This is a genomic window from Parageobacillus sp. G301 (assembly GCF_030268025.1).
Taxonomy (GTDB): domain Bacteria; phylum Bacillota; class Bacilli; order Bacillales; family Anoxybacillaceae; genus Parageobacillus_B; species Parageobacillus_B toebii.
Genome location: NZ_BSDB01000001.1, coordinates 1,436,631 through 1,494,301, shown reverse-complemented (window position 1 = coordinate 1,494,301; position 57,671 = coordinate 1,436,631). Strand labels below are relative to the sequence as shown.

Here is a 57,671-nt window from a genome sequence, read left to right as displayed (position 1 = left end):
TCTTCTTGTTCATTGCGGTCCGGGTCGGCCAAGCAAATATCAATGACATGCGCGCCGTTTTTTACTTGCGCGCGGGCAATTTCCGCCGCTTCTTCATATTTTCCTTCAGCGATAAGCCGTTTAAATTTGCGCGAACCGATTACGTTTGTCCGCTCACCGACAAACAGCGGACGCATTGTTTCATCGTAAATAAGCGGATCGATGCCGGAAACGGCATGAACGTCAAAAGATTTCGGAATCGGCCGCGGTGGAATGTCTTGGACCGCTTCGGCGATGGCGCGAATATGTTCCGGAGTTGTTCCGCAGCAACCGCCGACGATGTTAATCCATCCTTTTTCAGCGAATCGTTGGATTTTTTTCGCTAACATCTCCGGTGTCTCGTGATAGCAGCCTTCTTCATCCGGAAGCCCGGCGTTCGGATAGCAGCTTACAGCAGTGTTCGCCAAGGAAGCAAGCGTGCGCAAATGGTCGGTCATAAACTCGGGGCCGGTCGCGCAGTTTAATCCGACCGCGAACGGCTTCATATGCTGTACGGAGATGAAAAACGATTCAATCGTTTGTCCTGCTAATGTTGTTCCCATTGGTTCAATCGTTCCGGAAATCATAATCGGCACTTTTTTTCCGACCGCTTCAAACGCCTTGGAAATGCCGATAAAGCCGGCTTTGACGTTTAAGGTGTCTTGGCATGTTTCCAATAAAAGCAAGTCGACGCCGCCAAGCAATAGTCCTCGCGCTTGTTCTTCGTAAGCAGCAACTAATTGTTCGAACGTAATGCCTCCTGTAACGGATAGCGTTTTTGTCGTCGGTCCCATTGAACCGGCGACAAAGCGCGGCCATTCGGGAGTAGAGTAGGCGTCGGCTGCTTTGCGCGCAAGCTTGGCGGATTCGATATTTAACTCTAGCGCTAAATGGCCAAGATGATATTCATCTAATACAACGTTTGTCGCACCGAACGTGTTTGTTTCGATAATATCCGCTCCCGCCTGCAAATATGCTTCATGAATGCGCTCGATCACATGCGGAGCGGTGAGCGTCAAATATTCGTTGCATCCTTCGTATGCTTCTCCGCCGAAATCATCGGCTGAGAGCTTCGCGCTTTGAATCATCGTTCCCATTGCGCCGTCAATAATTAATATTTTTTTTTCGAGCTGTTGCTGCAATGTGATGTTATCCATGGAGTATCTTCCTTTCTTGCGCGGCTTGTTCTTTTTCATGAATGTAGCGAACGAGTTCGACGGTCATTTCATAGCGCAAAAACGGCGTAATTAAGTAGATGCCGTTAAATAAGTCAAAAGCGGCGTCAATGAGCGATTTGGCAATCGCGATTCCTTCGCGCGCCGATTGAACTGGGTCGTTCGCGCATGCCGCCATGCGGGAGCGGATTTCATCAGAAAGCGTAATTCCCGGCACTTCATGGTGAAGGAAATCGGCGTTGCGCGCGCTCACTAGCGGCATAATGCCAATGTAAATCGGCGTCTCAAGATGCTTCGTCGCTTCATACACCTCTTCGATTTGCCGCTCGGAATAAAGCGGCTGGGTGATAAAATAATGGGCGCCGCATTGAATTTTTTTCTCCAGACGCTCTACAGCCTTATCTAAATGGCGGACGTTCGGGTTAAAGGCCGCGGCAATCGAGAAGTTTGTTTTTTGCCCGAGCGGTTTTCCGGAATACGAAAGCCCTTCGTTAAATTGGCGAATGAGCCGGATTAAATCAAAGGACGATAAATCATAAACGGATGTCGCACCAGGAAAATCGCCGATTTTCGATGGGTCTCCGGTAATGGCGAGCACATCGGTGATGCCGAGCGTATGCAAGCCCATGAGGTGCGACTGCAAGCCGATTAAATTGCGGTCGCGGCAGGTAATATGAATAAGCGGACGGATGCCGAGCTGCTCTTTGACGATGGAGCCGAGCGCCATGTTGCTGATTCGTGGAGTTGCCAGCGAGTTATCAGCCAATGTCAACGCATCAATGTTCGCTTCTTTCAGCGCTTTGGCGCCTTCTAAAAATTTCGCGATCCCTAATTTTTTCGGCGGGTCAAGCTCGACGATCACCGAGCGCCGCTTACGTACGATATCTTGCAGCGGCGGTACGGCATTTGGTTCGTTTGTTTGGATAGAAATCGGAACATGACGTTGTTTAACGACTTTTTCTGTAATTGGTGTCCGATCGGTTAAGGCATTTGCTATCGCTTCGATATGTTTCGGCGTCGTGCCGCAGCACCCTCCAATCAGGCGCACGCCTTGCTCACGGAAGGCAAGCGCTGTTTCTTTAAAATAATCGGTGTTTGTTTCATAGATAAGCCGTCCGTCGCGATAATCCGGCAAGCTTGCGTTCGGATACGCGGAAAGAAACGCTTTTTTCGGCAGCGGCACTTCCTCGAGCGAACGAATCATATGATATGGACCGAGACGGCAATTTAGACCGATGACATCGGCTCCCAACTGCTCCAAGCGCGCCAACGCTTCAGAAAGGGGAGTGCCGTCTTGCAAGACGCCAACTTCGTGGAGGGAGACGTGCGCGATAATCGGCTTATCCGTTTCTTTGCGCGCGATTGCAAGAACCGTCTCTAATTCTTCTAAATCGTAATACGTCTCGAGCAACAAGCCGTCGATGTCCTCATTTAAAAGCACAAACAATTGCTCGCGAAACGTCCGCTTTACCTCTTCGATGGAAACGGCGCTTTTATTGATGCTCCGTAATCCGCCGATCGTTCCAAGCACATAGGCTTTATTTCCCGCCGCCTTTTTGGCGAGCCTTACTGCCGCGCGGTTAATGGATGGCACTTCATCTTCCAATCCGTAGCGGGCAAGTTTGACATAGTTGGCGCCATATGTATTCGTTTGGATTACTTCTGCGCCCGCGGCGATATATGCTTCATGAATGTGAATGATGTCTTCCGGTTTTGATAAATTTAGTTCTTCAAAACATCGGTCGACGCCGTGCGAGTATAATAGCGTTCCCATCGCGCCATCGGCGATGAGGATGCGTTCTTTTAAATCTTGCAAAAGCCCCACGCTCATTCCCCCGTTCTATGAAGATAGTAAAAGAAAAAAGCCTTCTATAAGAAGAAGACTTTTTATGTATCGTCTCTTCTTATCTTCCAGGCGCTTTCGCCTGTCTGGATTTAGCACCTTGACTTCCGCCAGGTTGCTGAGGGTTCACCGGGCCAGTCCCTCCCCCTCTCTTGATAAGAAATTCGTTATGAAGTTGTAGTCAAACGCTTCAACGATATAGTTAATATATAATGTAAAGCATTTTCTGAAAATATTCAATATAATGGAATCGTTTTCAAGAAAATATTCTATCCTCAATAGAAAAAAGCATAATGCTTAAAAAGTAGTGTTGTTCACTATAGTGAACGTATATGATTGGAATCAATGACTAGGTAGTAGTGGCATTCATTCTCCCCGATATTGATGAAACGATGTTCCATATCAGCTTCGTAGTACATCGAATCTCCTTCTTCGAGGTCATATGACTGGGTTCCGAGCACGACTCTTAACTTACCTTTAGCTACAGATATATACTCTTTTACTCCTTTTTTATGCTTTGGAAAAATACCGGACTCTTGTTTTGGCGGAATCCGATTGAAAACAAACTCAATTCCTTTTGATGGAAAAGAAGGGGATAAAAGATGCCGCTCAAAGCCGCTCCGTTCGTCTTTATATACATATCGTTCATCTTTTCTAATGATAATGACTTCGCTTTGCTCATCTTCCCCTAATAATTGTGAAAGAGTCATATCTAACCCTTCAGCGATCTGGCAAGCTACTTGAATCGTTGGATTTTTTTCTCCTCTCTCGATTTGCGATAACATCGAACGGCTAACCCCGCAGCGCTCCGATAATGCCTGGAGTGAAAGAGATTTACGCTTTCTCGCTTCTCGCACGTTTTTTCCAAAATTCATGACTGTCTTTCACCTCTCATTATATATTACACTATAGTGGAAATTTTGTCTTGACTTACAGTTTTTCTGTAGAGAATAATATATATATCCACTATAGTGGATAAAAGGGGAGGGGGGAATGTTCCATGCATGATGTGATTCATTTCTTATTAGCAGGGTTACCGATTTTATTCGCTCTTATTTGCTTGGTTTGGCTGAAAATGCCGGCGATGTACACCGCTGTCTGTTCGTATGGATTGGCTTTCGTATTGGCTTTTTTTTCTTTTGATGCATCGGTGCAGGATTTGCTTCATTCCTCTATTCGCGGCATATTGTTGTCCGGTACGGTTATTTATGTATTAGTGTTTGGGCTGCTTTTATACAACTTGCTGAATGAAAGCGGGGCAATGGATAGGATGTCTTACGGTTTATCACGCTTTTGCCGCTCAAAAGCAGAACAGGGGCTGCTTATTTCTGCCGCTTTAGGTCCTTTTCTAGAAGCGGTCAGCGGCTTTGGCATCGCTGTGGTGATCGCTGCCCCATTATATCTTTCGCTAGGATTTTCAGCGAAGAAGACAATGATGTTATCATTATTGACGCAGTCGGCCGTGCCGTGGGGAGCGCTTGCCATCGGTACGGTCATTAATGCAGAGTTGTCCGGAGTTCCTTTACATCAATTGGGGGAGTATAGCGCGATGGCAAGTGCGCCGCTATTTCTTTTTTATGCGGTTGTTATTGTGGCCATTAGCGGCGGCAAAAAGGCGATAAGACAATATTTTGATTCCATTATTGTCGTTTCGTTCGTGTTGTCATTTGTGACATGGGCTTCCAGCGTGTATATATCTACCGAACTGGCGGGCGTATTGGCGGGAGGAGCTGCCGCTTTTTTGCTCATTGTCTATTGGAAACTAAAGGCGTTGATCAGCCAAAAGAGGAGAAAGGCCGCTGCGGTGCATGTAGTTATTGGGAGGGGAAACTTTTGGAAGGCAATGGTACCATATGCCGTTTTAACAATATATATATTCGTTTCTCATTTCTCTGCTGCATGTAAGAGAATCGTTACAAGCATCCTCGTTATTCAATGGCCGGAATATCATTTTCGGTTGGAGCTGTTGTATAGCCCAGGTTTTGCCCTGTTCCTTGCTTCGCTGACAGCGATATGGCTATATCGGCTGACCAGCGTTCAACTAAAAACCTGTGCAGGAAAAACCATCAAACAAGTATATCCCGCCGTAATAGCAACAACGGGTTTTATCGCGATGTCGAGCGTGATGGAAGGATCGGGAATGACGAATTTCCTGGCCGCACATATTGCTGCACTAGTAGGCTCGTGGTTTATCATCGCTTCTCCGCTCATCGGTGCGATCAGCGGATTTATGAGCGGCAGCAACAGCGCGGCTAACGCCATGTTTTCCCATTTTCAAAGCACGATGGCTGAGCAATTACATAGTCCCGCACTATTATATGCCACCGCACAAAACGTCTCCGCATCGAACATGACCATGGCATCTCCATCGAGAATCGCTTTAGCGGCCTCTATCACTAACCAGTCTGGACAGGAAGGACAGTTTGTGCGAGACATTCTTCCAATTGCTTTTGCTGCTTTACTGGTCATTACGTCTAGTATTGTTGGGCTGGGGTTTTTTCTTTGAATAATTGTGTCTAAAATGCATAATGGAAATAGATGGAAAGGGTATGAAAAAAGATGCTACGGGCGCTTAGTGCCCGTAGCATCACGTTTTTATCGATAATTGACAAATTGCACATCAATCGGCAAGTCCGCTTCGCGAATCGCGGCGATGACCTTTTGCAAGTCATCTTTGCTTTTGCCGCTGACGCGGATTTGATCGTCCTGTACTTGGCTTTTCACTTTCAGGCCAGTGTTTTTAATGATCGTATTGATTTTTTTCGCGTTTTCTTTATCGATGCCTTGCACAAGTTTGGCGCGCTGGCGCACTGTGCCCCCAGAAGCTGGCTCAATTTTGCCGTATTGGATGTTTTTCGTCGGCACGCCGCGTTTAATGAGCTTGCCGATGAGCACGTCTTTTAGCTGCTCTAATTTAAATTCATCGTCGGAAATAAGGATGAGTTCGTCTTTGTCTAGCGAAATGTCGCTTTTGCTGCCTTTAAAGTCATAGCGGTTTTTAATTTCTTTCATCGCGATGTTGATCGCATTGGTGACTTCCGATAAGTCGACTTTCGATACAATATCAAAGGAACTTTCTTTCGACATACACAACCTCCAGCATTTTTTATTTTATTATAGTAAAATGTGGCAAGGGACACAACAAGAAAAGGAGGGGAAGCCGAACGCCGATGCAAGTGTCCTTGTGATGCAGGGAAAAGCTGCGTTTTATGCAGAATTGTCCATTGGAGTGGGGAATAATAAGCGTGAAAATATAGACAAAGGAAGAGGTTGCGATGAAACGATTAATTCCTGGAGAAATCATGACATTAACGGTAAAACGGAAAATGCCGTTTGGCTACTTTTTAACGAATGGCATGGAGGAAGTGCTGCTGCATAAAAGCGAAGCGAATACAGCACTTGAGAAGGATGACGAGGCAACGGTATTTTTATATCATGACCACGACGGGCGGCTGTACGCCACCATGAAAATGCCAAAAATCACGAACCACAAATACGACTGGGTTGAAGTGGTGGACATTGTTCCGAAATTGGGTGTTTTTGTTGATATTGGCATTTCCAAAGATATGCTCGTGTCCATCGATGATCTGCCGCCGCTTCGTTCGCTATGGCCGAAGCGAGGGGATCAATTATATTGTTCGTTAAAAATGGATAAACGAGGACGGCTGCTTGCTAAATTAGCGGATGATGAAACGATGAAACAAATCGCCGTAAGCGCGCCGGAATCAGCGTTCAATCAAAACATTCGCGGGCGCGTCTACCGTGTGATTAAGGTCGGAGCGTTTCTTATCTCCGATGTCGGTTATCTCGGTTTTGTCCATGAATCGCAGTGGCGCCGCGAACCGCGCCTTGGTGAAGTGGTGGAAGGGCGGATTATCGCCGTGAAAGAGGATGGGACGGTCAATGTCTCCTTACTGCCGCGCAAACACGAAAGCATCGATGAAGACGCGGCGGCCATTTATGCGTATTTAGAAAGCCGCGGCGGAGCGATGCCGTATCACGACAAAAGCGACCCGGACGATATCCAAGCGCGCTTTCATATGAGCAAGGCCGCCTTTAAACGAGCATTAGGACGTTTGATGAAGGAAGGAAAAGTATATCAAGAAGATGGGTGGACGTATATCAAGTGATAATAAAAAGCAAAGCCAATTACAGCTTTGCTTTTTTTATGCAAAAAACTCAACAAATGTAGAATGATGCCGATAAACAATAATGGACACCATGAAAAGAAGGGGACGAACAAATGAAACAACAAAGACGTATATGGCATCTTGTTATTGCGTTATTGGTTATTTTGATGATGACTGGTTGTTCGACGAAAGAGACGGTAACGAAAAAAGATAGTATCAAAGTCGGGATTATGTTGTCGGACGTCGGACTTGGAGATCAATCGTTTAGCGACTCGGCATTTCGCGGATTAATGAAAGCGCGTGATGAACTAGGCATCATTTTTGATTATCGTGAATTGAAAGATACGAAAACGTATGAACAAGGATTGAAGGAGCTTATTAAAGATGGCAATGATGTCGTCATTGGCCTTGGCTTTATGGTGCAAGAGGATTTGGAGAAAGTGGCAAAACAATATCCAAAGCAGCGTTTTATTTTAGTTGACTCTGTTTCTGATTTGCCAAACGTGACATCGATTACGTTTAAAGAAGATGAAGGAAGCTTTCTTGCCGGAGTGTTGGCGGCGCTTGTGACAAAAACAAACCGCCTCGGGTTTATCGGTGGGGCGGATGTGCCATTGATTCGTAAATTTGCGGCGGGGTTTGAAAAAGGGGTTCACGCCGTGAAGCCGTCCGCCTCCGTTCACATCGTGTATGCAGGTGATTTCGGAAATGACAAGCTCGGCGCCCAAATTGCTAGAGAAATGTTCGACCAAAAGAGTGATGTCGTGTATACGGCGGCAGGATTTACGGGAGTTGGCGCGCTTCGGGAAGCGGAAGCACGAGGCGTGTATGCGATTGGCGTTGACAGCGACCAATATTTTTACGCGGAAAAAGCGGTTGTGACATCAATGGTCAAAAATGTCGATGTCGCCTTGTTTCGCGTGTTAAAACAATACGTGGAAAAAGGGGAATTGCCAACCGGCACTGTTCAGCTTGGATTAGCGGAAAATGGAGTTGGGCTCGCGCCGATTCGCGTTATCCCATGGGATGACCAAAAACAACAGCTGCTCGAACAGTGGAAACAAAACATTGTGGACGGCAAAGTGGCGACAAAGTAATACAGAAAAGGGGATTAGAATGACAATTCGCAGAAAATTGTGGCTTCATTCGTTTCTTTCACTTATCGCATCGATCATATTGATGGGGTTCATCATCGTCAATATGTTGTCGATTCAGGCAACGAATAAAGATATCGTTCCGGTTTTGTTGACGATAGAAAAGCTCGAGGCAAGCATGAAATCGGCAAAGCAGAGCTTAAACAACGCCGCCTACAATATGACGGAAGGAAATAAGCAAGAAGTGCTGGCGCAAATCGAAACGACAGAAAAGCTGATTGGCGAATTAGAAAAATCATTGAAACAAAAGGAATTTCGCGCGCTATTAGAAAAAGCAAAACAAAAATTTGCCGAAGTGCATAATGCGTCGCTTGCCGCTCTTGAACATCGCGATGTATCGGAAGCAAGACGGCAAGCGATGCGAATCGAAGGGGCGGTCAATGATATTTACATGCTGCAATTGTATACGAATGATTACTACAAGGAGCTCCAGCGTGATTTACAGGCACAAATCCGTTTTGTCATTTGGACGGCGGTCATCGGCAGCATCGCGCTCATCGTTGTGTCAGGTGCTATGAGTCTACGGCTGACGCGCTCGATTACGAATCCGCTCAAGCAGCTTGCCCACAATGCGGTCGAAATCGCGGGGGGCAATTTGCTTGTTGAGCGCATTGACTATAAACAAAACGATGAGTTAGGTGCATTAAATGTGTCATTTCATACAATGGTCGAGGAGTTGAAGCGTCTGCTTCGTTCGGTAGAAGTGGTTAGTCAACAAGTCGAAACATTTGCAAAAGAAATCGAAACAGAAAATAAAATGCTTACGGAGATCAACCGGCAAGTTGCGTTATCCACCAATGAGTTATCCGCTGGAGCGCAAAGCATCTCTGAAGAATTGCAGCAAGCAGTACAGCAGATTGAAAAAATGGATGATACGTTTGCCAAAACAGCGGAGCGAACCGAACAGACAGCACATTACAGCGAGACGGCTGTCGAAGCGATTCAACATGGCCAAAAAGCGATGGAACAACAAATGCACTTCATTCGCGAAAGCAATGAAGCGACATTGTCGATTGAACAGGCGACGAATGAATTTACGAGCTACGCCGCCAACATTGAACAAATGGCAAAGGTGGTATCCGATATTGCGGAACAAACGAATTTGTTGGCGTTAAACGCGGCCATTGAAGCCGCAAGAGCGGGAGAAGCGGGGAAAGGATTTGCTGTTGTCGCGGAAGAAGTGCGCAAGCTTGCCGTGCAATCCGCACAGGCGACAAAACAAATTTTTGAAACAGTTTCGCTGATTAAGCATGGCATTTCCACGGTTTCCGAAACCGTTGACCGAGCGGTAAAAATCGCCGAGCAGCAATCGCAATCGATTGAAACGACAACGAAGGCGTTTGCCGAAATCGAGGACAAAGTCGCCGGCATTTCCGCCGATATTCAAGCACTTGTCGATGATGTTATCACGTCGAAACAATTAGAGGAGAAAGTATTGCAAAATGTGGAAAGCATCAGCGCCGTCGTCGAACAATCGGCGGCCGGCAGTGAAGAAATTGCCGCTTCGATGGCTGAACAGCTGACAGCGTTTGAAAAAATGGTGGAGAAAGTAACGAAACTAAGACAATTGACGGATGAACTGCATGAGGTGATGGCGAAGTTTCGGATGGAATGAGAGATTAATCAGCAATTCTTGTATTCATACAAAAGAATGACTCCAATATTTGCGTAACATCCCCCGGCTGAAAATCAGTGACAGCGGGGGATGTTTTGTATATTTAACGCTACCCATTAGTGAAAGGTAGTTAGGGAGTTTTTAAATGCAAAAAGCCTCGTTTATTGATTAACGAAAGGTGGTTGTAAATAGGCAAAGAGAGATGTTTTTCTTAATTCCTTGCTATGCATGGTCTCTAATATACCAACAACCGTGTTGGTCTTTGCCACTTTCTTATTCATCCTTTCAAACAGTTTGAAATCATCGTCCACATCATTGTTATTACATTTTCTGCAGGTTTTTTTACTCCTTCAAGTCGTTTAGTCATTATTAGGGAGATGATTCACCATGTTGATATAGTGTTCCTTTAAATTCTCTTTACCAAAATTACTCAAGTAATGAATTTATATAATCTTTGCTCATCATTGAGATAAAAGACTAAATAACCATCAATGCATATCGGAAGATAGATGCAAACCAAACGATAATGGATTCACTTAAAAAGAGTAATAATTAATGATTTTGCCTAATAAATTAGTTGTAAATAGTGTTAATAAATTTTGAAACATATTGTATACAGTCGACGAAAATGAAGGTGAGAAGATTGAAACAACAAATTATGAAGAGGGAGACATTGAAAAAACAAGTATACGAGTATTTACGGGAAGAAATTATTACAGGTGGTATTGCACCAGGGGAGAGGCTCATAGAAGAAAAAATAGCAAAAAGGATTCAAGTGAGCCGTAGTCCGATTAGGGAAGCGATTCGTTTATTGGAAAAGGACGGACTTGTTACTGTAAATAAAGGGGGAGGGGTCACGGTATTTAATCCAGATATAAAAAATTTTAAATATCTTTATGAATGCAGAGTGGAATTAGAACCCGTCGCTGCTTACTATGCAGCCAAAAGAATCACGAAGGAGCAAATTGATACGCTTCGTAAACAATTGTTTTTCAATAAGAAGAGAAGCGAAAAATATGAATTAAAAACAATACACGATATGAATACAAGGTTTCATGAAGGAATAGTGCAAGCGAGCGGCAATCCTTTTTTAATCAAGATGATTAGCCAGTTAAGAGGGATCAATAGCATGTACAGAATAGCCATATTAAAAGGCAATGTCTTACGAGCAGAATCAGCTATTCAAGAGCATTTGAAAATATTCGAAGCGATTGTAAACGGATATGCAGAAGAAGCCCGGCAATATATGAGAGATCATATTGTAAACGATTACAATTTTTATATGGATATTTACAAAGAAAGGAAGTGAAAGACGAAGTGACTAAAAAGTTGCCATTAGAAGGTGTTAAAGTACTTGAGATGGGGAATTTTGTAGCTGCCCCTTTTGCGGGAAAGATATTTGCTGAATTTGGGGCGGAAGTGATTAAAATTGAAGAGCCTACATCAGGAGACCCGTTAAGGAATTGGAGACTCATGCATGGAAATACTTCCATATGGTGGTATGTACAGGCGAGAAATAAGAAGTCCATTACTATTAATTTAAGGAAATCTGAAGGTCAAAATATCGTTAAACAGTTGGTCAAGAAAGTTGATGTAGTATTAGAAAACTTTAAGCCTGGGACTCTTGAAAAATGGGGTCTTGGTTATGAAGAGTTAAAAAAACTAAATCCATCTATTATAATGACAAGAATATCAGGATATGGCCAAACTGGTCCCTATCGTGATAAAGCCGGTTTTGGGAGTGTTGCGGAAGCAATAGGAGGACTGCGCTATTTGACTGGGTATCCAGACCGTCCTCCAGTAAGAGTAGGTATTGCAATAGGAGACCTAGTGGCTGGCATGTATGCGGTGATTGGCACGTTGATGGCATTACATGTAAGAGATAAGGACGCGGAAAAAAGAGGACAATTAATTGACGTTGCTCTTTACGAATCTGTGTTTAGTCTGCTTGAAGGGATGCTTCCAGAGTATGTTTTAACCGGAGTTGTAAGAGAAAGATCAGGGAGCACTTTGCCTGGTGTAGCGCCATCTAATACGTATGAGTGCAAAGATGGAAAGCACGTGGTCATAGGCGGGAACAGCGATAACATATTCCAAAGGCTCATGAAGACCATAGGTCGGGAAGATATAGCTAATGATCCTAGATACTCAAATAACCAAGGACGTGCAGAAAATGTTGAATTTATTGATAGTGTAATAGAAAGCTGGACAAAGAAGCATACTTTGGAGGAAGTGTTGACAATGCTCGATGATGCCTTGGTCCCAGCAGGCCCTATTTACAGTATTAAAGATATTGTTAACGATGTGCAATATAAGGAAAGGGATATGTTATTGCCAGTGAAATTAGAAGACGGAAAAGAGTGCCTTTTCCCTGGGATTGTTCCAAAATTGTCCGATACTCCGGGTGAGATGAAATGGATCGGCCCTAAATTAGGGGAACATAATGAAGAAATATACATGGGTCTCTTAGGCTATTCTCATGGTCAACTGAAAAAACTAAAAAAAGAGGGGGTCATATAAATTGGATGATGTGCAAATCATTGATGTAAGCCCTAGAGATGGTTTGCAAAATGAACACGTTATTGTCCCCATAGAAAAAAAGATAAAACTAATTGAAATGTTAGTGGAATCAAAAATAAAGAAAATCGAAGCCACCTCGTTTGTTCATCCACTAAAAGTTCCACAGATGTCAGATGCAGAATATGTATTGAAGTCGTGTGAAAGATTTAGCGATATTGAATTTGTAGCACTTATCCCCAATATGAAAGGTTTCCACCGAGCAACTAAAACAAAGATACCTGAAGTGAATTGGGTAACAGCCGCCACAGAAACGTTTAATTTTAAAAATATTGGAATGAATATTGAAGAGAATTTTACACAGTTTAAACAGTTGATGGAGGAAAGCGGTAAACAGAATATCAAAGTATGTTTTTCTATAGCAGTGAGTTTTGGATGTCCATATGAAGGTGATGTAGATCCTGAAAATGTTCTCTCTTTGGTTGAACGTGCTATAGAGGCAGGCGTTCAGCGAATAGGGATTGCTGATACGATCGGGATAGCAACGCCCAAACAAATAAAAGAGTTACTTACAGAAGTCTTGAAGATTACTAAGGATGTTCCCGTTGCCATTCATCTTCATGACACAAGAGGAATGGGATTAGCGAACGCGTATGCGGCTTTTGAAGCAGGGGTGAGGATATTTGAAACTTCTGTCAGTGGCATTGGGGGATGTCCTTTTGCGCCAGGGGCCGCGGGCAATTTAGCGACGGAGGACTTGGTGTATATGTTTGAACGAATGGGGATTAGAACAGGTATTAATTTTGAAAAATTATTGGAGGCTGCTGATTTTGCGGCTAGTCTTACTACAAATCCAGCATTAGGTAGAATACGCCACATAGAAAAAGCGAAAAGGGGAGTTTAACATGAGGAAATTATCGTTAATATTTAGCATTTTACTTTTAATTTCTATAGTTTTAAGTGCCTGTGGGAAAAGTGCTTTCACTAATGGCAAATCATCTAGTGTTGAGGGGAATAATGGATATGAACCGGTAACAATACGATTAGCTTACAATCTGCCTCAAGATCACCATATTGCTATTGGAATTGAAAATTTTGCAAAGACAGTCACAGAAAAATCAGGTGGAAAAGTAAAAATACAAGTATATCCTTCAGGTCAGTTGTTAAGTGATAAAGAAATGAACCAAGCGATATTAACTGGTGGGGTAGAAATGGGAGTAAACTCCTCAACATTATGGTCATCCACAGTTCCTGCAATGGGTATTTTCGATGTTCCATACGTGTTTCCTAACTACGAAACGGCGGGAAAAGCATTATCAGGGGAACTAAGAGAAAAGTTAAACAAAGCTATGGAAGAAAAAGGGGCAAAAGTGTTAATGTACGCTGATTATGGATACGCACAATTTGCCAATAATGTTAGGCCACTTAAATCTCCCGAAGATTTCAAAGGATTAAAGATTCGTAGCATCGGTGATATTCCTTCGAAAATGATCAAAGCATATGGCGCATCCCCTGTGTTTTTAGGCGGTGGGGAAGTGTATACTGCACTGCAACGTAAAACAATAGATGGAGCGACATCGGGAACAACTGCTATGCTCCAGCGTCACTATGATGAAGTAGCAAAATATTTAACGATTAACAACTATGCATACCTAGAATTTATTCTTGCGGTAAATAAGAATTTTTGGGATCGATTGCCGGAAAAAACTAAAAATCTTTTAAGTGAAACTGCTAAGGAAACAGAACAATGGATTCGTGAAAAAGCTAAATCGGAGGATGAAAGAACCGCAAAAGAACTGAAAGAAAAGGGAATGGAGGTGTATGTAGTACCTGAATCAGAGCTGCCAAAATGGAAGAAAGCTGCCAAACCAGCAAGGGATGCATATATAGAACATGCAGGAGATTTAGGAAAAGAATTGCTTGAAGTTGTGGAGCGAATAAATCAATAAATCTATCAAATTGGAAAAACGGGGAAAGGAAAACTCCCTTCCCCATTGTCATAGGAGGGGCAAGATGAAATTATTTCCATCGTTATATGTTTTTTTAGACAAATTAATTAATGCTGGGGGAATAGCAGCAGGGGTATTAATTATATTAACTACATTTATGACAACTTTTGACGTGGCTTCTAGAGCAGTATTTAATCAACCTACCATCTGGGCTACGGAATTATCTATATATGCGATTATCGGGAGTTGTTTTTTAGGATCTGCTTATGCAGTTCGATCGTACTCCCATATTACGGTCGATTTATTGGTAAATATGTTGTCGGATAAAATGAAAAAAGTATTTGCATATGTTTCTAATGTATTAGGATTAATTTTTAGCCTTATTTTCACTATTTATGGGTTTGAACATGTTTTAGGTACGTATAAGTTAGGGACAACTTCATCATCGTTGTTACGTATACCTATGTATCTTCCGGAAATGTTTCTCCCGCTAGGCGGTATATTGCTCTGTTTCGCGTTTATACTGCAAATTATCGATGGCGGAATACACAAGGGAGGAGGACATTTATGAATATCGGTTTTTTTCTAGGGGGTATGGCAACATTATTATTAATAGGCCTGCCTGTTGCTTTTGCGCTTGGACTACTCGCTATAGGAGGCATGTATTTATTTAATGGTGGAACATTTTCCTTCTCCCAAATTCCTATTATTTCTTATAAGTCTTTGGATGATTTTACTCTTACAGCATTGCCGATGTATGTTCTTATGAGTCAAGTTTTGGTGGTTAGTGGTGTTGGACGTGATCTATATGAGATGGCAAGCCGGTGGTTTAGACATCTTCCTGGCGGATTAGCTATTGCTACGCTATTTTGTTGTGCGATTTTTGCTGCTATATCCGGTTCAAGTGTAGCGACTGCAGTTACGGTTGGAGCAGTTGCACTTCCGGAGATGACAAAACGCGGATATGATAAAAGAAGTGTTCTTGGGCTGTTGGCTGCCGGAGGAACGTTAGGCATTCTGATTCCGCCAAGTGTGCCGATGATTATATACGGTTCTATTACCGGAGAATCTATAGGAAAACTGTTCATTGCAGGAATTATTCCGGGGATATTACTAACAATTGCATTTATGATATTTGCTTCTTGGAAAACTCGCCACATAAAAGAAAAACCAGCTACTTGGACGGAAAGAATCGAAGCGTCTAAAACAGCAGTATGGGGGCTTATATTACCGATTATTGTTGTTGGAGGAATTTATGCAGGAATATTTACACCTACGGAAGCTGCAGCAATTGGTGCTATGGTTAGCATACTCATTTCCATTTTTGTATATAAAAATTTCACGTTTTACAATATCAAAACAGTTATATTATCGACAGTAAAAACTAACGCAATGATTTTAATGATTATTGTTGGGGCGATGTTACTTGGATATATTATGACAGCGCTGCAGATTCCACAGACAATCACGCAATTTGCAATTTCACAAGATGTATCTCCATGGGCAATTTTTATTTTGATAAACATTGTATTGCTAATTTTAGGATGTTTTCTTGAAACCATATCAATACTCGTGATTACATTGCCGATATTATATCCGATTATAACATCATTAGGCTTTAACCCGATTTGGTTTGCAGTAATCATGGTCGTCAATATGGAACTGGCACTTATTACTCCACCTGTAGGATTAAATTTGTTTGTTTTAAAAGGGCTAGATAAAACAAATACTATTGCTGAAATTGTAAAAGGTGTATTTCCATACGCTATAATTATGATGTTGTTTATTGTAGTTTTGTCATTTTTTCCGGAATTATCCACTGTATTAGTAGACAATGTTAAGTAATTCAAATAAAACAGTTAGGAAATAAGGGCTAAATGTAGGGGAAGCTGGCCAGTTTGACTGAACAGCTTCCTTTAAGTTTACAAATGATCCGTCTTCTTCGAGTACGCAAATTTCCCAGCCTGGCGGTTTTTTTCGCGCAACATGTTTTTTTCGTGGCGTTTCGCGTTGTTGTCTCGTGCTTTTTTATCGTTATCGCTTGTATGTGACATAATTGGCGTGCACTCCTTTATCCACGGTGTACACCATTAGTATGCGTGGAAAAGAAGGACTTATACCTCAATATATTTGTTCAAGAAAAAGAGCGCCAATGTGCCCGGACCGGCGTGCGCGCCGATCGCGCCGCCGATTTCGGTGATGAAAAAGCGTGTGCAGCCATATGTTTTTTCAATAAGCTGCTTTAATTCCAATGCGGCTTCTTCGTCGTCGCCGTGGCTGATACCGATCACTTGTTTTTGCAAATCGTCGCCGCGTTCGCCCATGATTTCGACCATGCGCTTTAGCACTTTTTTGCGGCCGCGTAATTTCTCCAGCGGAATAAGTTTGCCGTCTTCGACATGGAGAAGCGGCTTAATGTTTAAAAGGCCGCCAACCATTGCCGCGGTTTTGCTAATTCGTCCGCCGCGCGCCAAAAATTCTAAGTTGTCTACCGTAAAAATATGCTCCATATGGCGGCAGTAAGAAGCAATCGTTTCGCATAATAGGTTGTACGGCATTCCTTTTTCTGCGAGTTCCGCCGCTTTCATCACCACAAGTCCTTGTCCGAGCGACGCGCACTTCGAATCGATAATCGTTAGCTGAAACTCAGGATATTCTTCAAGCACTTCGCTGCGAATCGCCATCGCGGTTTGATATGTACCAGATAATTGCGAGGAAAACGCGATATATAGACAAGGGCGGTTTTCTTTTGCGTACTTGGTAAACAGTTCTTTCATTTTTAGCGGATTCGCTTGCGCCGTTTTCACGATTTGTCCGTTGCGCATCGCGTCATATACTTGTTTTGGTTCAATGGTAATAAAGTCTTCGTATTCTTCGCCATTGAAATGGACAAGAAGCGGCAGAAACGCGATGTTATGCTTCTGCAAATAAGAATATGGGAGATCACTTCCACTGTCCGTAATAATTTGAATCGACACTGCATCCACCTCTTATAAAGTTAAGATAAGATATATTTTAGTGTAGCGATTATGATGAAAAAAGACAATTTTTCTTTCCTATAAAAAGGTTGCGGACGAGCGCCGCAACCTTTACTGAGTGAGTTGATCAAGTTCTTCCTGGAATTGACGCAACTGCGCTTTTTCTGCCAAGCTGGAATGAGCATAGGCAGAAGATAAGGCGTTTTTTGCTATGGCGATCGCGCGATCCAAGTCGATATCCACTTGACCGTTTGCTGCTTGTTTTGCCTGCATGACCGCTTTGCGCGCTTCTTGAAACAATCGATTGCCCATCGTTATTCGCCTCCAAGCGACGTTTCAAACGCTTTTTGCATTTTGCGCTCTTCCGCTTCAGCGTATGTCATGTGGTAAGGGATTCGTTCGTCATGTTTTTCTACCGCATCGACGCTTTGTTGAATGAAGCGTTTCGATTTATTTCGTTTACCCAAGACGTATTCCCCCCCCTTGAAAAGTAAAGACGCAACGTTGCGTCATGGATAGTGTAACCGTATAAGGGGGATTGTAATAAGGCAATTCGTTACAGCTTTAACATTGATTTTAAATAAATACCGATGCCGTCTTCTTCATTCGTTGCAGTCACATCGTTGGCGATTTGTTTGAGGGGCTCAATCGCGTTGCCCATCGCGATGCCATGACCTGCCCATTCGATCATTTCTAAATCATTATCTTCGTCTCCAAAAGCGATGACCCGTTCTCTAGGGATATGGAAATAATCAGCGATTTGCTTGAGGCCAAACGCTTTATGAACACCGGCGCGAACGATTTCAATGATATGCCATGGCTCGGTCCAGCGCCGGTGATGCAATACGTTCGCATGAACATCAGATAAGTACGACTGTATTTGGTCGGCATGTTGTTTGTCTGTATGAATAAGGATGCTCGTTGGATCATCTTTTAATGAGTAGCGCAAGTCGCCGATTTCGATAGCCGGGTTGCCAAGCCGGACAATATCTAGCAGTATTTCATCATGTTCATGAAAGTATACATCGTCCATCACTTCGGCTAAAATATTTTTAATCGAGTACGTTTCACTTACTTCAATAATGTCTTTTACGGTTTGGAGCGGAAGTGGAAAATGACGGATCCCCCATGAATGGTCGGCAGGGTGATGGACGAACGCTCCGTTAAAGTTGACAATTGGCGTCGTGAGTCCAAGCTCTTCATAGTACATTTTGCTGGCGCGATAAGGTCTTCCAGTTGCAATCACGACAAGATGCCCTTCTTCTTTTGCGCGTAAAATCATTTCTTTAGTAAATGGGGAAATCGTTTTGTCATCTTTTAATAACGTACCATCTAAATCCAACGCAATTAAATATTGTTTCATAATAACTCCCTTTACATGTTTTTTTAAAGTATATACGATCATGATCTTAAGGTCACTACTATATTTATCATCATTTTGTTTTTTTGGATCTTTTCTAATATAGTGTAACTCTTTTCCAAAATTCTTGTCTACATGTTACACTATAGAAAAAAGAATGAAGGAGTTTTGGGATCATGGTCATCATTGAAAAAGAAACCGTTGCCCAAGTGCCTGTGCTGCATGTCGTAAAAAAAGAAAAGCGGGAAGAACGATTGCCGTTTATTTTGTTTATTCATGGATTTACAAGTGCAAAAGAACATAATTTGCACTTTGGGTACTTGCTTGCCGAGGCGGGATACCGCGTGATTTTACCGGATGCGCTGCATCACGGTGAACGAGATTCGTCTTTATCTGAGCGTGAGCTGCAATTGGCGTTCTGGAATATTGTGACGCGTACGATTACGGAAATTAAACAAATCAAAGAGGAATTAGAACTTCGCAATCTCATTCAGCAGGATCGGGTAGGACTTGCCGGTACATCGATGGGGGGGATTGTCACATTTGGCGCACTTGCCGTATATCCATGGATTAAAGCGGCCGTTTCGCTGATGGGAAATCCAATGTATGAAGCATTTTTTGACGCCTTAATTGAAACAGGCAAAAAAATGGGAGTGGCAATTCCGCTTTCCGATGAACAACTAAAGCGGGAAAAGTCGCGATTAATGAAGTATGACCTTTCTAGACAGCCGGAGAAATTAGCGGGTCGTCCGCTTCTTATTTGGCATGGAAAGTGCGACCAAGTTGTCCCTTATTCTTATACATATGAGTTTTATGAACAAATAAAACCGCTTTATCAAGGAAAAGAAGAAAATTTGAAGTTTATTTCCGATGATACGGCAGGGCATAAAGTGACAAGGGAAGCGTTTTTAGAAACGGTGAAATGGTTTACGAAACATGTGTAAGAAAAAAACGGCTATGCTTATGGCATAGCCGTTACAACATTATCGGAGGGGTAAAAGCGGACAGGACATTTCCCCAAAAAAGTTATGAAAAATGCCCTAATTGCCGCAGCGCTTCTTCACTCATTCGTTCTGGAGTCCAAGGCGGGTTCCATGTAATTTGTACTTGTACATCGCGGATTCCATCGATATGTTCGAGCGCACGTTTCACACCGCCGACGATGGAGTCGTGAAGCGGGCAGCCCGGTGTCGTAAGGGTCATTAAAATATATATGTTTCCATCATTAATTTGCAAATCATAAATTAACCCTAAATCCACGACATTGATCCCCAGTTCTGGGTCAATAACCGTTCGAAGCTGCTGAAGTACCAATTCGCGAATATCCATAATTATAGCCTCCTTTTTTATTTCCACAAAACCGAAAGAATCGTCCCGGCAAAGAGAAGAGAAAACAATGTCAATGCACCTTGGGCGGCATAAAATATCGTCAGACTGGAAACAGTCAATGCAGCTACGGCGCCGATAATGCTAATGATAAACAATACACATTGAACAACAGTCCATTTCTCATTCATCATTTGTTTTAACGTCGGCACATTTTCTTGGCCGATCTTTTTGCTGTAGCGGTGCGTCCACCATAAAAACGGAACAATTTTATATAAATAGCCGATGATGCTTAACATAATCCAGCCAAGTATATAGCCGTAAATCACAATCGCAATTCCGTGAAGATTGCCGAAAAACGATAAAATAAATGCTGCCCCGTGCAGGATAAAGGCAATCGCAATGGCAAGCAAAGCAAACCGAAATGGATGATCAAGTTTTTTCTTCATCCGTTTTTGCAAAATCGACCATATATGGTAAGTGAATAGTGCGAATGCAATAAATAAAAGCCCAACACCAAAGATGAAAACCCATCGTCCATTTACGAAAAAACTGATAAATGTAACGGTAAGCCCCGTCATATAAATGACGTATACGTATCGCGCCAACGTCATCGAAAACCCATGTGCGAGGGAAAACATCGGCACCATTTTATAGGAAAAACCGATAATAAGCAGAGTAAACCAGCCGAACACGCCAAATAAGATATGCGATTTTAAAGTAAAGAGATGATCGATCGTTTGTCTGCCGTTCCAAAAATGAAAGGCAAGCGTCAGTCCCAAGACAATTGTAAATACCAAACAAGCAAGTGCCGAGCCGACAAACAATGTCATGACATTTTTTTTCGCCTGTTTCCGCAATGTCATTGCCATTTGAAAAAGAAAGAGCATGATGCCAAGCACAAGCAACAACCCTGGGAAAAAGGCGAAGTGCGCATTAAACGCTAAGTTGGCAGAAAATAATACGATTCCGGCTGCTGTAATAAAAAATTGCACAAATCCTAATTTCTCGCTCCAAATTGGCGTCAAAAACGCGACTGGAACGAGCTGGTACATCGCTCCCATCGCAACCATCAGCGCAAAACCGAGCACGGCCAAATGCGCCGCCGCCCAGACGATCGGCAGGCGGAACGCTCCGTTTACCATGGCTGGTCCGGCAACGAGTGCGACTGTTTGTGATGCAACAAAAGCAATGACACCAAACAAGATAAATAAAAAAGGAAGACGAATATTTGTTTCATATGCAGTATTTGTTGGAATCATGATGGTCATCCTTTTGTAATCGTAATTTGGAAGCTGCCATCCTCGCGCTCTGTCGTTTCGTATTTATAGCCAAGCTCATCAAGTTGTTCGTATAAAAACATCGGGCGGCGGTCGTTAATGATGGTTAACGTTTCTCCAGGCTGCAGTTTCTCTAACGCCGCCAATGTTCTCATCATTGGCTGCGGCGGCTCTAACCCACGATTGTCAAGAATCATCGTTCTCACCCCTGTTTTACGAACGTGACTTTCCAATGTTTTTTCCCAATCTGTTCCGCTTCATACGTAAATCCTTTTGCTTTCATAATCGGAAAAAGCGGGATCGGTTTAAACGGCGCATGCAGAATAAACGTATCCCCCGCTTGAAGCGGTTTAATCGTGTTCATAATTTTTTCAAACGGTTCGATTTTCTTTTGTAAATCCTCGCGGACATCCAACTCTACGATCTTTCCCAACGAAATCCCTCCTTTGTTTTTTATGATAGTAATTTTCATTTTCAAGCGTTGTGATTTTCGTCACATCCATTAGAAAAAGATTTCTTTTTCTAATCCTTCTTTATCAATAAGGTAAAATCCATCTTCATTAATATCAATCAATCCTTTTCGCTTTAATTGGCTGAGCGTTCGGCTTACCGTTTCCCGTGAGGTGCCGATCATGTTGGCAAGCTCTCGATTCGTCACATGAGCAGTCAAACGGTAAAGTTTCCCTTGCGGTACCGCATTTGTTTTCGTTAAGCGCAACAGAAGCATAATAATTTGTTCATATGTGTTATGAAGAATTTGTTCTTCTAAACGTTTTTGCAAATCAACGATTTTTTCGCCCATGACGCGAAATAATTTAATGCATACCTCTGGATAGCAAATTAACGTTTGTTCGAAGTCAGCGATTGGGATCACAATTAACGTCGCTTCGTCGATGACTTCTGCGTGCGCAGGGTACGTGCCTTTTAAGAAAAAACCGGTATGCGGAAACATTTCACCTGTCTGCAAAATCGAGATGATTTGTTCTTTCCCGCTCATATCGGTTTTGTAAATTTTTACCGTCCCGGAATGAACGAAATAGACGCGCTCGAGCGGGTCTCCTTGCATAAATACAAACGTCCGCGGCTTATAGACGCGCACATGAGAAATAGCCACAAGCGATTCAAGCTCATGATCGGATAATTCACGGAAAAGCGGTACGCTTTTTAATCTCTCTTTCATCCAATCATTTGTCATAGATAATCTCTCCTTAAATTTATATATAAAAAAATAGTCGTATTGTTTTAAGCAATAAGAAGGAACAATGCTTCCTCCAACTTAATTTTATAACATTTTCCATAAAAGAGTTGTGACGTAAATCATAGTGATGAAAATCATAGCGAACGTTTGCCGTACCTCACATTCTAATCCCATTTGCAGCGTTACAATGAAGGCGAATTTAATGATAGGAAGGTGGTTATTTATGGAAATTAATCGATCGGTTCGTACGTCTCCACGTCCTGAACGTCGAACACAAAATAGTTTTCTTAAATCTATATTAATTTTTACCATTTTGATCAGTTTTACCGTCTTGCTAGTTGGCGGATACTGGATTTTTAAAGAAATGGCGCCAAGACCGAAAGAGGTCCGAAGCGAAAGCGGCGACGTATTAATGACGAAAGAAACAATTATCGGTGGGCAGTCCGTGTTCCAGAAATACGGATTAATGGATTACGGTACAGTGCTTGGACATGGTTCTTACATGGGGCCGGATTATACAGCAGAAGCGTTGAAGATTTATACGGAAGGAATGCAAGAGTATAAAGCAAAAGAACTGTATGATAAGCCATTCTCTGAGCTATCCAAAGATGAAAAAACAATCATTCGGGATAAAGTTATTAAAGAAATGCGGAAAAACCGCTACAATCCAATTACCGATGTGCTTGTGTTAACAGATGCACAAGTATATGGGCTTCAAAAAGTTCGTGACTATTACCGCGATGTATTTACAAACGGTGATGGTTGGGGCTTGCAAAAAGGGTTGATTAAAGAATCGGATATGCCAAAAACAAATCGCGCTTGGGTTGCGGATAGCGATCAAATTCAGCAAATTGCCGATTTCTTCTTCTGGACAGCTTGGTTATCAAGCACTCCGCGTATCGGTGACAATATTACGTACACCAACAACTGGCCTTATTACAAAGATGCAGGAAATACAATGACGTTTTCCGCCATGTGGTGGAGCGGTGCAAGTGTGACCATCTTAATTTTATTTGTCGCGATTATTTTGTACTTCTTCCATCGTTATCAATTGAGCATGCAAGAAGCATATAAAGAAGGACAATTTCCAGTTATCGATTTGCGCAAGCAGCCATTAACCCCTTCGCAAGTGAAATCAGCAAAATACTTTACAATCGTAGCCGTGCTGTTTTTCGTTCAATCGATGTTTGGCGCGTTGCTTGCCCATTATTATATAGAACCAGACAGCTTTTTCGGCATCAAATGGATTCACGATTTACTGCCGTTTAACATTGCGAAAGGTTACCATTTACAACTAGCAATTTTTTGGATTGCAACATCATGGTTAGGTATGGGGATTTTTATCGCACCGCTTGTCGGCGGACATGAACCGAAAAAACAAGGGCTTCTTGTTGACATTTTGTTCTGGGCGCTTGTCGTTCTTGTCGGCGGCAGCATGATCGGTGAATGGCTTGGAGTAAACGGATATTTAGGAAACAACTGGTTCTTGCTCGGCCATCAAGGTTGGGAATATCTTGAGCTTGGACGCATTTGGCAAATTATCTTAGTAGTAGGTATGCTTATTTGGCTGTTTATTGTCTTCCGCGGCATTAAGAGCGGATTGAAGCGGGAAAGTGATAAAGGCGGACTAATTCACTTATTGTTCTATTCTGCAATTGCGGTGCCGTTCTTTTACATCTTTGCGTTCTTTATTAAGCCAGACACGAACTTTACAATGGCAGATTTCTGGCGCTGGTGGATTATCCATTTGTGGGTAGAAGGAATTTTCGAAGTGTTTGCGGTTGTTGTTATCGGCTTTTTGTTAGTGCAATTAGGACTTGTTACAAAAAAATCTACAGTAAGAGCATTATATTTCCAATTTACGATTTTGCTTGGCAGCGGGGTCATCGGTATCGGCCACCACTATTATTACAACGGTTCGGCGGAAATATGGATTGCGCTTGGCGCCGTCTTCTCAGCGCTCGAAGTCATTCCGCTTACATTGCTGATTTTAGAAGCATATGAACAGTATAAAATGATGCGCGACGGCGGGGTTAACTTCCCTTATAAATCGACATTCTGGTTCTTAATTGCTACGGCAATTTGGAACTTAGTCGGCGCGGGTGTGCTTGGATTCCTTATCAACTTGCCGGCAGTCAGCTACTTTGAACACGGGCAATTTTTAACACCAGCCCACGGCCATGGATCGATGATGGGTGTTTACGGAATGTTCGGTATTGCCGTGCTGCTTTACTCATTGCGCAATATCGTGAAACCGGAAGCATGGAACGATAAATTATTAAAATTTGCATGCTGGATGCTCAATATCGGGCTTGCAGGGATGATTGCAGTGACGTTGTTGCCAGTCGGCATTCTGCAAATTAAAGAAGCTTTTGAAAAAGGCTATTGGGCATCTCGCTCTCCAGAGTTTTTACAACAAGATATTGTGCAAAACTTGAATCTGATCCGTGCTGTTCCAGATACGATTTTCTTAATTGGTGTCATCGTGATTATGGGGTTCAGCGTAAAAGCGCTATTCCATTTGCGTAAACCGACACACGGTGAGGGAGAAGCGCTTCCGGTCGTCGATCTAACAAAAGAAGAATAAACAAAAAAGAATCACAGCCATTTGTGCTGTGATTCTTTTTATCTTTCTATGATAGCGCTTTCTATCTTGTTTATTGTTAGGTTTTCTGCATTTTTTCTTTTTTCTCGTGACATTGAAAACAGTATAATGTTTCTTTTTCGTCGCAAATGACGCCGTTTAAGAAACCATGAAAACAATGAATTGGTTTGCCGCACTGCGAACAAAAGCCAACAAGCTCTTCCAATCATCATTTCTCCTTTCACAGGCATTGAGAATTTTCATCCATCAATTGTGATATTCGTCACTACGACAAACGACAGAAATGATTATGATGTATACATAATTAATTATACTATAAAGGAGGCAATAAGTATGAATCAATTTGCCGCAAAAATTCATGCGCCTGACTATGAGCCAAGAGAAAGACACCCTGCGATCTTTCGCTTATTCGATAGCTTAAAACCAGGTGAAGTGATGGAATTAACGAATGACCATGATCCGCGTCCGTTGCATTATCAGTTTATGATGGAACGTCCAGACCAATTTACTTGGGAGTACTTGGAAGAAGGACCAGAAATTTGGCGAGTCGCAATCGGCAAAAAATAAACATGAATGCTAAAAAAGATTCCCGAAAGAATGACGGGAATCTTTTTTTTTTGTTGCTTCCATGGTACAGTAAAACAAAGATTTTGGTGAAAGGGGAAAAATGAATGAACAAAATGGCAGGAGTGGTTCTTGCCGGCGGGCGGTCGCGGCGTTTTGGCAGCCCGAAAGCGTTTGCCAAATTTAACGGAAAATATTTTTTTGAAATTGCTGTGGAAACGTTACGCGCAGTAGTAGAGGATATTTATATTGTTAGCCATCCTTCGCTAATAGACTGTTTTCGACAAAAGACGGCGGAAAAAGTGATTATGGACGATGAACGGTATCGTGGCCAAGGACCGCTTGCTGGAATTTATACGGTCATGAAAGAATGCGAAGCGGAATGGATATTTGTGCTTCCGTGCGATATGCCGTATATGCGTCCAGAAGCAGCGGCAAAACTTGCTAAATATGCGAACGAGAAGTTTGATGCGATTATCTGTGCGCATTTCGGCCGAATTCAGCCGTTAGTTGGCATATATCATCGGCGAACATGCAAGCAGATCGAAAAACTTCTACAGGCACAAGATAATAGGATGAAATCGCTTTTTCGCCATTGCCATGTCCACTATGTTAACGAGCAAGATTTTTGGGAAGATGAGATCGTCTTTCGCAATGTAAACACGCCGAATGAGTTTGACGATATTGTGACATAAGTCACTTTGTGATATTTATCACATTAGTGTCCTCTCCAATGCAGTACAATGAGAACAAGGAGGGGAACAATAGTGAGGGACTTTAACGAAAATCCGTTTATTGTGATTTGGGAACTAACAAGGGCATGTCAGTTAAAATGTGTTCATTGCCGAGCGGAAGCGCAATATCACCGCGATCCGCGCGAATTGACATTCGAAGAAGGGAAAAAGTTAATTGATGATATATATGAGATGGATCAGCCGCTTCTCGTGTTTACTGGCGGGGACCCGCTCATGCGCCCAGATGTATATGATCTTGCCAAATATGCGATTGACAAAGGACTTCATGTTTCAATGACGCCAAGTGCGACGCCGAACGTGACAAAGGAAGCGATTCGGAAAGCGAAGGAAGTTGGCCTTTCTCGTTGGGCGTTTAGTTTAGATGGGCCAAACGCGGAAATTCATGATCGTTTTCGTGGAACATCCGGTTCGTTTGATTTGACCATAAAAGCGATTGAATATTTACATGAACTTGATATTCCAGTGCAAATTAATACCGTCATCTCTCGATATAACGTCCATGTGCTTGATGAAATGGCAGAGTTGGTTGAAAAACTAAAATGTGTGCTTTGGAGCGTCTTTTTCCTTGTGCCGACAGGCCGCGGAAAAGAGTCAGATATGATTTCGCCGGTGGAACATGAAAAAGTGTTTCGTTGGCTTTATGAAACGAGCAAGCGCGTCCCGTTTGACATAAAAACGACAGCAGGGCAGCATTATCGCCGCGTCGTGTTGCAAGCGAAAATGCGAGAAAATCAAATCTCGGGCGATGAAATTAACTATGAAGACGTGCTGATGAAAGGATTAACTGGACAAGTTGACGGTCTTGGACGCGCGCCAAAAGGGGTCAATGATGGCAATGGATTTGTTTTTATTTCTCATATCGGTGACGTATATCCGAGCGGGTTGCTCCCGGTGAAAGCAGGAAACGTCCGTGAAACGCCGCTTGCGGAAATTTACCGGAATTCGCCGATTTTCCAAGACTTGCGCAATCCTGATAAATATAAAGGAAAATGCGGCGTATGCGAATTCCGCTACGTTTGCGGCGGATCGCGCTCGCGGGCGTATGCTGTTACGGGTGATTACTTAGAAAGCGAACCGTATTGCGTATACATTCCAAAAGCATTGCGACAAAAAGAAAAACATCTATTTTAATCACTGTTAACTGGTTCTCATATGGGAGCCAGCTTTTTTTATTTTCAGATTAATTAAAACGATTTTCAAGACATTTTTTATAAACGTCAGGACATGATAAAGATGGAAATCAATTTTTTACAATTATGTGACACTATAAAAAAATGTGAGAAACATCACAAACATTCTTTTTTCATTTCCGTATGATGTACTCAAAAGAAGTGGATGATGGCTGCGATCAAAAAGGAGGATTTTCGTGATGAATAAGCAAAAAGCTCTTTTGCCGATTACAACGTTGGCGATGACGTTTGCGTTTGCCGTATGGGCTGTATTTTCTCCGTTGGCGAATACATTCCAAGAAATGTACGGGCTAACATCGACACAAAAAAGCATTTTAGTTGCGATTCCAGTTTTGCTTGGTTCCATTATGCGCATTCCGCTCGGGATTTGGACGGATCGATTTGGCGGCAGACAATTATTTTCGTTGTTGCTATTGTTCATAATTATTCCATTAATAGGAGCGGGTTTTGCTGATTCATATGCAATGTTAATGTTTTGGGCGTTTTTTATCGGAATGGCAGGAACATCGTTTGCGATTTCCGTTACGTTCGTATCGCGCTTAACACCGCCAGAAAAACAAGGAACAGCGCTCGGCATCAACGCGATGGGCAATATTGGAACGGCGGTCGCAAGTTTTTCTATTCCGTCGATTGCGGCAGCTTTTGGAGTGAAGTGGGCGTTTTGGGGGATGATTATCCCGGTTGTCATCATGCTCCTTCTTGTTTGGTTCTTTACTCCGGATATGCCAAAGCCTAAGCAGCAAAAAACGATGCTTGATTCGTTATCTGTGTTGAAATATAAACATACGTGGACTTTATCACTATTTTATTTCGTGACATTCGGAGCATTCGTCGCATTCGGCATTTATTTGCCATCGTTGCTCATTGATTTATATAGTTTAACTCCGGTTGATGCCGGGCTTCGCGCTGCTGGATTTACCATTATTGCGACACTTGCAAGGCCGATTGGCGGAAACCTCGGCGATAAAATCGGTGCCGAACGGGTATTGAATTTCGTTTATGCCGGAATTACGATTGGAGCGCTTGCCATTGCATTTGGAATGGAAAATATTGTTGTGATGACAGTCGCATGCTTGTTTATCGCCATTATGTCCGGATTAGGAAACGGTGCGGTCTTTAAGCTTGTTCCGCAGCTATTCCCTGCAGAAACAGGCGCTGTCACCGGCATCGTCGGCGCATGGGGCGGACTTGGCGGCTTTTTCCCGCCGATTTTGCTGGGAATCGTGAAAGACGTTACTGGTTCTTACATGCTCGGTTTTATTCTGCTCAGCTTGTTTGCCATCATTTGCTTCTTGCTTAACCGCGTTGTCTTCGGCAAAAAAGTGGGCGAACCAGCAAATCCATATGTATCATAACAAAAAAGCGGATCGTTACAAGCGATCCGTTTTTTTATTTAAATATGAAGCCATGATTCCTGATTAATAACGTAGTAAATGTAATTGGATATTTCCTTTTTAAGTTTTCACTGTCCTCAAACAAAACGTATATTACTCAATCCATCATTTTCCCTACCGAAATGATTTCTAACGTTAATATATAACATTGTTCAGTAATTCACAAACTATTCAAACATCGGTCATGATACGTGATACGAATCACTAGGATGAGAAACAGAACGCACTATTCTTAAAGTGTAAGGATTGATAAAAATGGAGGGAGAAACATGGCAGGCAAACTTCACGCATTCATGGCGGTAGCAGCGACGGCAGCGTTACTAGCGGCCTGTGGAAACGAAAGTGCCGGGGAGAAAGAGGCGACGAAAGAAACGGTAAAGACAGAGCATCACGCAAGTTCAAACGTCATCGCTGCCCATAAAGATCTTAACCAAAAACCGGTTCCATTGAAAATGGAACGCATCGGTCCACATGATGTCAAAATCGAGATGAATGCACAAGTAACTGACATCGAAATTGATAAAGGAAAAATCTATAAAGCATGGACGTTCAACGGTCAAGCACCTGGACCGCTCATTGTCGTCAATGAAGGAGATACGCTCCATTTTACGTTAAAAAATATGGACCCATTGCTGCCCCATAGCGTGGATTTCCACGCCATCCACGCTTCGCCGTCGAAAGATTTTGCCGACGTCATGCCGAATAAGTCCGGAACGTTTACGTACCCAGCGAATAACCCAGGCGTATTTATGTACCATTGCGGCACGAAGCCGGTGCTCGCCCACATTGCCAATGGCATGCACGGCATGATTATCGTCAAGCCGAAAAACAGCTATCCAACCGATAAAGAAGTGGACCGCGAATTTGTCTTAATCCAAAACGAGTGGTACAAGTATAATGATATGGATGATTTCCAAAACGGGGTACCAAGCTATGTTGTTTTTTCGACAAAAGCGTTAAAAGCAGGCGATCGAAATACGAACGGAGATACATTTACGCTAAAAGAGAAGCCGCTCGTTGCCAAAGTCGGCGACAAAGTTAGAATTTACATCCTTAACGTTGGTCCAAACGAAGTCAGCTCATTCCATGTCGTTGGAACCGTTTTGGATGATGTGTATATCGACGGTAATCCAAACAACCATCTAAAAGGTTTGCAGACAGTGATGCTTCCGGCTAGCGGCGGCGCGGTCGTTGAATTTACCGTCACACGCCCGGGAACGTATCCGATCGTTACGCACCAATTCAACCACGCGCAAAAAGGAGCCGTAGCGATATTAAAAGTAACGGAGACCGGTGAAGATGACGGTACAGAAACAAGCGGACACTAACCGTTTCCCGTTCTGCCAAACGAGAAACGGCATGCCGCTACAAGAGAGCTCCTTCATCTATTGTAAAGGATTATAGAAAAAGATAAGTGATGTGCATCACACAACATTAAAAAGGAGAGATGAAAACTAACGGGTTCGGTTCAGAAGTACAAAATCAAAAAACAGTACAAATAACAGCGTAATTAGCACAAAATTCGAACCACATTTAACAAAGTAAAAGGCATATTAAAACGCTTGGGCTTATTCCAAGCGTTTTAAACTAAAATTATATTGACTTGTTCAATTAAGACTGTTACTAAAAGGTTACTACCGCACTTCAATTACAAAGGCATAACTTGAATCTCCCTTTTCCCATCTTGCTGAAACATCATACACATATACACCTTTTTCTTTTGGTAATAGTATCACATTATCATTTATTGGAACATTTTCTGTTTTTTCATTTGTAAGCCATCTATTTACTACTAATGTATTTTCTTTAGGCTCGTCTTTGAATTCTATTTTCAATTGGGAATTTGGTGGTATAACCACAGGTTTTAGTTCTTGATTTTTAATGAGTTCTGGCGGAGAACTTGTATCAATACAAACAGAATTAAGTAATCCATTCCAACAATACGAACCTTGTGTCACTTCTACCTTTTTTTCTCCAACAGTTATGGTTGGTAAAGGTGGTTTAGCACTAAATAGTCCAATAACAAAATAACCCCCAATGCCTAACGCAATTAATATTAATAATGTAATTAAAAACTTTTTCATACACTCCCCCCTCGTGGGTTCATTTTACTTTTGTTAATTTTCTGATTAATCTATATATTTAGTTTAACATAAAATACCAAAATCCTTAAAAAGGATTTCGTCAAAAAATATTGATATTTCAACAAAAATAAAAAACCAAATCGCGTGGTGATTTGGTCTTATAAAATATCAAATCCCTTTCAAAGGGAAGTCATCAATGAATTGTCTTTATCCGTCACAAAACGCCATTCTGAAGCCTTTACAAGTTGTTTAATGAGCCAATAATGAGCAATCGTTGTATAAGTTATGTGTAATCCATCAATATACTTGGCTCTGCGTTCAATTTTATCTAATTCGGCTTGATACTCGACATAAGTTTGTGTGTCATTTTTAGATGTAGGCATCGGATAATGAGAATATTTCGGAATGCGAGCGTGTTTCTTAGCAAATTCATTTAGGGGGTTTTCTTTTAAAAGAACGGTATCAAGGGCAATATCCCTCAATGAAATATCCCAATCAAATGCCACATCACTTCGGAACACATACCTTGAGAATACATCGGCAGTAATCACCACATTGGTTGGGAATTGACTTTAAATCGTCATACTGGCTGCCACCCATTCCTTTTTTCCGAACATTGTTGAGGAAATAAGTCATTTTATCTATTGAGCCACATTTCTTTAAACTGCATATTTTGAAGCGGTTTTGTTTCGTGCCGTTCCAAAAACTCCAAACATCTTCGATAAACAAATTCGTAATAGGTACCTCTCCCAATTTCCAAAAGTTCGCAAGTTCTGGTAATCGGAACCCGACTTAACAATAACTTTGTAAACCAAAGAAGAATATCACTTCGTTTTTGATTGTATGTGATAGATTGCTTACGGTTAGGTAATATATTAACTTCTTGCACGTCTTACATTGCCATCTTTGTGATTCACCTGTGCTTTTTCCACGTTTATAGAATGCCTTTGGTTCGTTAAAAGGCGTACAATCTTCCACAATACATCCATCTTTATGAAATTGATAATCGGGTTCAACATCTTGGATACTGTTGACAACAACCGAACTCGTTAGATGAAAACTCTCCTTTTTTATTTTTTGAATAATAAACGGAACAGATAGGAAACATATGCTAATAGAGGTTTAATTTATTTAAGCAGGGGAAAGAGGTGGTGAAATGGGCGGTCCATCTTTACGGAAATTAGAGGCGCATCGTTCCATTCATGAAGGGGCATTTGCCGAGGCGAAACATCTGACTGAGCTGCTTGAGAAGCTATATAACGATGGGCGTCAGGAGCATCTTGGCGAGGTTGCTGATGCGCTTGTGGAGCATTGGGAAAAGAGAGTCATTGCCCATGCGCAGGCGGAAGAAGAAGGATTTTATCGAGAAAAAGTAGAGGAAGACCACAATTTGTTTGAAAAAGTGGCGATGTTAAAGCGTGACCATGACTTAATGAGATATTTGATTGAAGAAGTAAAACAATTATTAGCGCAACGAATTGATAAAGAGGTATTCACTCGATTTCACGCGCTTTTGCATATTAACCGTATGCATAGTGACGACGAAGAAAAATTTTTATTTTAGCCAATAAAGCAAAGGAAGGAGCTTCATGCTGACATGAATAAGAAACCTTCACCGCTGCTAAAAAAGCTAAAGTATTTTGGCAAATCCGAAAAAAACGCTGGCCATGCCGAGGTATCACCGTATGGTCGCGACTCGGAAAAAGTGTACCGCCGTCGTTGGCAGCATGACAAAGTAGTTCGCACAACCCATGGAGTGAATTGTACTGGTTCCTGCAGTTGGAGGGTGCATGTGAAAGACGGCATTATTGCTTGGGAAACACAGCAGACCGACTATCCGACAACCGGACCAGATATGCCGGAATACGAACCGCGCGGCTGCCCAAGAGGAGCAAGTTTTTCATGGTATACATACAGCCCGCTAAGAGTCCGCTATCCGTATGTGCGCGGAGCGCTTTTAAAGCTATGGAGAGAAGCATTAAAAAAAGAAGGAGACCCTGTTTCCGCATGGAAATCGATCGTGGAAGATCGCGAGAAGGCAAAACGGTATAAAAGCGCACGCGGAAAAGGCGGATTTATCCGCGCGAATTGGAATGAAGTCAACACAATGATTGCGGCTTCGCTTATTTATACGATTCAAAAGTATGGACCAGACCGTATTTTCGGTTTTTCACCTATCCCGGCGATGTCGATGGTAAGCTATGCCGCCGGTGCGAGATTTATAAATTTAATCGGCGGAGCGATGCTTAGTTTTTATGATTGGTATGCCGATCTTCCGCCTGCTTCCCCGCAAATATGGGGCGAACAGACGGATGTTCCGGAAAGTTCTGATTGGTTTAATTCGAGCTACATGATCGTGTGGGGATCAAACTTGCCGCAGACGCGCACTCCGGATGCCCATTTTTACGTAGAGGCGCGCTACCGGGGAACGAAAGTGGTCGCTGTGAGCCCGGATTATGCGGAGTTTGTCAAATTTGCCGACAACTGGCTTCCAATTCAGCCGGGAATGGACGGGGCGCTGGCGATGGCCATGACGCACGTCATTTTAAAAGAATTTTATGTCGATCGGCAAATAGATTACTTTACAAATTATGTGAAAAGGTATACGGATTTGCCGTTTTTAGTCATGCTTAAAAAACATGGAGATCATTATGCGGCAGACCGCTTTTTACGGGCAAGCGACATTGGCATGCCGCTACGTTACGCACAATGGAAGACGGTCGTATGGGATGAAAAGTCGCAGACTTTTGCCGTGCCAAACGGAACGATTGGGCATCGGTGGGAAAATAACGGGAATTGGAATTTGCAGCTCGATGACATGGACAATAAACGAATTGGCCTCGATCCGGCATTAACGTTTTTAGGAAAAGAAGATGATATTGTTACGATTAAAATTCCGCATTTTGAAGTAGAGAAAAAATCGGTGCTAGAACGCGGCGTTCCTGTAAAAGCAATCAAGAAAAACGGAGATACGCTGTATGTAACGACCGTTTTTGATTTATTGCTGGCCAAAACCGGTGTTTCCCGCGGACTGCCAGGTGATTATCCTGTCGATTATAATGATCCGAAACCCTATACGCCGGCATGGCAGGAAGCGATTACTGGCATTGATCGAAACACGGCGGCGCAAATCGCGCGCGAATTTGCGCAAAACGCGATCGATTCGAAAGGTCGTTCGATGATTGTCATGGGCTCGGGCATCAACCATTGGTATCATTCCGATGCCATCTACCGTGCGATTTTAAACCTTGTTTTGTTAACGGGTTCGCAAGGAGTAAATGGTGGTGGATGGGCGCATTATGTCGGACAGGAAAAAGTGCGGCCGCTGGAAGGCTGGCAGACGATTGCGATGGCGCGCGACTGGGGAGGACCGCCGCGTCTGCAAAACGGAACATCGTTTTTCTATTTTGTAACAGAGCAGTGGAAATACGAAGATCAAAAGATGGACGAACATATTTCTCCGTTGTTTGATCAGCCGCGTTATCAGCATGGCGGCGACTATAACTATTTAGCGGTTCGTTTAGGGTGGCTCCCATCTTATCCGCAATTTAACGCAAACAGCATCACGTTAGTGGAAAAGGCAAACGCAAAGACAAAAGAAGAAGCGATTCAATATGTGGTCAATGAAATAAAACAAGGAAATTTAACGTTTGCGATCGAAAATCCGTCCGACCCAATCAACTTTCCGAGAGTGATGTTTGTTTGGCGCGCCAATTTGATCGGCAGCTCGGCAAAAGGCCATGAATATTTTTTAAAACATTTGTTAGGGACACATCACGCAAATTTAAGCGGACAAAACGATGGGCTAAAGACGAGCGAAATCGTTTGGGATGAGGATGCACCCGAAGGAAAGCTCGATTTAATGGTAAACATCGATTTTCGCATGAATGGAACGGGGCTGTATTCCGATATCGTCCTTCCGGCAGCCACCTGGTATGAAAAATATGATATAAGCAGCACCGATATGCATCCGTTTGTGCATCCGTTTAATCCAGCGATTGCCCCGCCGTGGGAAGCGAAATCGGATTGGGATTTCTTTAAAGGACTAGCGAAAACATTTTCGGAAATGGCGAAACACTATTTTTCCGCTCCAATCAAAGATGTCGTGGCAACGCCGCTTTTGCATGATACACGAGATGAAATCGTCCAGCCGTTTGGAATCGTGAACGATTGGAAAGACGGAGCGAGCGACCCGGTTCCAGGAGTGAATTTTCCGCGCCTTCACATCGTGGAACGGGATTATGCTGAAGTGTACAACAAATTTGTGGCGCTCGGCCCGATGGTTCGTGAACAAATCGGAGCGAAAGGGCTCAGCTGGAACGCCAATGAAGAATACAAATGGCTGCTTGATACGGCCGGTTCTTCCTCGCTGACAGGGCCGTATAAAGATTGTCCAAGCCTGTTGACCGACCGTGACGCTGCGGAGGCGATATTGGCGTTATCGAGCGCGACAAACGGTTCGCTGGCGCTGAAAGCTTGGGAAGAGATGGAAAGAAAGACGATGCAAAAGCTAAAAGATTTAGTGGAAGAACGGGCGGAAGAGCACATTACGTTCCAAGCGATTACATCACAGCCGCGCCAAGTGTTAACTACTCCTGTATTTAGCGGGAGCGAAACAGGAAACCGGCGGTACTCCCCGTTTACGACCAATGTCGAGCGGCTCATTCCATGGCGGACGTTAACGGGAAGGCAACATTTTTACCTTGACCATGAATTAATGCTGGAGTTTGGAGAAGAATTGCCGACGTTTAAAGCACCATTGCGAAAACTGGCTTTCTACGAAAAGGACCATCGTCCGAAGGTAAGCGGCAAAGAAATTGCGCTCCGCTATTTAACGCCGCACTTTAAGTGGTCGTATCACAGCACATATGGAGATACGCTCCCGATGTTAACGATGTTTCGCGGCGGACCGCATGTATGGATGAATAAAGACGACGCAGAGGAAGCAGGCATTGCCGATAACGATTGGATTGAAATGTATAACCGCAACGGTGTTGTCGTTGCACGGGCGGTTGTCAGCCACCGGCTTCCGCGTGGAGTTGCGTTTATGTATCATGTGCAAGACCGTTATATTAATGTTCCAGGTTCGCCAATCAGCAAACTTCGCGGCGGCACGTTTAACAGCCCGACGCGCATTCATGTAAAACCGACGCAAATGATTGGCGGCTATGCGCAATTAAGCTATGGCTTTAACTATTATGGGCCGACAGGAAACCAGCGGGATGAACAAGTCATCATTCGCAAACTTGAAAAAGAGGAAGTGAACTGGCTTGAGGATTAAGGCGCAATTTGGGATGGTGATGAATTTAGATAAATGCATCGGCTGCCATACGTGCAGCATTACATGCAATAACACGTGGACGAATCGTCCCGGAGCGGAGTACATGTGGTGGAATAACGTAGAAACAAAACCGGGAATCGGCTACCCGAAAGAGTGGGAAAATCAAGATTTGCGTAAAGGCGGCTGGGTGCTCAAAGACGGGAAGCTCGAGCTGCGTGCCGGCGGCCGGGTAAACAAACTGTTAAATATTTTCTATAATCCGGATATCACCCCGATTGACGATTATTACGAGCCTTGGACATATGATTATGAAAATTTGATTAACAGCCCGGAAAAACAACATCAGCCCGTTGCCAGACCAAAGTCGCAGCTCACTGGTGAATATATGGAAATTAAGTGGGGGCCGAACTGGGAAGATGACTTGGCAGGAGTATTTGAGACAGGAAAAAGCGATCCAAATATAAAAGGCATTGAAGAGAAAGTGAAGTTCGAATTTGAGCAAACGTTTATGATGTATTTGCCGCGCATTTGCGAGCATTGCTTAAACCCGCCATGCGTTTCCTCCTGTCCATCGGGTGCGATTTATAAACGGGATGAAGACGGAATTGTGCTCGTTGATCAGGATGCGTGCCGAAGCTGGCGTTTTTGTATGACAGGCTGTCCGTATAAAAAAGTGTATTTTAATTGGAAAACACATAAAGCGGAAAAATGCACGTTTTGCTTTCCGCGCATTGAGACCGGTCAGCCAACGATCTGCTCAGAAACATGCGTCGGGCGTCTCCGCTATATCGGCATTGTTTTTTATGACTTAGATAAAGTGGAGGCTGCTGCCTCGGTTAAGGATGAAAAAGATTTATATCAAGCCCACTTAGATGTATTTCTTAATCCGTATGATCCGGAAGTGATTGAAGCGGCGCGTGAAGCAGGATATACCGATGATTGGATTGAAGCGGCACAGCGCTCCCCGGTTTATAAATTGGCGGTGGAACAAAAAATTGCGCTTCCGCTTCATCCTGAGTATCGCACATTGCCAATGGTTTGGTATATTCCGCCGCTAAGCCCAATCATGGGAGCATTTGACGGCGGATTGGACGACATTAATGCTCACGTCATTTTTCCAGCGATTGATCAAATGCGCATTCCGATTGAATATTTGGCGAACTTGCTTGCAGCAGGAGATACGGAAGTGATTCGCACGGTGTTGAAAAAAATGGTGGCGATGCGAAGTTATATGCGTACCGTGAACCTGGGGAAAGAACCGGATAAGAGCATATTGGATAAAGTGGGAATGGATGAACATACGGTGAAAGAAATGTACAAGCTTTCCGCTGTTGCGAAATATTCCGACCGCTATGTGATTCCTTCTTCACATCGCGAGAAGGCAGATAATATGTTTTACGGACAAGGAGCAGTCGGTTATGAATTTATGGAATCTTGTTCCGGCTGTTCGGGATATGACGCGGAAAACTTTCATCAATTTTATTGGAGTGATATCGATGGAAGAGAACCGGAAAATTTTTAAAATCGCCTCGATTTTGCTGCAGTACCCGAAACAAGAGTGGATCAGTGATGAACAATTATTCCATGAAATTTCTTTGCTAAGCAACGAAAGTGTCCGGAAACTGTTTATGCAGTTTCTGGACTACTTAAAAACAAACGAAATAGAGACGTTATGCGAAACATATGTGAATACGTTTGATTTTAACGATAAAACCACAATGTATTTAACTTATCATCTATTTGGCGATCAGAAAGAGCGCGGCCAAGCCTTTTTAAAACTAAAAGAGGAGTTTCGCAACGCCGGTTTTGATCTATTGGACGAGGAGCTGCCAGACTATTTGCCAGTTGTTTTAGAATTTGCGTCTGTCGCTCCCGAAGAGCATGCAAAGAAGATGCTTCTTATTCATAAAACAACCATTGATAAAATTGCAGAGGAACTAAAATTAGCGAATAATCCGTATTATCTTGTCATGGATGGCTGTGTAACCGGAATCGTTTCATTTTTAAAGGAGAAAAAAGCCTCTTAACAATATGAACATGAATGGAGGACGCACGATGAGTTTACTTGATCAATTTCTTTGGGTAATTTATCCGTATCTCATGCTTACATTATTTGTCGTTGGTCATATTTACCGTTATAATACAGACCAATTTGGCTGGTCGGCAAAATCAAGTGAGTTTCTTGAAAGCAGACGGTTGCGATGGGGAAGTATTCTTTTTCATTGGGGAATTATATTTGTTTTTTTCGGGCACGTAGCTGGGATACTGATGCCAAAACCATTTTATGAAACAATCGGAATTACGGATGAAATGTATCACTTCGGGGCGGTTTGGTTCGGCGGCGCAGCTGGGGTCGCGACGGTCATCGGTGTTCTGTTGCTGCTATGGCGGAGGTTAAGCGTTCGTCGTATTTTCCGCAACAGCAGCAAAAGTGATTTCCTTGCATTGCTTCTGTTAACCATCGTCATTTTAACGGGATTTACCAATACAGTAGGATATACTGCTACGGGAGGAACGTTTGATTATCGCGATACGATTGGCCCATGGTTCCGAGGGATTTTAACGTTTCGGCCGCTGCCCCAACTGGTAAGCGATGCCCCGTTAGGATTCCAAATTCATATTATTACCGCCTTATTGCTGTTTGGCATCTGGCCGTTTACCCGTCTTGTCCATGTTTGGAGCGTTCCGCTGACGTATTTAAATAGACATTATGTTGTATATCGCCGCATGCGTGCAAAGAAGATTTAAAAACACCCTCCTTTTCCATTCGAAAAGGAGGGGTGTTTTTATTCAATGCGACAAATATCCACCGGACAGTTTTCGCATTGAATTTCCTTCTTTAAATAGTCGAGGTCATGGATCGTAATTTTTCCTTTTTTAATGGAAAGAACACCTTGCTGCTTTAACACGTTTAACATGCGGTTGACGCTTTCGCGGGTGGTGCCGCAAAAGTTGGCTAAATCTTGATTTTTCAGTGTTAGGTCAATTAGAATGCTGCCGTTATCAAGCGTAACGCCATAGCTGTTGCACATGCGGATGAGCGTGGAATAGAGCGCTCCTTTTTTGCCGTGCATAATTAAATCGCGAAATTTCGTTTGTGTCCGACGCGCATGCATGCTGACCCATTGCATATATTCATAAGTAAGTGAAGGATTGGTGAGGAGCTCTCGTTCTAAATCATCTTTTTTAATGACTGCCACTTCACCATCTTCGATTACTTTTGCTGTTAACAAATAGCGAGGGTCTGTTGTAAACAATGTTAGCTCGCCGATAATTTCCCCAGAGCCGCAGATGCGGAAACACATCTCTTTTCCGTCAGCGCAAATTTTGCTCATTTGCACTTTACCTGAAAGAATAAGATATAGTTCATCAGCATCCATTCCTTCTTGGAATAAAAATGTTCCTTTTCGTATTTTGACTGTATGTTTCGCAGAACGGAGTAATTCACGCAAATGGCCAAAGCGATCATGGTTGTGCAACGTTTTTGCTGCAAGCATTTTTTTCACCTCAATGGTTTGTTGTTACTTCCATTGTAGGAAACAAGGGGTTGGTTTTGTTGTGAAGAAAATCACATTTTGTTGTATTTGTGATCATTGTCACAATGATGTCACAAAATATTTTTTGAAACCGTTTTCATGATTGTTATGTTAAAATGTGAGTAACGTCACAACATTTCTCTTATCTTTCTTGTATAGTAAATGGGAAAATGTCATAGTGTTGTTGAAAGAGGTTTTTAACATAACTGGATTTTATTGTCGATAAAAACGACATTCATTTCCAGAGTCATTGTGGTTCTCCTTGGAACCGTTATCGCGAAATGGATGGCACGGCATGCCGCCGGTTTAAAGGGAAAATCGTAATAGAAACGGTGCTGAGGCTTCCACTAGTGTTTCCGCCATCGGTCATTGGTTTTTTGTTTTGTTTGGAAAAAACAGCGGTATTTACATGGTTAATTATGTGCGACAAACTTTAAGTTCAATTGAAAGGAGGAGGCGGTATGGGAAAATGTCAATCGGTGATTGTCGACCAATGGAACCGTCCGCTTCGCGATTTGCGCATTTCAGTAACAGACCAGTGCAATTTCCGATGCGTATATTGCATGCCGGCAGAAATATTCGGCCCGAATTTCCGCTTTTTGCGTGAAGACGAATTATTAACAATCAAGGAAATGGTGCTGCTTGCGGAAAGTTTTGCGGAACTTGGGGTGGAAAAAATTCGCATCACCGGGGGAGAACCACTGTTAAGACGCGACTTAGACTTATTAGTAGAACGGCTGGCGCACATTTCCGGCATTCGCGATATCGCTCTTACTACGAATGGGATTCATTTAGTGAAATGGGCAAAACGTTTGAAAGAAGCGGGGCTAAAGCGCGTCAATGTCAGCCTGGACGCGTTAGATGACGAAGTATTTAAAAAGATGAACGGGGTTGGCGTCGGGGTCAAACCGGTGTTAAAAGGGATTGAAGCAGCTCGGGAAGCCGGGCTGGGCGTCAAAGTGAACATGGTCGTCAAAAAGGGAATGAACGACTCGCAACTCATTCCGATGGCGAACTATTTTAAAGAACGAGGCATTACCCTCCGCTTTATTGAATATATGGACGTTGGCACGACAAACGGATGGGATTTTTCCCATGTGGTAACGAAAAAAGAAATGTATGAACGCCTGCAGCAAATGCATCCGCTTGAGCCGGTGGAAAAAGCCTACTTCGGCGAGGTGGCAAGCCGCTACCGATATGTTGGCACGAACGTGGAAGTCGGCTTTATCGCTTCGGTGACCGAATCGTTTTGCCGCAGCTGCACCCGGGCGCGCATTTCCGCCGATGGCACGCTGTATACGTGCTTGTTTGCTGCAAGCGGCGTTTCGTTAAAAGAAAAACTGCGTTCCGGGGCCGATAAAGAAGAAATAAAGAAAATGATTGCATCGACATGGAACATGCGGACAGACCGCTACTCGGATGAACGGACGGAGCAAACAGCAAAAACGCGGAAAAAAATTGAAATGTCTTATATTGGCGGATAAACAAACCGGACTTGCTCGTTATGTGGAGCAGTCCGGTTGTTGTTTATTGGGATGCTTCTGTTTCATGAAGAACACGCGGAAATAAAATGTTATTTTCCAAATGGATATGTTCCAATAAATCTTCTTCTAGTGCTTCTAATCGGTTGTAGACAAGACGGTACGTCCGGCATGCATCTTCTGGCGGGGTGAAGTCATTTGTAATCTCACGAATCGTTTTGATGATATCGCCAGCAACATCATGCTCATTGATAAGTTCGCGAATTGCTTGTTTCATCGTTTCTCTGTTTTCTGGAGTCGGAGTTTCTTCAAATTGTAAAATAAGCGGGAAAGCATGAGTTTCTTCTTTGATCGTATGCTGCTCGAGTTCTGTTTTCAGCTCGTTAAACAACTTATGAATTTGTGCTAGATGCGGGTGATGCGCCCCATGAACGCGAAGCACTTTTGTTACGTAAGGGCTAAGATTAGGCAATTCTTCCGACAAGTAACGGTGATGTTTTTGGATAATATGGTCGATCAGTTCACTATAAGAAGCTTCCGACCAATTTTTTTCATCTTTTTCAAGCGATTGCGCATAAAGAGTATTTAATTGTTCTAATATTGCTTTGCCGTCTAAGTTTCGTTCTTGTATCGCTTCTTTTAACGGACGCTGCCCACCGCAGCAAAAATCAATTTTGTATGCTTTGAAAATATCGCTTGCTTTTGGAAACTGTGCTACGATATCACCGATGATCGATTGTTCTGTAAACCGTTTTTCCATGATCGGCCCCCCACTTTTTATAAATCATTACAATCCAAGTATATTTCCTTTTCTATTTCTATGTCGTGATGCATATCACACATATATTTATGAATAGATTTTGAACAAATCATGTTGAACTGCAAAGGAAGTGAGAAAATGTGATTAATCTCACAAATGGACTTTTTCCGTTTCCGTACAATAGAACACAAGATGAATCACAAACTTATTCTTCTGCAAGAGACAGGACTTTCAAGTTTAACTTATATAATTGAAAAAATAAAGGGAAAGATTGATAATATCAATACATTTGGAACAAGGATGCATAAATGGAAATCAATATACAGGAAGAGGGATAAAATCATGGAAGAAAGACGAACTCTTATTCCAGTAACAGAGGCAATCCAAAAAGTTATGAAGTATGCAGGAACAGGAGAAGTAGAAACGGTTTCATTAGAAGAGGCATATGGACGGTATTTGGCGGAAGAATTGCGCGCTGACCATGACGTTCCGCCGTTTGACCGGTCACCATATGACGGTTTTGCGATACGCGCTGTTGATTCCGCAAAAGCAAAGCTTGACAATCCCGTAGAATTTGAAGTGATTGAAACGATTGGGGCGGGACAAGTAGCGTCGAAGACCGTTCAACCATTTCAAGCGGTGCGCATTATGACGGGGGCGCAAATTCCAGATGGATGCGATGCGGTTGTCATGCTGGAATTAGCGAAACAATATGAGAGAGACGGAAAAACATATATGTCGATCAAACGCCCCTTTCAGCCGGGAGATAACATTTCGTTCCAAGGAGAAGATGCGAAAAAAGGAGAGGTGCTCGTCCCAAAAGGAACGTTTATTAATCCAGGAGTGCAAGCATTGTTAGCGACATTCGGGTATGCTCGGGTGAAAGTCGCTAGAAAACCGCGAATTGGCATTTTCGCGACAGGCAGCGAGCTTTTGGACGTATCTGAGCCGCTCGTTCCCGGAAAAATTCGCAACAGCAACGCCTATATGATTCAGGCGCAAGTGGTTCGCAGCGGCGCGGAGCCAGTTTATTTTGGAAAATTAGCCGATGATGTGGATACATGTTTTACAGAGATACAAAAGGCGCTGCCACAAGTTGATTTTCTGATCACAACGGGCGGCGTTTCGGTTGGAGATTACGATTATTTGCCGGCCATTTATGAACGTCTTGGGGCAGAAGTGTTATTTAATAAAGTCGCGATGCGTCCGGGAAGCGTGACGACGGTTGCGCAGCTGAATGGAAAACTGTTGTTCGGTCTATCTGGCAACCCATCGGCATGCTATGTTGGATATGAGTTGTTTGTACGCCCGGTAGTGCGGACGCGGCTATTTTCACCAAAACCGTATTTACGGAAAGCGACGGCAACGTTGATGGCAGACTTTCCTAAACCGAATCCGTTTACCCGGTTCGTTAGAAGTTATGCAGCGATCGAAGATGGCCGGTTAACCGTGTCGCCTGTTGGGATGGATAAATCGAATATTGTCACATCGCTGGCAAAAGCGAATGCGCTGATGGTGCTGCCTGGAGGGACACGTGGATTTGAAAGAGGAGATACCGTCGATGTATGGCTGTTAGAAGATGAGGAAGGAAGTGACATATGAACGTTTGGCAAGTGGTCGGCTATAAAAATAGCGGAAAAACGACGCTTATTGAAAAATGGATAAAAATCGCGGCAGCCGAAGGATATCGTGTCGGAACAGTGAAACATCACGGACACGGCGGATATCCTGAAAGAAACGATTCCTATACGGATTCAAAGCGCCACGAGCAGGCGGGAGCAGTTGCCGTTTCAGTGGAAGGCGGCGGTTTGCTCGAGCTTCACGCATGGCAGCCTGCGTGGCCGCTAGCGCAAATTTTATCATTATATGAACTTTTATCGCTTGATTTCGTGCTTGTCGAAGGATACAAACATGAATCATATAAAAAGGTTGTAATGCTACGAAACCAAGACGATTGGGATTCGCTGTCACAGTTGTCTAATATTATTGCCGTTATTACGTGGGAATCTTCTTCGCGGCTATCTTTCATTCCATATCCTTTATTTTTCATCGATGATGAGGAAAGTTATTTACATTGGTTAATGAATGAGGTGAGAAAAAACGAATGAAGGAACGCCTTTTTATGATTACGGACAAGCCGATTTCCATTGAGAATGTGGTAAAAAAAGTGATGCGCCCCGAAGCCGGAGCGGTGACAACGTTCTTGGGAACAGTGCGCGAATGGACAAACGGAAAGCGGACCTTATTTTTACAATACGAAGCATATGTATCGATGGCGGAAAAAATGCTAGAACAAATCGGGGAGGAGATTCGCGAAAAATGGCCGGAAACGAAAGTGGCGATTACGCACCGAATCGGCAGGCTGGATATCGGCGATATCGCTGTCGCCATCGCCGTTTCGTCGCCGCACCGCAGCGACGCGTATGAGGCAAACCGATATGCGATTGAGCGCATTAAACAAATCGTTCCGATTTGGAAAAAAGAACATTGGGAAGATGGAACGGAATGGGTTGGCAATCAATTAGGGACGAAGGCGTATCCAGCGGGAAAGCCGGAAGGAGAGGATTTACGATGATTACCCTGCTCTTTTTTGCGCATTTACAGGAAGCGGTTGGAGAGGAGCGTATGGTGCTTCCTGACGTTCCCAAAACGGTAAATGAATTAAAGAAGGAAGTAGAAAAGCGTTATCACATTGATCTGAGACAAGTGATGATCGCGGTGAATGAGGAATATGCCCGAGATGATCAAACACTTCAGCCTGGAGATATCGTTGCCTTTATCCCACCGGTAAGCGGAGGGTGAGATCTATGAAAAACCGACAAAAACAAAAGTGGATTGTTCCGAAACAACATGGCGCTTGGGCAATGCTGATCATTCCGTTTGTATTAGGCGCGTATACAGGTGGATTGACATGGCTTCATCTGCCGTTATTTGTAGGATGGTTTTTCTTATACTTGGCGACATATCCGTTGTTGATGGCGGTAAAATTAAAACGTACACAAGAGTATATGTGGGCATTTTACCGCTACACTGCCATTGCTGCTGTGATATTGGCTATTTGTTTATGGTATGAGCCATCTTTATTTTGGAGTGGCGATGCTTCCGTTCTTTCTAATTAATCTTTATTATGCCAAACGGAAGCAGGAACATGCTTTTTGGAATGATGTTGCGGCAATCATTGTTTTTTGTGTTGCTGGCCTTGTCAGCTTTTATGTGGGGCGCGGGACATTAACGATAGAAGCGTTTGAACTAGCTGCTTTTTGTTTTCTCTTTTTCCTCGGAAGTACCTTTTACGTAAAAACAATGATTCGCGAAAAGAAAAACCCGATGTATAAATGGTTGTCATGGGGATACCATGGAATATTAATGATCGCGCTCGTTGTCATCGGGCGCCCGTTATTTGTTCTTGCCTATGTGCCAAGTGTTGTTCGAGCCGTTTATTTATATGGAAAATCGTTGCCGATTATGAAGCTAGGAATATTAGAAATTGCCAACGCCGCTTATTTTCTTATTGCCATGATCGTTCTTTACTCATAAAAACGAGGTGCGTAAGTGAACGCACCTCGTTTTTTTATTTAGTGTGTCCGATGATATACAGGTGTCCGAATATAATACACTTTTTTTCCATGAAACAAATATTGTGTTTTGCGGAAATAGTTATAAAAACGATTAAAAAATATTTAGAAAATAATTAAATATACATTTGATTTTATTTTTATACAGTATTATAATGGTAATTACATGAAAGATAATTCGTTCAAGGAGGCTTGTCATGAATATTGCAATCATTGGTGCGACCGGGTATGGCGGTGTAGAATTATTAAGATTTTTACAACATCATCCACATGTTCATCACTGTTCGCTTTATTCTTCTTCACAAGACGGCATCCATTTTTCCGAAAGCTTCCCGCATGTTGGCGAAATAGAGGGAGCGATTCTTCAGAAAATCGATGTCGAACAAATGGCAAATGAATGCGAGGTCGTCTTTTTTGCTACTCCGCCAGGCGTTTCTAGCACACTTGCACCAACGTTGATTGATAAAGGAGTTAAAGTGATTGATTTATCCGGCGATTTTCGCTTGAAAGATAGATCAGTATATGAAATGTGGTATAAGCGACAAACAGCTTCCGATCACTATTTGCAACAGGCGGTATACGGATTAACGGAATGGAATAAAGAGGACATTCAAAAGGCGCAGCTTCTTTCCAATCCGGGATGCTATCCGACCGCTACGCTGCTCGGTTTAGCCCCGCTTGTCAAAGAACGGTTAATTGAAGAAGATTCTATTATTGTTGACGCAAAATCCGGGGTGTCGGGAGCAGGACGGAAAGCTTCGCTGAATACCCATTTTTCAGAAGTCAATGAAAATGTCAAAATTTACAAAGTAAATTCTCACCAACATATTCCAGAAATCGAACAAATGCTAAAAGCTTGGAATGAACGCATTCAGCCGATTACGTTTAGCACACATTTAATTCCGATGACAAGGGGAATTATGGCAACGATTTATGCGAAAGCAAAGAAAGAGCTGTCGTTAGAGACATTGCTAGATTTATATAAAACAAGTTATGAAGATTCGAAATTTGTCCGCGTTCGCAAGCCTGGACAATTCCCAGCCACAAAAGAAGTGTATGGCTCCAACTATTGCGATATCGGAGTTGCTTATGACGAACGTACGGGAAGAGTTACCGTTGTTTCCGTCATCGACAATCTTGTCAAAGGAGCGGCAGGACAGGCGATTCAAAACTTGAACGTGATGATGGGCTGGGATGAAGAAAGCGGGCTTATGTTAGCACCGATTTATCCATAAGGAAGGAGATCAAACGATGGTGATCGCAAAGCAAGAAAAGCATGGGACGAAAATTTCTTATATTGCGGAAGGAACGGTCGTAACTCCAAAAGGATTTAAAGCGGCAGGCGTGCATGCCGGTTTGCGTTATGCGAAAAAAGATTTGGGCGTTATCGTATGCGATGTGCCAGCATCTTGTGCCGCGGTTTATACACAAAACCATTTTCAAGCCGCCCCGCTGAAAGTAACGCAACAAAGCATCGCGGCCGAGCAAAAATTGCAGGCGGTAGTCGTCAATAGCGCATGCGCGAATGCGTGTACAGGAGAAAGAGGATTAAAAGATGCGTATGAAATGAGAGAATTATGCGCACAACAGTTCAGCATTGCCCCGCATCTTGTTGCGGTCGCCTCCACTGGTGTGATCGGTGAATTTATGCCGATGGAGAAAATTCGGGAAGGAATGAAAAAATTAGAGCCAGGCGACTTGCCGGAAAATGCGGAGGCGTTTCAAACAGCGATTTTAACGACCGATACGGTCATGAAAAAGGCTTGTTATCAGACAACGATTGACGGAAAAACGGTAACGATCGGCGGCGCGGCGAAAGGTTCTGGAATGATTCATCCGAATATGGCAACCATGCTCGCGTTTGTGACGACCGATGCCAATATTTCTTCGCCAGTATTGCAAGAAGCGCTTCGTTCAATTACGGATGTATCCTTCAATCAAATTACGGTAGATGGAGATACGTCCACGAACGATATGGTAATCGTTATGGCGAGCGGACTTGCCGGAAATAAGGAATTAACGCCGGATCATCCAGACTGGGAAAACTTTTATGAAGCGCTGAAAAAAACATGTGAGGATTTAGCGAAACAAATCGCCAAAGATGGCGAAGGGGCAACGAAGCTCATTGAAGTGCGCGTAAATGGGGCGAAAACGGACGAGGATGCGAAAAAAATCGCCAAACAAATCGTTGGCTCTAATTTAGTAAAAACGGCGGTCTATGGTGCTGACGCAAACTGGGGAAGAATTATCTGTGCGATTGGATACGCAGATGCAATGGTGAATCCGGACAATGTCGATATTTCGATGGGACCGATTATCATGCTAAAAGGAAGCGAACCGCAGCCATTTTCCGAAGAGGAAGCGAGCGTCTACTTGCAAAATGATGAGATTATCATTGAAGTAGATCTTCATCTCGGCAACGGAACAGGAGTTGCTTGGGGCTGTGACTTAACGTACGATTATGTGAAAATTAATGCGAGTTATCGCACGTAATAAGGGGAGAGGGAGATGGGAAAGACGATTGTCATCAAATGTGGAGGAAGCGTGTTAAGTGATCTGTCGTCGTCGTTTTTTACAAGTTTACAAGAGATGTACGCACAAGGTATGAACATTGTTCTCGTTCACGGCGGCGGACCGGAAATCGGACAAATGCTAAAACGGCTAAACGTGCCGAGTGAATTTGTGAACGGTTTGCGCAAGACGACAAAAGAAGTACTAGAAGTAGCAGAAATGGTTTTAGCAGGAAAGGTAAATAAGCAGCTTGTGGCATTGCTGCGGCAGTATGGGCTGCCTGCCGTGGGCGTTTCCGGTGTAGACGCCTGTTTATTGCAAGCGGCGCCAATCGATTTAGCGAAGCTCGGATACGTTGGGGAAGTCGTCAATGTCAATGCCGATTTTGTTCATCAGTTATTAAAATCACGTTACATTCCGATCATTTCACCGATCGGTGCGGATAAGGATGGCCAAAAATATAATATTAACGCCGATACAGCAGCGGGGGCGGTAGCGAAAGCGATCAAGGCGGCGCAATTGCTATTTGTGACGGACGTTCCGGGGATTTTGCGAAACGGTTCTATCGTTGAACAGGCAACGATCGATGTGATTGAACGGATGATGAATGAAGGGATTATTACAGGAGGAATGATTCCGAAAGTAAAAGCAGCGATTGCCGCGTTATCGGAATCGCTTCATGAAGTGATGATCGTAAGCGGGAAAACACCATTTTATGAAAAAGGGCAATTGCATGGAACGACGATTCGAAACGAAGTGGGGGTCTATTAATGGGAGCGTTATTTCCGACATATAACCGTTGGAATATTTGTATACAATCAGCGGAAGGGACGACAGTTACCGATATAAACGGAAAACAGTATTTGGATTTTGTTTCCGGGATCGCCGTCTGTAATCTTGGCCATCGTCATCCTGCGGTGCAGAAAGCGATCGAAGAACAGCTTGAGCGGTTTTGGCATGTTTCTAATTTATTTACCATTCCGCTTCAGGAAGAGGTAGCAGAACTTCTTGTGGCAAATAGCTGTGGCGATTATGTGTTTTTCTGCAATAGCGGCGCGGAAGCGAACGAAGCGGCATTAAAATTAGCGCGCAAACATACGGGGCGACATAAAGTCATTACATTTAAGCAATCGTTTCATGGACGGACGTTTGCGACGATGTCGGCCACAGGACAAGAAAAAGTATACAAAGGGTTTGGCCCGCTTTTACCACAATTTATCCATTTGCCGTTTAATGATATCGAAACACTGGAAAACGAAATGAACGAAGATGTTGCGGCGGTAATGGTGGAAATTGTTCAAGGAGAAGGTGGAGTCAGACCGGCCGATAAAGAGTTTTTGCAAAAAATAGCTGAGCTTTGCAAGCAATACGGCGCGCTATTGATTGTCGATGAAGTGCAAACCGGCATCGGCCGCACTGGCAAACCATTTGCCTATCAATATTTTGATATCGAACCGGATATTATTACAAGTGCGAAAGGGTTAGGAAGCGGCATTCCAGTTGGTGCGATGATTGGCAAAGCGTTTTTGAAAGATACGTTTACCGCGGGGGTTCACGGCTCGACATTTGGCGGCAATCCAATCGCGATGGCAGCCGCAAAAGCGACGTTGCAAACGATTTTTCAGCCTGACTTTTTACAAGACGTACAAGAAAAAGGAACGTATTTCTTAACGAAGCTTCAAGAGGCATTAAGCGAATTTTCGCTAGTAAAAGAAGTTCGGGGACTTGGGTTATTAGTTGGCATTGAATGTGATGAGGACATTACGAAACTAATCCCATTTATTCACGAAAATGGACTGCTTGTATTAACAGCTGGTCCGAATGTGATTCGGCTATTGCCGCCGCTAGTCGTTTCAAAAGAAGAATTAGATCAAGCGGTAGGCATTATCAAACAAACAATACAGAAAGCAAAAATCGCAGCTACGAAGTAGTCGATAGCTGCGTCTTTATCCTTAATAGGTGAATAAAAATTCTATGATATAAATAAAGATAAGGATATTAAATAAAAATTCGAGCATGAGGTGTCATTCATGGAAGCATATTTGCATTTAGCAAACGGAAAGACATTTGTCGGACAGTTGGAATCGCCGCTTCCAAATGGAGAAGTGAGCGGAGAAATCGTTTTTTTTACCGGCATGACCGGGTATCAAGAAGTATTAACAGATCCTTCTTATAAGAATCAAATCATCGTGTTTACGTACCCGTTAATCGGAAATTACGGAATTAACGCAGATGATTTTGAAAGCAAGCGCCCGCATGTACAGGCGGTTATTGTATATGAAGCGAGCAGCAAAGGATATCATTACGAAGCGAAATACAGCTTAAAGGAATACTTGCAGCAATGGAATATTCCGTTGCTTTCCCATGTTGATACGCGTGCATTAGTAAAGGAAATTCGCAATGAAGGGACGATGATGGCACAACTTACTGTTTCACCGTCGTGCAACACGGCGGCATTTCATGAAAACCCGTTTCCTGTTCATGACGTGTCGACTGCGCAAATCGAAACATACGGAAGCGGCGGGCCTCATCTTGTATTAATCGATTTTGGTTACAAAAAATCGATTTTGCAGTCATTGGTAGCGCGGGGATGCAAGGTTACCGTCGTTCCATACCATACTTCATTTGAAATGATCGAATCAATAAAGCCGGATGGAATCGTATTGTCCAATGGTCCAGGAGATCCAAAACAACTTTCCAAGCAGTTAGCAAACATTCGCCAAATTATTGACCATTATCCAACGTTAGCGATTTGTCTAGGTCATCAGTTAGTGGCGCTTTCATACGGCGCAGACACGGAAAAACTTCGCTTCGGCCATCGGGGAGCAAATCAGCCTGTGTATGATACGGTAAAACAAAAAGTGTTTATGACATCACAAAATCATAGTTATGTGGTTAAGAAAGAAAGTTTAGCCAACACCCCGTTTAATATCCGATTTACAAACGTCAATGACGGTTCCGTCGAAGGAATAGTACACCGCCACAAACCAATTTTATCGGTGCAATATCATCCGGAGGCGCATCCAGGTCCTAGCGATACGAACCATATTTTTGACGAGTTTTTGCAAACGGTAGTAAAAGGAGAGAAAGTATATGCCTAAAGATACATCGCTGCAATCGATTTTAATCATCGGATCCGGTCCGATTGTCATCGGACAGGCGGCGGAGTTTGACTATTCCGGCACGCAAGCGTGTATCGCCTTAAAAGAAGAAGGGTACCGCGTTATTTTAGTGAATAACAATCCGGCAACGATTATGACAGACGAAGTTCATGCCGATGCCGTGTACTTTGAGCCGTTGACGGTGGATAGCGTGGAGGCGATTATCGCGAAAGAGCGACCAGACGGGCTGCTGGCGACATTTGGGGGACAGACGGGACTAAACTTAGCATTTCAGCTTCATGAAGAAGGAATTTTAGAAAAATATGGGGTGAAGCTGCTCGGAACTCCGATTGAAGCGATTAAAAGAGGAGAGGACCGCGAAGCGTTTCGCGCGCTCATGTATGAATTAGGCGAACCAGTTCCGGAGAGTGAAATTATTACGAGTGTCGATGAAGCGGTCGCTTTTGCCGAAAAAATCGGATTTCCGATCATTATTCGCCCCGCCTATACACTCGGAGGAACGGGCGGGGGAATCGCAGAAACGATGGAACAATTTATTGATTTAGTCGAAAAAGGACTCGCGGAAAGTCCAATTACGCAATGTCTTATTGAACGAAGCGTAGCTGGATATAAGGAAATTGAATATGAAGTAATGCGCGACCATACGAATACGTGCATTACTGTTTGCAATATGGAAAACGTCGATCCTGTCGGCATCCATACCGGTGACTCTATCGTTGTTGCTCCATCGCAAACGTTGACGGACGAGGAATACCAAATGTTGCGATCTTCAGCCATCAAAATTATTTCGGCGCTCGGTATCATTGGAGGATGCAACATTCAGTTCGCGCTAGACCCATTTAGCAAACGATATTATTTAATTGAAGTAAATCCGCGTGTCAGCCGTTCATCGGCGCTTGCATCGAAAGCAACGGGATACCCGATCGCACGCATAGCCGCGAAATTAGCAGTCGGCTATACGTTGGCAGAACTTCTTAATCCAGTAACGAAAACGACGTACGCAAGCTTTGAACCAGCACTCGATTATGTCGTTGTAAAATTTCCGCGCTTGCCGTTTGATAAATTTCCTTTCGGCGATCGCCAGCTTGGCACGCAAATGAAAGCGACGGGAGAAGTGATGGCGATTGACCGCAACATGGAACGAGCGTTTCAAAAAGCGGTTTACTCATTAGAAGGTGCGAATAACGGATTGTATTTACCAGAACTTGCTTCCCATACAGATGATGAGCTCAAACAACTGCTTGTTCGAAAAGATGATCGCCGCTTTTTTGCGATTCTCGAATTGTTCCGTCGCGGAGAAACGATCAATACCGTATATGAATTAACAAAAATCGACCGTTTCTTTTTGCATTCGTTTTATCAGTTGATCGAATTAGAAAAGAAAGCGAAAGAAACGAGCTTAGAACATATTGATGAAGCGACGTTCCGTCTGTTGAAAGAAAAAGGTTTTTCTGATGCGTTTTTAGCGGAAGTATGGAACGTGAAGGAAAAAGACGTAAGAGAAAAGCGAAAACAACTTGGCATCGTTCCGGCATATAAAATGGTCGATACGTGCGCGGCGGAATTCCATTCAGAAACGGATTATTACTATTCGACATATTTCGGCGAAGATGAACGGAAAAAAAGCGATAAAGAGAAAGTATTGATTATTGGCGCAGGACCGATTCGAATCGGGCAAGGAATCGAGTTTGATTACAGCTCTGTTCACAGCGTGTACGCACTTCAAGAAGAAGGATATGAAACGGTATTGATGAACAATAATCCGGAAACCGTTAGCACTGATTTTGCTGTGGCTGACCGTCTTTATTTCGAGCCGCTTACTTTAGAAGAAGTGCTGAATGTGATAGAAGCGGAACAGATTAAAAAAGTCATTGTTCAGTTCGGAGGACAGACGGCAATTAATCTCGTGAAAGGGCTCGAAGAAGCGAATATCACTCTTCTCGGCGTCACTTATGATGTGATTGACCAGCTTGAAGATCGTGATCGTTTTTATCAGCTATTAGAAGAATTGGACATTCCACACGTACCGGGAATGATGGCAAATAACGAAGAAGAACTTATTTCGAACGCCAAAAAAATCGGTTATCCGATATTGCTTCGTCCTTCTTATGTCATTGGCGGCAGAGGAATGTTCATTGTGAAAAATGAACAACAATTATGCGCGCTGCTAGAGCAGCGAATAATTACGTACCCTGTGCTGATCGATGCATATTTAGACGGAAAAGAAGCAGAAGTCGATGTTGTTGCGGATGGAAACGATATTTTACTTCCGACGATTATCGAACATGTGGAAAAGGCTGGAGTACATTCAGGAGACAGCTATGCAATGCTGCCAGCGCAAACGATTACGGATGAAGAACAATCCAAAATCATTACGTACGCCAAAAAAATTGTAAAGAAATTACAATTTAAAGGCATTATGAATATTCAATATGTCATTGCCAACGGTCAGGTATACGTATTGGAAGTGAACCCGCGCGCAAGCCGGACCGTTCCGATCGTCAGCAAGGCAACAGGCATACCGCTCGCGCAAATTGCGACAAAATTATTGCTTGGGAAATGTTTAAGCGATGTCGTTGACGAAAAACAGCAGCGTTTGGCGAGCTTGCCATATATTGTTTTAAAATATCCGGTATTTTCGACATATAAATTGCCGGGAGTCGATCCGCTTGTTGGACCAGAAATGAAGTCGACGGGAGAAGGAATCAGCATTGCAAAAACAATGGAAGAAGCGGCGGCAAAGGCGTTTTATTCGTATTTAGCAAAAAAACATAAAGCACGAGAAATTTATGTGAACGGTGAAATAAGCGATGAACTTCTTCAAATTATAAAGGAAAAACAATTAATCATTGTTTCCGACATACCGTTTTCCGAATGGATAAAACGAAAGGAAGCGTTAGCGTTTTTAGATTTGCAAAAAGACGGAAACAGCCAATATAGAATGCTTGCGTTGTCCCGGCAAATTATGACGTTTACAGAAATCGAAACGTTCTGTCTCTTTTTACAAGCGGTCGGTGTGAAAAAGTTTTCTGTTTTATCCATTCAAGAATGGCTTGAAAAGAAAAAACAAATCGAGAAAGCGGTGATTGTATGAAAACAGTCGTTTCATTAAAAGGAAAAGATTTTTTAACATTAATGGACATTTCAACAGAAGATATTCATTATTTGTTGACACTTGCCAAGGAATTAAAGCAAAAACAGCTTGCCGGACAATTGTATACTCCGCTTGTTGGAAAAACGTTAGCGATGATTTTTGAAAAACCATCCACCCGCACGAGAGTATCATTTGAGGTGGGAATGACCCAGCTCGGTGGTAGTGCGCTTTATTTAAATAGCAATGATTTGCAGCTTGGACGAGGAGAAACGATCGCCGATACGGCGAGAGTATTATCGCAATATGTTGATGCGATTATGATTCGCACATTCGCTCATCGCACATTGGAGGAGCTCGCTGAATATGCGACGATTCCGGTTATTAACGGACTGACCGATGATGATCACCCGTGTCAAGCGCTGGCTGACTTATTAACGATTTATGAAGTGAAGAACACGTTAAAAGGATTGAAACTTGCCTATGTCGGTGATGGCAACAACGTCGCACACGCGCTTATGATTGCGGCTGCAAAAGTTGGCATGGACTGTGTGATCGCTTGCCCGGCTGGTTATGAGCCAAAAGAGAAGTATGTAAATGCGGCAATGCAAATTGGAAAACAAACAGGAGCGAATGTTGCAGTCACGCATGATCCAGTCGAAGCGGTCACCAACGCGGACATCATTTATACAGACGTATGGACGAGCATGGGGCAAGAACAAGAAAGCGAGCAGCGTCTTGCGGTGTTTCAACCGTTTCAAGTCAATTGCGAATTAGCAAAACATGCAAAACCTGATTATATGTTTCTTCATTGCTTGCCAGCCCACCGCGATGAAGAAGTAACAGCCGATGTGATTGATGGACCAAATTCGTTTGTCTTCCAACAGGCTGGAAATCGGCTTCACGTACAGAAGGCGATTTTACTATCGTTATTATGACGAAATCGCACCGGAGATATGCCGGTGCTTTTTTCATGCAGCCATTATTTGTATGGTTATGAACAAAGGAACAGACGGGAATGATAAAAATATACTTCGGATAAGGGGGGATGCTGCAATGGGCCAACAACGCCATTTCCAACCAGGCGACAAAGCGCCGAACAACGGTATATATATTGAAATTGGCGAAACAGGCGATAACGTCAAAAATCCAAAAAAAATAAAACTAAAAGCAGGAGATACGTTCCCGGAAACATCAAATCACAATCGCCACTGGACATATAAGAGAAAACCATAATAAAGAAAAGCGGAGGCGGCCCAATTTCGCCTAAAGGCTGCCCACGTCCTGTGGGCAACGGCGAAATGTCGCCATCCTGGCTCCCCCGAAGCGAAATGTTCTTCGACCGCTGAAGTGCTTGCACTTCAAGGGAGAAGGTTATTTCGCACAAGGGAGCTAGCCGCCGAGCTGGACAAGAAGAAAAGCGAAAGGCGCCATATCCTTTGGACGGCGAAATGCCGTCATCCCGGTTCCGTATATTCCCCACTACAAAGCCATTCCTATATTGGAGTGGCTTTCTATTTGAAAAGAAAAGTCGGCATCCGCTATAATATACTTAAAGGTCAAAAAAGGTCAAAAGAGAGGGAAAGTCGATGAACGCAAATAAGTTTACGGAGAAAGTGCAGGAGGCTTTTCTTGAGGCTCAATCGATTGCCATTCGGCGCCATCATCAGCAACTCGATGTCGAACACTTGCTGCTCGCATTATTGCAGCAAGAAGAAGGGCTTGCGAGAAGAATCTTCACACTGCTTCGAGTTAATATAGACGCATTCACTCATGAACTGCAAATGTTGTTAAAGAAAAAGCCAGAAGTGCTTGGGGCTGGTGCGGAAAACCTTTATATGTCCCAACGACTGCAGCGATTGTTGACAAAAGCGGAAGAAGAAGCAAAAAATATGCAAGACGAATATATTTCTGTTGAGCATTTACTGCTTGCCTTTACATCGGAGGCCGATGATATCGGACGACTTTTTCATCGTTACAACATTAACCGTTCTTCATTGTTGCATGTATTGACGGAAATAAGGGGGAATCAGCGCGTGACAAGTCCAAATCCAGAAGCTACATATGAAGCATTAAAAAAATACGGCCGCGATTTAGTCGCTGAAGTGAAAGCGGGAAAAATTGATCCTGTCATTGGTCGTGATAGCGAAATTCGCCGTGTTATTCGCATTTTATCACGCAAAACGAAAAACAACCCGGTGCTTATCGGGGAACCGGGTGTTGGGAAAACGGCAATTGTAGAAGGATTGGCGCAACGCATCGTTCGCAAAGATGTTCCGGAAGGATTGAAGGATAAGACGATTTTTGCTTTAGATATGAGTTCACTCGTCGCCGGGGCGAAGTTTCGCGGCGAATTTGAAGAACGTCTAAAAGCGGTATTAAATGAAATAAAGAAAAGCGAAGGGAGAATTATTTTATTTATCGATGAATTGCATACGATTGTCGGTGCCGGAAGGGCAGAAGGAGCGATGGATGCGGGCAACATGTTAAAGCCGATGTTGGCGCGCGGCGAGTTGCATTGTATCGGTGCAACCACACTTGACGAATACCGGCAATATATTGAGAAAGATCCGGCACTCGAACGGCGCTTCCAGCAAGTTCTTGTCGAAGAACCGAGCGTGGAAGATACGATTTCGATTTTGCGCGGCTTAAAAGAACGGTTTGAGGTTCATCATGGAGTGAAAATTCATGACCGTGCCCTTGTTGCGGCGGCGACATTGGCCGATCGCTACATTTCGGATCGATTTTTGCCTGACAAAGCGATTGACTTAGTCGATGAAGCATGTGCGACCATCCGTACCGAAATGGATTCCATGCCATCGGAGCTGGATGAAGTGATGCGCCGCGTCATGCAATTGGAAATCGAAGAAGCAGCATTGCGAAAAGAAACAGACGAAGCGAGTAAAGAACGTCTTGAAGCGCTCACCAAAGAGCTGGCTGACTTACGGGAAAAAGCAAACAGTATGAAAGCGCAATGGCAGCAGGAAAAAGAAGCCATTCAGCGCGTGCGTGACGTTCGCGAAGCGCTGGAAAAAGCAAAGCGGGAATTAGAAGAAGCGGAAAATGAATACGATTTAAATAAAGCAGCAGAACTTCGTCACGGCCGCATTCCGCAGTTAGAAAAACAATTAAAGCAGCTTGAACAACAAATGAATGAAAATAGTCAAGAAGGCCGTCTT

General features: G+C 43.2%; 54 protein-coding genes, 1 pseudogene and 1 riboswitch (2 of these 56 cut by a window edge). Of the genes and pseudogenes, 37 read left to right on the top strand and 18 right to left on the bottom strand.

All coding sequences use genetic code 11. The features are described 5' to 3' along the window. The 3 genes from metH to QSJ37_RS07610 all read right to left on the bottom strand — a co-directional run. Positions 1 to 1,175, bottom strand: the beginning of a protein-coding gene (gene metH, locus QSJ37_RS07620; protein WP_285754570.1) for a methionine synthase. It extends 2,236 nt beyond the left edge of the window; only the first 1,175 of its 3,411 coding nucleotides appear in the window; its start codon is at positions 1,173 to 1,175; its stop codon lies off the left edge, out of view. Further along, entirely contained in the window at positions 1,168 to 3,018 is a 1,851-nt protein-coding gene (locus QSJ37_RS07615; protein ID WP_285754569.1) for a bifunctional homocysteine S-methyltransferase/methylenetetrahydrofolate reductase, read from the bottom strand. Before QSJ37_RS07615 ends, metH begins: the two co-directional genes overlap by 8 nt. Positions 3,019 to 3,094: 76 nt before the next feature. Beyond that, positions 3,095 to 3,198: riboswitch (SAM riboswitch) on the bottom strand. 155 nt (positions 3,199 to 3,353) lie between these two features. Then, positions 3,354 to 3,911 carry a helix-turn-helix domain-containing protein gene (locus QSJ37_RS07610; RefSeq protein WP_062677795.1) on the bottom strand — a complete coding sequence of 186 codons (558 nt, stop codon included), beginning with the start codon at positions 3,909 to 3,911 and terminating at the stop codon, positions 3,354 to 3,356. A gap of 125 nt (positions 3,912 to 4,036) precedes the next feature. Here QSJ37_RS07610 and QSJ37_RS07605 point away from each other — a divergent pair, with 125 nt between their 5' ends. After that, positions 4,037 to 5,542: an L-lactate permease gene (locus QSJ37_RS07605; RefSeq protein ID WP_285754568.1), complete on the top strand. Its 1,506-nt coding sequence runs from the start codon at positions 4,037 to 4,039 to the stop codon at positions 5,540 to 5,542. Between the two features lie 89 nt (positions 5,543 to 5,631). On the opposite strand, the gene QSJ37_RS07600 is transcribed toward QSJ37_RS07605, so the two are convergent. Next, complete coding sequence (locus tag QSJ37_RS07600) at positions 5,632 to 6,123, bottom strand: YajQ family cyclic di-GMP-binding protein (protein WP_062753820.1); 492 nt, start codon at positions 6,121 to 6,123, stop codon at positions 5,632 to 5,634. A 188-nt stretch (positions 6,124 to 6,311) separates the two neighbouring features. Here QSJ37_RS07600 and QSJ37_RS07595 point away from each other — a divergent pair, with 188 nt between their 5' ends. From QSJ37_RS07595 to QSJ37_RS07555, 9 genes are all read left to right on the top strand, one after another. Beyond that, positions 6,312 to 7,166: a CvfB family protein gene (locus tag QSJ37_RS07595; protein WP_205424021.1), complete on the top strand. Its 855-nt coding sequence runs from the start codon at positions 6,312 to 6,314 to the stop codon at positions 7,164 to 7,166. A 113-nt stretch (positions 7,167 to 7,279) separates the two neighbouring features. Next, positions 7,280 to 8,263 (top strand): BMP family lipoprotein, encoded by a 984-nt coding sequence (locus QSJ37_RS07590; RefSeq protein WP_285754567.1) that lies wholly within the window; start codon positions 7,280 to 7,282, stop codon positions 8,261 to 8,263. A 19-nt stretch (positions 8,264 to 8,282) separates the two neighbouring features. Further along, positions 8,283 to 9,935 carry a methyl-accepting chemotaxis protein gene (locus QSJ37_RS07585; RefSeq protein ID WP_285754566.1) on the top strand — a complete coding sequence of 551 codons (1,653 nt, stop codon included), beginning with the start codon at positions 8,283 to 8,285 and terminating at the stop codon, positions 9,933 to 9,935. A gap of 634 nt (positions 9,936 to 10,569) precedes the next feature. Further along, positions 10,570 to 11,244, top strand: a complete 675-nt coding sequence (locus QSJ37_RS07580) for a GntR family transcriptional regulator (RefSeq protein WP_285754565.1) — start codon at positions 10,570 to 10,572, stop codon at positions 11,242 to 11,244. A gap of 8 nt (positions 11,245 to 11,252) precedes the next feature. After that, the gene (locus QSJ37_RS07575) at positions 11,253 to 12,455 is read left to right on the top strand and encodes a CaiB/BaiF CoA transferase family protein (RefSeq protein WP_285754564.1); all 1,203 of its coding nucleotides are present in this window, start codon (positions 11,253 to 11,255) and stop codon (positions 12,453 to 12,455) included. A gap of 1 nt (position 12,456) precedes the next feature. Beyond that, positions 12,457 to 13,356 carry a hydroxymethylglutaryl-CoA lyase gene (locus QSJ37_RS07570; protein WP_062677788.1) on the top strand — a complete coding sequence of 300 codons (900 nt, stop codon included), beginning with the start codon at positions 12,457 to 12,459 and terminating at the stop codon, positions 13,354 to 13,356. 1 nt (position 13,357) lies between these two features. Next, positions 13,358 to 14,401 (top strand): TRAP transporter substrate-binding protein, encoded by a 1,044-nt coding sequence (locus QSJ37_RS07565; RefSeq protein ID WP_285754563.1) that lies wholly within the window; start codon positions 13,358 to 13,360, stop codon positions 14,399 to 14,401. A 64-nt stretch (positions 14,402 to 14,465) separates the two neighbouring features. After that, entirely contained in the window at positions 14,466 to 14,972 is a 507-nt protein-coding gene (locus QSJ37_RS07560) for a TRAP transporter small permease (RefSeq protein ID WP_062677786.1), read from the top strand. Next, positions 14,969 to 16,246 (top strand): TRAP transporter large permease, encoded by a 1,278-nt coding sequence (locus QSJ37_RS07555; protein WP_285754562.1) that lies wholly within the window; start codon positions 14,969 to 14,971, stop codon positions 16,244 to 16,246. The genes QSJ37_RS07560 and QSJ37_RS07555 overlap by 4 nt, the downstream gene beginning before the upstream one ends. A gap of 77 nt (positions 16,247 to 16,323) precedes the next feature. Here QSJ37_RS07555 and QSJ37_RS07550 read toward each other — a convergent pair whose 3' ends face one another. The 5 genes from QSJ37_RS07550 to QSJ37_RS07530 all read right to left on the bottom strand — a co-directional run bounded on the left by QSJ37_RS07550 (position 16,324) and on the right by QSJ37_RS07530 (position 18,742). After that, positions 16,324 to 16,455: a DUF3941 domain-containing protein gene (locus QSJ37_RS07550; RefSeq protein WP_012749405.1), complete on the bottom strand. Its 132-nt coding sequence runs from the start codon at positions 16,453 to 16,455 to the stop codon at positions 16,324 to 16,326. Positions 16,456 to 16,515: 60 nt separating this feature from the next. Next, the gene (locus tag QSJ37_RS07545; protein ID WP_285754561.1) at positions 16,516 to 17,379 is read right to left on the bottom strand and encodes a DegV family protein; all 864 of its coding nucleotides are present in this window, start codon (positions 17,377 to 17,379) and stop codon (positions 16,516 to 16,518) included. Between the two features lie 111 nt (positions 17,380 to 17,490). Beyond that, entirely contained in the window at positions 17,491 to 17,691 is a 201-nt protein-coding gene (locus tag QSJ37_RS07540; RefSeq protein WP_285754560.1) for a DUF3813 domain-containing protein, read from the bottom strand. A gap of 2 nt (positions 17,692 to 17,693) precedes the next feature. Beyond that, entirely contained in the window at positions 17,694 to 17,846 is a 153-nt protein-coding gene (locus QSJ37_RS07535; RefSeq protein ID WP_012749408.1) for a hypothetical protein, read from the bottom strand. A gap of 89 nt (positions 17,847 to 17,935) precedes the next feature. Beyond that, positions 17,936 to 18,742 carry a Cof-type HAD-IIB family hydrolase gene (locus tag QSJ37_RS07530; protein ID WP_285754559.1) on the bottom strand — a complete coding sequence of 269 codons (807 nt, stop codon included), beginning with the start codon at positions 18,740 to 18,742 and terminating at the stop codon, positions 17,936 to 17,938. Positions 18,743 to 18,915: 173 nt separating this feature from the next. Here QSJ37_RS07530 and yjfP point away from each other — a divergent pair, with 173 nt between their 5' ends. Next, the gene (yjfP, locus tag QSJ37_RS07525) at positions 18,916 to 19,683 is read left to right on the top strand and encodes an esterase (protein WP_285754558.1); all 768 of its coding nucleotides are present in this window, start codon (positions 18,916 to 18,918) and stop codon (positions 19,681 to 19,683) included. An 82-nt stretch (positions 19,684 to 19,765) separates the two neighbouring features. Here yjfP and QSJ37_RS07520 read toward each other — a convergent pair whose 3' ends face one another. The 5 genes from QSJ37_RS07520 to QSJ37_RS07500 form a co-directional block, all read right to left on the bottom strand. Beyond that, positions 19,766 to 20,068 (bottom strand): metal-sulfur cluster assembly factor, encoded by a 303-nt coding sequence (locus QSJ37_RS07520; protein ID WP_012749411.1) that lies wholly within the window; start codon positions 20,066 to 20,068, stop codon positions 19,766 to 19,768. A gap of 17 nt (positions 20,069 to 20,085) precedes the next feature. Next, entirely contained in the window at positions 20,086 to 21,327 is a 1,242-nt protein-coding gene (locus QSJ37_RS07515; protein WP_285754557.1) for a hypothetical protein, read from the bottom strand. Between the two features lie 5 nt (positions 21,328 to 21,332). Next, on the bottom strand, positions 21,333 to 21,542 hold the full coding sequence (locus QSJ37_RS07510) for a DUF2249 domain-containing protein (RefSeq protein ID WP_285754556.1): 210 nt from the start codon (positions 21,540 to 21,542) through the stop codon (positions 21,333 to 21,335). Between the two features lie 5 nt (positions 21,543 to 21,547). Beyond that, positions 21,548 to 21,778 (bottom strand): DUF2249 domain-containing protein, encoded by a 231-nt coding sequence (locus QSJ37_RS07505; protein ID WP_171699043.1) that lies wholly within the window; start codon positions 21,776 to 21,778, stop codon positions 21,548 to 21,550. A gap of 69 nt (positions 21,779 to 21,847) precedes the next feature. Then, complete coding sequence (locus tag QSJ37_RS07500; protein ID WP_285754555.1) at positions 21,848 to 22,540, bottom strand: Crp/Fnr family transcriptional regulator; 693 nt, start codon at positions 22,538 to 22,540, stop codon at positions 21,848 to 21,850. A 226-nt stretch (positions 22,541 to 22,766) separates the two neighbouring features. On the opposite strand from QSJ37_RS07500, the gene QSJ37_RS07495 reads away from it, so the two are divergent. From QSJ37_RS07495 to QSJ37_RS07470, 6 genes are all read left to right on the top strand, one after another. Beyond that, positions 22,767 to 25,130 (top strand): nitric-oxide reductase large subunit, encoded by a 2,364-nt coding sequence (locus QSJ37_RS07495; RefSeq protein WP_285754554.1) that lies wholly within the window; start codon positions 22,767 to 22,769, stop codon positions 25,128 to 25,130. 351 nt (positions 25,131 to 25,481) lie between these two features. After that, on the top strand, positions 25,482 to 25,715 hold the full coding sequence (locus QSJ37_RS07490) for a DUF2249 domain-containing protein (protein ID WP_012749412.1): 234 nt from the start codon (positions 25,482 to 25,484) through the stop codon (positions 25,713 to 25,715). A 104-nt stretch (positions 25,716 to 25,819) separates the two neighbouring features. Continuing rightward, positions 25,820 to 26,407 (top strand): molybdenum cofactor guanylyltransferase, encoded by a 588-nt coding sequence (locus QSJ37_RS07485; RefSeq protein WP_143415982.1) that lies wholly within the window; start codon positions 25,820 to 25,822, stop codon positions 26,405 to 26,407. Positions 26,408 to 26,479: 72 nt separating this feature from the next. Continuing rightward, entirely contained in the window at positions 26,480 to 27,598 is a 1,119-nt protein-coding gene (locus QSJ37_RS07480; protein ID WP_285754553.1) for a TIGR04053 family radical SAM/SPASM domain-containing protein, read from the top strand. Positions 27,599 to 27,836: 238 nt separating this feature from the next. Continuing rightward, a complete protein-coding gene (locus QSJ37_RS07475) occupies positions 27,837 to 29,012 on the top strand; it encodes an MFS transporter (protein ID WP_285754552.1) in 1,176 nt (391 codons plus the stop codon). Between the two features lie 308 nt (positions 29,013 to 29,320). After that, complete coding sequence (locus tag QSJ37_RS07470; RefSeq protein ID WP_285754551.1) at positions 29,321 to 30,379, top strand: multicopper oxidase domain-containing protein; 1,059 nt, start codon at positions 29,321 to 29,323, stop codon at positions 30,377 to 30,379. Between the two features lie 306 nt (positions 30,380 to 30,685). Here the strand turns inward: QSJ37_RS07470 and QSJ37_RS07465 are convergent, their stop codons facing one another. Further along, a complete protein-coding gene (locus tag QSJ37_RS07465) occupies positions 30,686 to 31,135 on the bottom strand; it encodes a hypothetical protein (RefSeq protein ID WP_062753789.1) in 450 nt (149 codons plus the stop codon). A gap of 179 nt (positions 31,136 to 31,314) precedes the next feature. Next, entirely contained in the window at positions 31,315 to 31,641 is a 327-nt protein-coding gene (locus tag QSJ37_RS07460) for a hypothetical protein (RefSeq protein WP_285754550.1), read from the bottom strand. A gap of 650 nt (positions 31,642 to 32,291) precedes the next feature. Between QSJ37_RS07460 and QSJ37_RS07455 the strand changes: the two genes are divergently transcribed. From QSJ37_RS07455 to narI, 5 genes are read left to right on the top strand one after another with little or no spacing between them, the layout of a single operon-like run. Beyond that, positions 32,292 to 32,699 carry a hemerythrin domain-containing protein gene (locus QSJ37_RS07455; RefSeq protein WP_285754549.1) on the top strand — a complete coding sequence of 136 codons (408 nt, stop codon included), beginning with the start codon at positions 32,292 to 32,294 and terminating at the stop codon, positions 32,697 to 32,699. Between the two features lie 33 nt (positions 32,700 to 32,732). Then, complete coding sequence (locus QSJ37_RS07450; RefSeq protein WP_285754548.1) at positions 32,733 to 36,416, top strand: nitrate reductase subunit alpha; 3,684 nt, start codon at positions 32,733 to 32,735, stop codon at positions 36,414 to 36,416. Beyond that, complete coding sequence (narH, locus tag QSJ37_RS07445; protein WP_285754547.1) at positions 36,406 to 37,938, top strand: nitrate reductase subunit beta; 1,533 nt, start codon at positions 36,406 to 36,408, stop codon at positions 37,936 to 37,938. The genes QSJ37_RS07450 and narH overlap by 11 nt, the downstream gene beginning before the upstream one ends. Then, entirely contained in the window at positions 37,913 to 38,443 is a 531-nt protein-coding gene (narJ, locus tag QSJ37_RS07440; RefSeq protein WP_285754546.1) for a nitrate reductase molybdenum cofactor assembly chaperone, read from the top strand. The genes narH and narJ overlap by 26 nt, the downstream gene beginning before the upstream one ends. Positions 38,444 to 38,471: 28 nt before the next feature. Next, positions 38,472 to 39,164, top strand: a complete 693-nt coding sequence (narI, locus tag QSJ37_RS07435) for a respiratory nitrate reductase subunit gamma (RefSeq protein WP_285754545.1) — start codon at positions 38,472 to 38,474, stop codon at positions 39,162 to 39,164. 38 nt (positions 39,165 to 39,202) lie between these two features. On the opposite strand, the gene QSJ37_RS07430 is transcribed toward narI, so the two are convergent. Continuing rightward, a complete protein-coding gene (locus QSJ37_RS07430) occupies positions 39,203 to 39,913 on the bottom strand; it encodes a Crp/Fnr family transcriptional regulator (protein WP_285754544.1) in 711 nt (236 codons plus the stop codon). Between the two features lie 500 nt (positions 39,914 to 40,413). Here QSJ37_RS07430 and moaA point away from each other — a divergent pair, with 500 nt between their 5' ends. Continuing rightward, positions 40,414 to 41,436: a GTP 3',8-cyclase MoaA gene (moaA, locus tag QSJ37_RS07425; RefSeq protein ID WP_285754543.1), complete on the top strand. Its 1,023-nt coding sequence runs from the start codon at positions 40,414 to 40,416 to the stop codon at positions 41,434 to 41,436. A 43-nt stretch (positions 41,437 to 41,479) separates the two neighbouring features. On the opposite strand, the gene ric is transcribed toward moaA, so the two are convergent. Further along, positions 41,480 to 42,193 carry an iron-sulfur cluster repair di-iron protein gene (gene ric / locus QSJ37_RS07420; RefSeq protein WP_285754542.1) on the bottom strand — a complete coding sequence of 238 codons (714 nt, stop codon included), beginning with the start codon at positions 42,191 to 42,193 and terminating at the stop codon, positions 41,480 to 41,482. A gap of 342 nt (positions 42,194 to 42,535) precedes the next feature. Here ric and QSJ37_RS07415 point away from each other — a divergent pair, with 342 nt between their 5' ends. The 14 genes and pseudogenes from QSJ37_RS07415 to clpB all read left to right on the top strand — a co-directional run. Next, complete coding sequence (locus tag QSJ37_RS07415; RefSeq protein ID WP_285754541.1) at positions 42,536 to 43,795, top strand: molybdopterin molybdotransferase MoeA; 1,260 nt, start codon at positions 42,536 to 42,538, stop codon at positions 43,793 to 43,795. Next, positions 43,792 to 44,301, top strand: coding sequence for a molybdopterin-guanine dinucleotide biosynthesis protein B (gene mobB / locus QSJ37_RS07410; RefSeq protein ID WP_285754540.1), 510 nt, complete (start codon positions 43,792 to 43,794; stop codon positions 44,299 to 44,301). The genes QSJ37_RS07415 and mobB overlap by 4 nt, the downstream gene beginning before the upstream one ends. Further along, complete coding sequence (locus QSJ37_RS07405; protein WP_285754539.1) at positions 44,298 to 44,768, top strand: molybdenum cofactor biosynthesis protein MoaE; 471 nt, start codon at positions 44,298 to 44,300, stop codon at positions 44,766 to 44,768. Before mobB ends, QSJ37_RS07405 begins: the two co-directional genes overlap by 4 nt. After that, positions 44,765 to 44,995, top strand: a complete 231-nt coding sequence (moaD, locus tag QSJ37_RS07400; protein WP_285754538.1) for a molybdopterin converting factor subunit 1 — start codon at positions 44,765 to 44,767, stop codon at positions 44,993 to 44,995. Before QSJ37_RS07405 ends, moaD begins: the two co-directional genes overlap by 4 nt. Before the next feature lie 5 nt (positions 44,996 to 45,000). Continuing rightward, positions 45,001 to 45,730, top strand: a pseudogene (locus QSJ37_RS07395) (YwiC-like family protein). 235 nt (positions 45,731 to 45,965) lie between these two features. Then, complete coding sequence (gene argC / locus QSJ37_RS07390; protein WP_062753769.1) at positions 45,966 to 47,003, top strand: N-acetyl-gamma-glutamyl-phosphate reductase; 1,038 nt, start codon at positions 45,966 to 45,968, stop codon at positions 47,001 to 47,003. Between the two features lie 16 nt (positions 47,004 to 47,019). Then, entirely contained in the window at positions 47,020 to 48,261 is a 1,242-nt protein-coding gene (gene argJ, locus QSJ37_RS07385; RefSeq protein WP_285754537.1) for a bifunctional ornithine acetyltransferase/N-acetylglutamate synthase, read from the top strand. 15 nt (positions 48,262 to 48,276) lie between these two features. Then, positions 48,277 to 49,050, top strand: a complete 774-nt coding sequence (argB, locus tag QSJ37_RS07380) for an acetylglutamate kinase (RefSeq protein ID WP_285754536.1) — start codon at positions 48,277 to 48,279, stop codon at positions 49,048 to 49,050. After that, on the top strand, positions 49,050 to 50,210 hold the full coding sequence (locus tag QSJ37_RS07375) for an acetylornithine transaminase (RefSeq protein ID WP_285754535.1): 1,161 nt from the start codon (positions 49,050 to 49,052) through the stop codon (positions 50,208 to 50,210). Before argB ends, QSJ37_RS07375 begins: the two co-directional genes overlap by 1 nt. Before the next feature lie 99 nt (positions 50,211 to 50,309). After that, positions 50,310 to 51,380: a carbamoyl phosphate synthase small subunit gene (locus QSJ37_RS07370; protein ID WP_285754534.1), complete on the top strand. Its 1,071-nt coding sequence runs from the start codon at positions 50,310 to 50,312 to the stop codon at positions 51,378 to 51,380. Next, positions 51,373 to 54,495: a carbamoyl-phosphate synthase (glutamine-hydrolyzing) large subunit gene (locus QSJ37_RS07365; RefSeq protein WP_285754533.1), complete on the top strand. Its 3,123-nt coding sequence runs from the start codon at positions 51,373 to 51,375 to the stop codon at positions 54,493 to 54,495. Before QSJ37_RS07370 ends, QSJ37_RS07365 begins: the two co-directional genes overlap by 8 nt. Next, entirely contained in the window at positions 54,492 to 55,430 is a 939-nt protein-coding gene (gene argF / locus QSJ37_RS07360) for an ornithine carbamoyltransferase (RefSeq protein WP_285754532.1), read from the top strand. Before QSJ37_RS07365 ends, argF begins: the two co-directional genes overlap by 4 nt. A gap of 118 nt (positions 55,431 to 55,548) precedes the next feature. Then, entirely contained in the window at positions 55,549 to 55,728 is a 180-nt protein-coding gene (locus QSJ37_RS07355; protein WP_062753763.1) for a YjzC family protein, read from the top strand. Between the two features lie 353 nt (positions 55,729 to 56,081). After that, positions 56,082 to 57,671 carry the 5' portion of an ATP-dependent chaperone ClpB gene (gene clpB / locus QSJ37_RS07350; protein WP_285754531.1) on the top strand. 1,005 nt of this gene lie beyond the right edge of the window, so only the first 1,590 of its 2,595 coding nucleotides appear in the window; its start codon is at positions 56,082 to 56,084; its stop codon lies beyond the right edge, outside the window.

Bases quoted from the DNA above. Each gene is read 5' to 3' on its own strand.
- QSJ37_RS07610 (WP_062677795.1), bottom strand. From the start codon at position 3,911: ATGAATTTTGGAAAAAACGTGCGAGAAGCGAGAAAGCGTAAATCTCTT.
- QSJ37_RS07490 (WP_012749412.1), top strand. From the start codon at position 25,482: ATGAATCAATTTGCCGCAAAAATTCATGCGCCTGACTATGAGCCAAGA.
- QSJ37_RS07595 (WP_205424021.1), top strand. From the start codon at position 6,312: ATGAAACGATTAATTCCTGGAGAAATCATGACATTAACGGTAAAACGG.
- QSJ37_RS07375 (WP_285754535.1), top strand. From the start codon at position 49,050: ATGGGAGCGTTATTTCCGACATATAACCGTTGGAATATTTGTATACAA.
- QSJ37_RS07495 (WP_285754554.1), top strand. From the start codon at position 22,767: ATGGAAATTAATCGATCGGTTCGTACGTCTCCACGTCCTGAACGTCGA.
- QSJ37_RS07365 (WP_285754533.1), top strand. From the start codon at position 51,373: ATGCCTAAAGATACATCGCTGCAATCGATTTTAATCATCGGATCCGGT.
- QSJ37_RS07550 (WP_012749405.1), bottom strand. From the start codon at position 16,455: ATGTCACATACAAGCGATAACGATAAAAAAGCACGAGACAACAACGCG.
- narJ (WP_285754546.1), top strand. From the start codon at position 37,913: ATGGAAGAGAACCGGAAAATTTTTAAAATCGCCTCGATTTTGCTGCAG.
- QSJ37_RS07555 (WP_285754562.1), top strand. From the start codon at position 14,969: ATGAATATCGGTTTTTTTCTAGGGGGTATGGCAACATTATTATTAATA.
- QSJ37_RS07600 (WP_062753820.1), bottom strand. From the start codon at position 6,123: ATGTCGAAAGAAAGTTCCTTTGATATTGTATCGAAAGTCGACTTATCG.
- yjfP (WP_285754558.1), top strand. From the start codon at position 18,916: ATGGTCATCATTGAAAAAGAAACCGTTGCCCAAGTGCCTGTGCTGCAT.
- QSJ37_RS07430 (WP_285754544.1), bottom strand. From the start codon at position 39,913: ATGCTTGCAGCAAAAACGTTGCACAACCATGATCGCTTTGGCCATTTG.
- QSJ37_RS07415 (WP_285754541.1), top strand. From the start codon at position 42,536: ATGGAAGAAAGACGAACTCTTATTCCAGTAACAGAGGCAATCCAAAAA.
- argB (WP_285754536.1), top strand. From the start codon at position 48,277: ATGGGAAAGACGATTGTCATCAAATGTGGAGGAAGCGTGTTAAGTGAT.
- moaA (WP_285754543.1), top strand. From the start codon at position 40,414: ATGGGAAAATGTCAATCGGTGATTGTCGACCAATGGAACCGTCCGCTT.
- mobB (WP_285754540.1), top strand. From the start codon at position 43,792: ATGAACGTTTGGCAAGTGGTCGGCTATAAAAATAGCGGAAAAACGACG.
- QSJ37_RS07470 (WP_285754551.1), top strand. From the start codon at position 29,321: ATGGCAGGCAAACTTCACGCATTCATGGCGGTAGCAGCGACGGCAGCG.
- QSJ37_RS07500 (WP_285754555.1), bottom strand. From the start codon at position 22,540: ATGACAAATGATTGGATGAAAGAGAGATTAAAAAGCGTACCGCTTTTC.
- QSJ37_RS07590 (WP_285754567.1), top strand. From the start codon at position 7,280: ATGAAACAACAAAGACGTATATGGCATCTTGTTATTGCGTTATTGGTT.
- QSJ37_RS07560 (WP_062677786.1), top strand. From the start codon at position 14,466: ATGAAATTATTTCCATCGTTATATGTTTTTTTAGACAAATTAATTAAT.
- ric (WP_285754542.1), bottom strand. From the start codon at position 42,193: ATGGAAAAACGGTTTACAGAACAATCGATCATCGGTGATATCGTAGCA.
- QSJ37_RS07605 (WP_285754568.1), top strand. From the start codon at position 4,037: ATGCATGATGTGATTCATTTCTTATTAGCAGGGTTACCGATTTTATTC.
- QSJ37_RS07585 (WP_285754566.1), top strand. From the start codon at position 8,283: ATGACAATTCGCAGAAAATTGTGGCTTCATTCGTTTCTTTCACTTATC.
- QSJ37_RS07510 (WP_285754556.1), bottom strand. From the start codon at position 21,542: ATGATTCTTGACAATCGTGGGTTAGAGCCGCCGCAGCCAATGATGAGA.
- QSJ37_RS07455 (WP_285754549.1), top strand. From the start codon at position 32,292: ATGGGCGGTCCATCTTTACGGAAATTAGAGGCGCATCGTTCCATTCAT.
- QSJ37_RS07515 (WP_285754557.1), bottom strand. From the start codon at position 21,327: ATGATTCCAACAAATACTGCATATGAAACAAATATTCGTCTTCCTTTT.
- QSJ37_RS07355 (WP_062753763.1), top strand. From the start codon at position 55,549: ATGGGCCAACAACGCCATTTCCAACCAGGCGACAAAGCGCCGAACAAC.
- QSJ37_RS07530 (WP_285754559.1), bottom strand. From the start codon at position 18,742: ATGAAACAATATTTAATTGCGTTGGATTTAGATGGTACGTTATTAAAA.
- QSJ37_RS07565 (WP_285754563.1), top strand. From the start codon at position 13,358: ATGAGGAAATTATCGTTAATATTTAGCATTTTACTTTTAATTTCTATA.
- QSJ37_RS07450 (WP_285754548.1), top strand. From the start codon at position 32,733: ATGAATAAGAAACCTTCACCGCTGCTAAAAAAGCTAAAGTATTTTGGC.
- argF (WP_285754532.1), top strand. From the start codon at position 54,492: ATGAAAACAGTCGTTTCATTAAAAGGAAAAGATTTTTTAACATTAATG.
- QSJ37_RS07540 (WP_285754560.1), bottom strand. From the start codon at position 17,691: ATGGGCAATCGATTGTTTCAAGAAGCGCGCAAAGCGGTCATGCAGGCA.
- argC (WP_062753769.1), top strand. From the start codon at position 45,966: ATGAATATTGCAATCATTGGTGCGACCGGGTATGGCGGTGTAGAATTA.
- QSJ37_RS07405 (WP_285754539.1), top strand. From the start codon at position 44,298: ATGAAGGAACGCCTTTTTATGATTACGGACAAGCCGATTTCCATTGAG.
- QSJ37_RS07475 (WP_285754552.1), top strand. From the start codon at position 27,837: ATGAATAAGCAAAAAGCTCTTTTGCCGATTACAACGTTGGCGATGACG.
- argJ (WP_285754537.1), top strand. From the start codon at position 47,020: ATGGTGATCGCAAAGCAAGAAAAGCATGGGACGAAAATTTCTTATATT.
- QSJ37_RS07465 (WP_062753789.1), bottom strand. From the start codon at position 31,135: ATGAAAAAGTTTTTAATTACATTATTAATATTAATTGCGTTAGGCATT.
- QSJ37_RS07485 (WP_143415982.1), top strand. From the start codon at position 25,820: ATGAACAAAATGGCAGGAGTGGTTCTTGCCGGCGGGCGGTCGCGGCGT.
- QSJ37_RS07370 (WP_285754534.1), top strand. From the start codon at position 50,310: ATGGAAGCATATTTGCATTTAGCAAACGGAAAGACATTTGTCGGACAG.
- QSJ37_RS07520 (WP_012749411.1), bottom strand. From the start codon at position 20,068: ATGGATATTCGCGAATTGGTACTTCAGCAGCTTCGAACGGTTATTGAC.
- narI (WP_285754545.1), top strand. From the start codon at position 38,472: ATGAGTTTACTTGATCAATTTCTTTGGGTAATTTATCCGTATCTCATG.
- moaD (WP_285754538.1), top strand. From the start codon at position 44,765: ATGATTACCCTGCTCTTTTTTGCGCATTTACAGGAAGCGGTTGGAGAG.